This is a genomic window from Streptomyces sp. NPDC052225 (assembly GCF_040679615.1).
GTDB lineage: Bacteria > Actinomycetota > Actinomycetes > Streptomycetales > Streptomycetaceae > Streptomyces.
Genome location: NZ_JBFAVD010000004.1, coordinates 334,606 through 385,936 on the forward strand (window position 1 = coordinate 334,606; position 51,331 = coordinate 385,936).

Here is a 51,331-nt window from a genome sequence, read left to right on the forward strand (position 1 = left end):
GGGTCCGACGGGTCGCCCGCCTCGCCGTGCGCCGCGGCCAGGACCGCGTCCACCGTGGTCAGGCCGCCGAGCTCGGCCCGCAGGGCGCGGCCGAGCGTCGTCACCGCGCCCGACGCGCGCGAGCGGTCACGGCAGTGGAACGCCAGCTCGCACGCGGCCAGGCACTCCGGCGCGTACGTCGCGGGAACCGCCGCGACCGCCGCCGCCAGCTCGGCGGCCGGCAGCTCCGGGTCGAAGACGGTGCCGGGCGGCAGCTGCGCCGCGATGTCCTCGATCCGGGTGAGGCGCCGCAACTGGCGCCGCGTCACCGACAGTTGCTTGCGCACGTCCACCGCCGACGCCGCCGGCAGGTTGCTGAAGTCCTTGGGGCAGACCAGCACGATCCGCTCCCGCACTCGCGGCGCGGCCTGCGGCATGCGCGCCGCGACGTCCTCCAGGGCCAGCACGTACACCGCCGCCTGGCGGGCCGCCGCGCCGACCTTCGCCGGGTCCGCCGCCCCGTCGATCATCGGGAAGGACTTGATCTCGACGACCGTCCAGCCGCCGTCCGGATGCACGACCACCGCGTCCGGCTCCAGGAACGCCGGGGTGCCCGCCACGTCGAGCGCCAGCATCGGATGGTCGAGGAACGTCCACGTCCCGGGCGACTCGACGGCCTCGCGCAGCGCCAGCGCCGTCCGCGCCGTACGCCCCTCGGGCCCGATCGCCGACAGGTCCGGCGTGCGTACGAGGTCGGGGACGGGCTCCGGATCGGCGGCTCCGCCCACGCGCGCGTGCACCAGACGCAGCAGCTCCGCGCCCCCGTCGGCCTTGACCCGCGCCTCGAAGACATTGCCGCGGGCGAGCGCGAACTGCGACTGGCCGAAGCCCGAGGGCGCACCCAGCGCGTCCGCGAGCCGCGCCTTGTCGACGCCCGCCCCGTCCAGGAGCGCACGCCGGCTGCACCCGGGGTTCGCCGCGAGCGCGGCCAGCGCCCTGGCGTCGAGCGGGCGGGGCTGGGTGTCGGGGCCGCGCAGCTCAGCGAGCTGGTGCCGCAGCGCCGTCCCCCGCCTCTGCGGAGGGGGCGGGGGCTGCTGCTGCGGCCTTGCGCTGTCGGGGAATTCGCTCACCCGGGGAAGTCTGGCACTCTCCACTGACAATCGAGGAACGTGTGGCGGAAGGTGCCGCGCCCGAGGCCGCCGCGAACACCGTCGCCGCCCGGTCCCTGATCCGTGCGGCGATCCCCATCACGGGCTTCGTGAGCAGCAGTCCGACGCCCATCACGGCGGCACCGGCGAGCGCGTCGAAGAAGTAGTGGTTGGCCGTGCCCATCACGACGATCGTCGTGATCAGCGGGTAGGCGACGCCCGCGGCCTTCGCGTACGGGGTGCGGCCGTGGCGCCACAGCATGATCCCGCACCACAGCGCCCACCCGACGTGCAGGCTGGGCATCGCCGCGTACTGGTTCGTCATCCCGCCCATGCCCTTGGGCGCGCTCGCAGCCCCGCCCCACCAGCCGTACGAGCTGTACTGCGCCATGGTGTCGACGAAGCCGTGGCCCGCCGAGAGCAGTCGGGGCGGGCAGGTCGGCAGCAGCGTGAAACCGATGAGGCCGATCATCGTGGACGTCATCAGCCAGGTGCGGGCCGCGCGGTAGATCTCGGCGCGGCGGCGGAAGAGCCAGATGAGGATGACCGGCGTGATCAGGTAGTGCAGGGAGGCGTACCAGAAGTCGGCGGGGACGCCGATCCACGCCTCGCGCGTGAAGAGACGGTTCAGCGGGTGCTCGAAGTTGAGGTGGACCGCCTTCTCGGCCCGGAGTATCGCGAGGCCGTGGTCGACGGCCGTGGACACGTCGCCCCGGGCGAGCAGCCGGCCGGCGGTGTACGCGCCGTACACGAGGACGATCAGCGGCAACTCGGTCCACCAGCGGAGCCGGATCCCAGGTATCGCCCCGGTACGTGGTGCGTCGTCGGTGGTCTGCGACATGCGGGCCGCTCCCCCTGTTCCTCGTCGTGCGGCCTCCGGCCCCAGCGCCCACCCTACGGTGTGGACGGGGGCCCGCGCGGGTGACCCCTGACCCTCGTAGACGCGGAGATCGGACGCCGGGTTGCCCGACGGGCGGCCCCTGATCGCGGTGGGCGATGATGGTCGGGCGAAACATGCCGTTCGCCTGCTGTACCCCGTACGTCATCTCGTACGCCCCCGACGCTCTCCGACTGGGAAAGGCCCCGCTCATGGCACCGCGCATCCTGTTGGCCCGGCACGGACAGACGGAATGGTCGCTGTCCGGCCGCCACACCGGCAGGACGGACATCCCGCTCCTGGAAGAGGGCCGGCGCGGCGCGAAGCTTCTCGGCGAGCGGCTGCACCGGGCCCCGTACGACGGGCTCGACGGCGTCGAGGTGCGCACGTCACCGCTGGTGCGGGCGAGCGAGACGTGCGAGCTGGCCGGGTTCGGCGAGCGGGCCACCGCGTGGGACGCGCTGATGGAGTGGGACTACGGCGCGTACGAGGGCCTCACCCCGGCGCAGATCCAGGAGCTGCGGCCCGGCTGGTTCATCTGGCGGGACGGCGTCCCGGAGGGCGAGACGCTGGCCGAGGTGACGGCGCGGGCCGACGAGGTCGTGGCGTGGGCGCGGGGCGCTGACCGCGATGTGCTGGTGTTCGCGCACGGGCACATCCTCCGGTCGATCGGGGCGCGCTGGCTGGGGCTTCCGCTGGACTTCGCGTCGCGGATCCGGTTGAACCCGACGTCGTTGTCGGTGCTCGGGTGGGCTTATGGGGAGCCGGCGGTGGAGTCCTGGAACGAGACGGGGCACCTGGCGGTGGGCTGAGCGGATACGCCTTCGCCGTCGGGGGTGCGCTCGTATCGCGGCTGCGGCTTTCGTCGGGGCTGGTCGCGCAGTTCCCCGCGTCCTTGAAACATGCGCTGCGCGCAGCTTCCCCAGGGGCGCGGGGAACTGCGCGAGCGACCCCCACCGGGCCGCAGGCGAACGACGGTCACACGGACGCCGGTCGGCGAGACGCCGCGTGGGCGTCGAGGAACGCCGAGACGCCCGACGCCCGCCGGTGCGGCAGCAGAACGCGGGCCGTCGTCGCGAGCATCGCCTCGATCCGCGACGACCGCACCTCGCGGAGGAACGCCAGCGTCCGCAGCCCCGCGGCAGCGGCCTCGTCGGGCTGGCCCGCGCGGGCCAGGTCGTCCGCGTACTGGGCGGTGTACAGCGCGATGTTCCGGGTGAAGTGCGGGTCCTGGAGCGCCGCCGCCCGCCGCGCGTGCCGGGCCGCACGGGCCCAGTCGCCGAGCGCCGACCAGCACTGCGCCTCCAGGCCCTCCAGCTCGGCCTCGCCGTAGAACGACATCCACTCCGGGTCGGCCTCCGAAGCGCCCCGCGCGAACAGCGCCTGCGCCCGCGCCAGGGACCGCTCGCACGCCGGACGGTCGCCGAGCCCGGCCCAGCCGCCCGCCTCCCGCAGCGCGAGCAGCGAGAGCAGCCGCGGCGAGCCGAGGTGGGCCGCGATCCGGGTGGCGGCCTGCGCCGCGCGCACCGCCTCGCGCGGGCGCCCCGCGTCCCGCGCGAGGAACGCCGTGTTGCAGAAGGCGTGCGCCTCCAGCGCCTCGTCCCCGGCCATCCGCGCCGTGGCGAGCGCCTCCGCGTAGTGCGAGCGCGCGTCGTCGAACCGGCCCGAGTCGTGCGCCAACCAGCCGACGGAGATGGCCAGTTCACCCGCTCCGGCCTGGAGCCGCTCGGCGACGTCGCGCTGGGCCGTGCCCGAGTCGAGCAGTTCGAAGGCGGTCCGCAGGGGTTCGGCGGCCCGCCGGTACAGCCCGTCGGCGCCGTGCCGGTCGTCGAGCACCCGGATCCGCCGGATCGCCTCCTCCACGGCGCCGATCCCCGCCCGCGCGGGGTGCCGGTCGAGCCCGGGGGCCAGGGTGGGGACGCTGAAGGGCGTCAGAGTCGCGACGGCCACGGTGGCCGTCGAGCCGGTCATGCCGGTCATGAATGCGCGACGCCGCACGTCGCTCTCCTCGTGGTGGTGCGGGTGATCGTGGTGCGGGGGCCCGCCGGTGACCGGGGCGGGGCGCGCGCTGCGCCCACGGACCGCCGACCGGGGTGCGAACCCGAGGTCCGCGAGGGTCCGGCCCGGGAACATGTGCAGGAACACCCGCTCGTACGCGTAGTTGGGGCAGCGGATCTCGCCGGCCTCTACGCGCCCGATGTAGCGCGCGTCGCAGCTGACCCGCTCACCGATCTGCCGCGCCGCACGCCGGACCGCGGCCGCGAACTCGCCCGGGGAGCGCTGCCCACGCAGCGCACGGAAGGCGAGGTTCGGCCGCGGGGACTGCGCCGCCGAGGGGTACGGAGACGTCGTCATGGTCGGGTCCTCCCGAGCGAACCGTGCCGGACGCCAGGGGAGTTGATCGCCTCGCGGCCCGAACTCCCTTGTTCCGGCGAGGCTCGAAGGTACCGGCTGTCACGGCTCCGACACGCAGGGTTTGGCTACAAACCGGATATCTCACCCGCGATCCGCCATGAACTGCCATCCTTTGCGGCGGCGTGCCGCCGTAGCCGTTGACGCCGTGCCGCGTTGAACCATGCAGCGATTCCCCACGAGCTGAATCACCACGAGCTAGGAGGGGCCGACGTGTTGGACGCGGCACAGACCATGACGTCGACAGCGCAGCACCACCCGACCGAGGAGCGCAGTGTGCAGCCGCCCGGCGCCTGTGACCTGGTGACGGTTCCGTCCCGGCAGGGTCTGGAGGCGGTCGACATCCTGCGCCGCGGGTGCGCCCGTACGGTCGGCCCGGTCCTGCACGCCGGAGACGGCGACACCCTCGGCTTCCTCGTCCCGCCCGGCACCGCCGACGCCTGGGACGTCCCGGGCAGCGACTGCACGCACACCGACGGGCGCGGCGCCCGGCTCGCCCCGCCGGTCGAGGGCACCGGCTGGCTGCTGCCCCCCGACCCGAACGGCACGGAGGCCGCCGACCTGGTCACCGACCCGGCCGTGCTCCGGGCCGCCCTCGACGAGGCGGCCCGGCTGATCGAGGCCGCGGACAACTGCCGCTGAGCCGGGCGCCGTTGCCGATCAGTGGTCGTTGCTGACGACGTGCGTGACGTCGCCGACCGGGCCGGAGCCGGACTTGGTCAGGTACATCCGGAACCTGATGTCCACCTCGGGCAGGTTGTGGAAGGCGATGCCGTCGCTCGCGTTGGCCGTCTGCACGTCGCCGGCGCCCGACGCCTTCAGCGTGTACAGGAGCTGCCCGGTGCCGTCCATGAAGACGCCGAGCAGGACGCTGTAGCCGTCGGCGTCGTAGTCGGCCAGGAAGACGTAGTCGCCGTGCTCGGCGAAGCACAGGCGTCCGCCCTGGTCGACCGAGCCTATGGAGTCCGACTCGTCGGTGTACCAGACGTGGTCGCAGTCGACGGCCTGCGCGGGGGTGGTCACGACGAGGGATCCTGCGGTGGCGACGAGGGCCACCGCCGCGGCGGTGAGTAGTCTCTTCATGCGGCATGATCATGCCAGACGGGGTGACGGCCGTCACAGAGTCCAGGTCAGGGCGATAATGGGCGAATGGCGAGGTCACGAGGGAAGCAAGGGCGCGAGGCGCGGGAGTCCGTCGTGGAGAGCGTCGACGGGGGGCTCGCCGAGCTCATACCCGACCGGGACCGTCCGGCCGGCTGGACGCTGCTCGTGGACGGCGCCCCGCAGTCGCACGTCGACCTCGACGACCCGGCCCACCTCTCCTTCGAGTACCAGCGCCGCATCGGCCACGTCCTGGACCTCGCCGCGGACCCGGGCCGCCCGGTCCAGGCCGTGCACCTCGGCGGCGGCGCCTTCACCCTCGCCCGCTACGTCGCCGCGACCCGGCCGCGCTCCACGCAACAGGTCGTCGAGCGGGACGGAGCGCTCGTCCAACTGGTGCGCACCGCTCTGCCGTTGGACTCCGGCGCCCGCATCCGGGTCCGTACGGCGGACGCCCGCGAGGCGCTCGCCAAGATGCCGGACGACTGGGCGGACGTCCTGGTCGCGGACGTGTTCAGCGGGGCCCGCACCCCGGCGCACCTGACGAGCACCGAGTTCCTCACCGAGGTGCGGCGCGTGCTGCGGCCCGCGGGCACTTACGCAGCCAACCTCGCCGACGGGCCGCCGCTGGCCCATCTGCGCGCCCAGATCGCCACCGCCGCCGCCGTCTTCCCCGAGCTGGCGCTGATCGCCGACCCCACGGTGCTGCGCGGCAAGCGGTTCGGGAACGCGGTGCTCGTGGCGTCGGCGCTGCCGCTGCCCGTCGCCGAGCTGACCCGGCGCGCGGCGGGCGACCCGCACCCCGGGCGGGTCGAGCACGGCCGTGGCCTGATGGACTTCACCGGCGGCGCGCTGCCGGTGGCGGACGCCACGGCGAAGGCGTCACCCGCGCCCCCGCCCTCGGTGTTCCGCTAGCCGCGCTCAGCCGCGCTCAGTACTGCGCGATCTCCACCGTCGGCTTGTGGTCGTGCCACGTGCAGAACACCGACACCTTCTGCGAGCCGGACGTGAACTCGACCCGGATCCAGGTGGGTTGCTTCCACACCTGTACGGACCAGCCGGCGCTCGGCGTCGCCGAGACCAGCGTCGCCGACGTCTCGCCGAGATCGAACACGGCCCGCCCGCCGGTCGTCGGGTAGCTCTTCACCGTGCCGGAGGAGGCGGGGGAGGCGGTGGACGGCGACGACGTGCCGGGCCGCGGTGTCGCCGACGGCTTCGCGCTCGGGGACGTGGACCGCGACGCCGAGCGGGACGGCTTCGCGGAGGAGGACGGCGACGCCGAAGGCTCCGGGCGGTGCGTGGAGGACGAGAGCGGCGACGCGGCGTCCGAGCCGTCGTCCGTGGCCACGACCGGAAGCGCCTGCGGCGGGTCGTACGCCGTGCCCGACATCACGGTGTGCACGCCCCACCACGACAGCGTCACCGAGGCCCCGGTCGCAAGGAGCCAGGCCGTCGCGTGCACGAGGCCGCGGCGCAACGGGTGCGGGGCCCGCGGCACGTCCGGGGTCTGCTGCGGCGGTGGTGGCGTCGGTTGCATCGCGGGCCATACTGCACCACACCCGCCCCCGCTGTCCCGTACGGGCCACAGTCACCCGGGAGAGGCCCGCAAACGTCCGGATGGCGTACGGTGCCGCCCATGGCAAGTGTGCTCGTGGTCGAGGACGACCAGTTCGTACGCTCAGCCCTCATCCGGCACCTGACCGACGCGGCGCACACCGTGCGCAGCGTCGGCACGGCCCTGGAGGCGCTGCGCGAGGTCGCCCATCTCCGGTTCGACGTCGTGATTCTCGACCTCGGTCTGCCCGATCTGGACGGGGCCGAGGCGCTGAAGATGCTGCGCGGGATCACCGACGTACCCGTGATCATCGCCACGGCGCGGGACGACGAGGCGGAGATCGTGCGGCTGCTCAACGACGGCGCCGACGACTACCTGACCAAGCCCTTCTCGCCCGAGCACCTGTCGGCCCGGATGGCCGCCGTGCTGCGCCGCTCGCGCGGGAGCGCGGCCGTCGAGCCGCCGTCCCGGGTGATCCGCGTCGGCGGCCTGTCCGTCGACCCGCTGCGCCGACAGGCCGAGCTGGACGGCGTCCGGCTCGATCTGACCCGCCGCGAGTTCGACCTGCTCGCCTTCCTCGCCGGGCGGCCCGGTGTCGTCGTGCCGCGCAAGGAGCTGCTCGCCGAGGTGTGGCAGCAGAGCTACGGGGACGACCAGACCATCGACGTCCATCTGTCGTGGCTGCGACGGAAGTTGGGCGAGACCGCCGCGCGGCCGCGCTACCTGCACACCCTGCGCGGCGTCGGCGTGAAGCTCGAACCGCCGCGGCTGGAGTCCGCCCCGTGAGGTGGGCGCTCGTCCGGGTCTGTCTGGCCGTGACGACCATGGTGGTCGTGGCGTTCGCGATCCCGCTCGGGCTCGTCATCAAGGAGATGGCGCGCGACCGGGCCTTCTCGAACGCGGAGCGGACCGCGGTCGCCCTCGGCCCGACCCTGTCCATCACCACCGACCGCGACCAGCTCGCCCGCGCCCTCGCGACCGCGCAGACCGGCGACGACGACCGGATCTCCGTGTACGTCCCGGCCGACGGCGGCAACCCGGCGATCCGGCTCGGCGAGCAGCGGGTCGACGCGGGCGAACTGCACATCACGCGGGCGACCGTCGTGGACGTGCCGGGCGGCTCCGTGTGGCTCCAGCCGATCGCCGTGAGCACCGTGAAGATCGCCGTCGTCGAGGTGTACGTCCCCGAGGCCGAGGTCACCAACGGCGTGACGACGGCGTGGGTCGTCCTCGCGGGCGTCGGGATCGCGCTGATCATCGGCTCCGTGGCGGTCGCGGACCGGCTCGGGGTGCGGATGGTGCAGCCCGCGCAGCGGCTCGTGGGCGCAGCGCACGAGCTGGGGGAGGGCAGGCTCGGCGCGCGGGTGCCCGAGGACGGTCCGACCGAACTGCGCCTGGCCGCCGTCGCGTTCAACTCCATGGCCGACCAGGTCGTGCAACTGCTCGCCAACGAGCGGGAGTTGGCGGCCGATCTGTCGCACCGGCTGCGCACCCCGCTGACCGTGCTCCGGCTCAACGCCGCCTCGCTCGGCGACGGGCCCGCCGCCGAGCAGACCCGCGCCGCCGTCGAGCAGCTGGAGCGCGAGGTCGACACCATCATCCGTACGGCCAGGGACGCCAAGCCGCAGACCGCCGCGGCGGGACCGGGCGCCGGCTGCGACGCCGCCGAGGTCATCCGTGAGCGGATGGACTTCTGGTCGGCGCTCGCCGAGGACGAGGGCCGCAAGGTGCGGGTCGCCGGGATCGACCGGCCCGTGCGCATCCCCGTCGCCCGGGGCGATCTTGTGGCCGCCCTCGACGCGCTGCTCGGCAACGTGTTCCGGCACACCCCCGAGGGCACGGCCTTCGCGGTCGACGTGCACAGCGGCGAGGACGCGGTGATCGTGCTCGTCTCGGACGCCGGTCCCGGCATCGTCGACCCGGAGGCCGCGATGGCGCGCGGCCGGGGCTCGGGCGGCGACGGCAAGGTCGGCTCGACCGGGCTCGGCCTGGACATCGTGCGCCGCCTCGCCGAGTCGACCGGCGGCGACGTACGGATCGGCTCGTCCGTGCTCGGCGGGACCGAGGTGCGGATCTGGGTGCAGCTCGACGAGCGTGCCGGGCGCGACGGCCGGGGGCCCGTCGAGCGGCGCCGGGGGCGCGGACATCGGGGCCGGGAACGTAAAGGATTGGTCTCTACCTTTAATCGCTCCCGATCCCTTCCTTAAGCCAACCCTAAGATCCTCAACCCCCTTCCCGGTTGCCCGAATTGACGGATTCCGGATCGCTAGCGTGCTGCCGCGCCCTGCAATCAGGGCACACCCCCACCCCCGTATAGCTAAGGCAGGCACGCGATGAGCAGCACGCACCGGCGCAGGGTCAGCGGCAGGAACAAGGCGATAGGCGGTGTCGTCGCCGCGGCCGTCGTGGGCGGCGGCGCCTTCCTGTTCGCCTCCAGCGCGTCGGCGGCCTCGGTCGGCGCCGCGTACACCAAGACCAGCACCTGGTCCGGCGGCTACACCGGGCAGTACGTCGTCACGAACGACACGGACAAGGCGCAGGCCGACTGGACCCTGGAGTTCGACCTGCCGTCGGGCACCAAGCTCAGCTCGCTGTGGAACGCCGAGTCGACGACCGACGGGCAGCACGTCACCGTGAAGCCCGCCTCCTGGGACAAGGAGGGCATCGCCGCCGGCAAGTCCGTGACCGTGGGCTTCGTGGTCTCCGGCGACGCCGACCCGACCGGCTGTCTCATCAACGACACCAAGTGCTCGGTCGACGGCGCGGCGACCCCGGAGCCGTCCGGCCGCCCCACGGAGTCGGCGACCCCGTCGCCGACCGCTTCGGCCTCCGCCACCGCGAAGCCCACCGAGACGGCGACGGCGAGCCCGTCCGGGACCGCCACGTCCGGTACGGGCACGGGCTCGGGCTCGACGGCGTCCGCCGGCTTCGCCCCGTACGTCGACACGTCGCTGTACCCGAAGTTCGACCTGGTCGCCTCGTCCAAGGCCACCGGCGTCAAGGAGTACAACCTCGCCTTCATCACCTCCGGCGGCTCCTGCACCCCGAAGTGGGGCGGCGTCACCGACCTCGGCAGCGACGAAGTCGCCGCGCAGATCGGCGCGTTGAGGTCCGCGGGCGGCGACGTCCGGGTCTCCTTCGGCGGCGCCTCCGGCACCGAGCTGGCGCAGGCCTGCTCCTCCGCGTCCGACCTGGCGGCGGCGTACCAGAAGGTCATCGACGCCTTCAAGCTCACCAAGGTCGACTTCGACGTCGAGGGCGGCGCGCTGCCGGACACGGCCGCGAACACCAAGCGGGCCCAGGCCATCGCCACGCTCCAGAAGAACAACGCGGACCTGAACGTCTCCTTCACGCTCCCCGTGATGCCCGAGGGCCTGACCTCGGACGGCGTGAACTTCCTGAAGAACGCCAAGGAGAACGGCGTCTCCACCGACCTCGTCAACATCATGGCGATGGACTACGGCGGCTCGTACAGCGGCGACATGGGCACCTACGCCGAGCAGGCCGCCACCGCCACGCAGGCGCAGATCAAGTCGGCCCTCGGCCTGTCGGACGCGGCCGCGTGGAAGGCCGTCGCGGTCACCCCGATGATCGGCGTCAACGACGTCACGTCCGAGATCTTCAAGGTCGACGACGCCACGCAGCTCGTCTCCTTCGCCAAGGCGAAGGGCCTGGGCGGTCTGTCGATGTGGTCCGCGACCCGCGACAAGCAGTGCGACGGCGGCGCGAAGAACTACGCGGACCCGACCTGCTCCTCGATCGAGCAGGGCGCGAACGCCTTCCAGAAGGCGTTCGCGGCCTTCAACTAGCCACTGTTCCGCAGGAATACGGGGGACACAGCCCCGGCCGGCGCTCCATGGAGCCCCCCCACCCGGCCGGGGCTGTCACCCGTCTGCTTCTAGGCCTTCGACGACCGCCACTCCTCCGCGTAGTCGTTGAAGATCGCCCGCAGATGGTGGCCGATCTTCAGGTAGTCCAGGTCGTCGAGGTTGGCGAGCGAGACACGCACCGACCACTCGGGGCCCTCGAAGCCGCCGCCGTTGAGGAGCACCACACCCGTCTGCTGGGCGAGGCGGAACAGCGGGTCGATGGGCTCGTACGTCTTCTGGAGGTACGCCGCGAACTCCTCGCCGTGCTCCAGCTGCGCCTGCGCCAGCAGGTCGAGCTCGATGTAGTAGCCGGCCCGGTGCGCGTCCTCGGCGATCTTCATCTGTGAGCCCTCCAGGAGGAGTTGGAGGCGCTGCTGCACGATGGCGCGGATCCGGCGCTTGTACTCCTGGCCCTCCTCCAGCATGTCGAAGAGCGAGAAGACGGCCAGCATGACCTGCTGGGGGAGCGAGAGGCCCGCGGTGTGGTTGAGGGCCACCTGCCGGGAGTCCGCGACCAGCCGGTCGATGAACTTGATCTTCTCGGGCTCCAGGGTGAGCGAGCCGTACCGCTTGTCGAGACGGTCCTTCTCGTCCTGCGGGAGCCGCGCGATCTGCTCGTCGAGGATGTTGTCGTCGTGCAGGCCGATGACGCCGAGGCGCCAGCCGGTGCAGCCGTAGTGCTTCGAGTACGAGTACACGAGCAGCGTGTTGCGGGGGAGGTCCGCGGCGACCGAGCGGAAGCCCTCCACGAACGTGCCGTACACGTCGTCCGTGACGATGAGCAGGTTCGGGTTCTTCGTCGCCACGATGTTCTTCAGCTGGTCGGCGACCCGCTGGGACAGGGCGAGCGACGGCGGGTTGGAGGGGTTGACCAGGCAGACCAGCTTGATCTCGGGGTCCTCGAGCTTGGCGACCTCCTCCTCCGGGTAGCGCCACTCGCGCACGCCCGTCTCGGCGAACATGCTCGCCTCGACGTACGTCACGTCGAACTCGTACGTGTCGAGCTCCGGGATCTCGATGTACGGGGTGAAGACCGGCACCATGAGGGCGATCCTGTCGCCCTTCTTCAGCAGCCCGTTCTTCATGAGCGAGTCGAAGATGTAGCACATGGCGGCGGTGCCGCCCTCGGTCGCGAAGTACGAGAAGTCGCCGGCCGGCGGCTTCTTGTCGAACATCTCGTCCGCGACGTAGCCGCGCACGATCTCCTGCACATGCGTCAGGATGCGGTCCGGGACCGGGTAGTTGTCGCCGATCGAGCTGTCGGTCAGCTCGTGCACGAAGGCGTCCTTGTCGAACCCGAAGCGCTGGATGCCCAACTGCACGCACTGGGCGAGAAGTTCGATGCCGGGCATGTCGGGGTGGCGGCGCACGAAGGCGTCGAAGCGTTCGTACGAGCCCTTCAGCTCGGGCATGCCGCCGAGGTTGTCGGCCGTCCAGACACGGCGCGACTCCTCCAGGGAGAAGTGGCCGAGCGCGTAGAACGCCTCACGGGGTCCGGTGGCCACCCAGTTCGGGTTGCCGCGGCCCGCGTTGAGCATCTGGACGCTGGAGGTGCCCTTCTGCCCGGGCTTGTCGGCCTGCGCCTCCTTGGCCAGGTCGATGAAGATGTTCTTCAGCTCGAAGGGGGAGAGCTGGGCGTACTGCTGGATCTGCTCGCGGGTCAGGGACGTCTTGGGCATGGCTCTTCCTTAGGGCGGGGGAGGTCAGTGCTGGAGGAGGACGATCACGGCGCCCCAGATGGTCAGCAGGACGTTGCCGACGGCGTACGGGATCGTGTAGCCGAGCGTCGGGACCTGCGACCGGGAGGCTTCGTTGATCGCGCCGATGGCCGCGGTGGTGGTCTGGCCGCCGGCCAGGACGCCCATCAGGATGGGGAAGCGGATCTTCTGCACGTAATGGCCGAAGAGGAAGCCGATGATCAGCGGGATCACGGTGGCGACCGCGCCGAACACCAGCAGGCCCCAGCCGGCCTGCGACAGACCCGAGGTGAAGCTCGGGCCCGCGTTGATGCCGACGATCGCGACGAACATGCACAGGCCGAGGGTGTCCATGAACCACTGGGCGCCGGGCGGGACGTTGCCGTACGTCGGGTACTTGCCGCGGATCCAGCCGAAGACCAGGCCCATGATGAGCGCGCCGCCCGAGGTGGACAGCGAGATCGGGACGCCGGAGACGGTCAGGGCGGGGATGCCGAGGCAGCCGCCGAGGAAGATGCCGAGACCGACCCAGATCATGTCGGTCGCGAACGAGGTGGGGACCGGCTTGCCGATCTCCTTGCCCGCCGGGTCCACCAGGCGCTTGGGCCCGGTCAGGACGAGCGTGTCACCGCGCTCGATCTTCGTGGAGAGCCGGTACGGGAACTCGGCGCCGGAGCGGTAGATCTTGTCGATGTAGACGCCGACCATGAACGGCTCGCGCCGCAACTCCGAGACGCTCTTGCCCAGTTGGGCCTTCTCGGAGGCGACGACGTGCAGTGACTCGGTCTGGTAGCCGAGCAGTTCGACGTCGTCGGTCTCCATGCCGATGTGCGTACGGGCGTCGTAGTCGACGAGCGAACCGCGCAGCGCGCTCAGCGCGACGACGTCGCCCTCGCGCAGCACCGTCTGCTGGGTGTGGTCGAGGATCTGCCCGTCGCGGCGCACGCGCGTGAGGTAGATGCGGTGGCCGAGCTGCTGCTGTTGCTGCTCGAAGTCCTCGATCGTGCGGCCGACGATGTCGGGACGCTGGATCGTGTAGGCCCGCAGCACGACCTCGTAGTAGCCCTCGTGGAGGTCGGGGTCGGAGTCGGGGGCGTCCAACTCCTTGGCCATGATGGCCGATTCGGCGGCGAGGTCCTTCTTGTAGAGCTTCGGCAGGATGTTCGCGAGGAGCATCGCGCACAGGATCGTGCCCAGCGGGTACGTCACCGCGTAGCCGATGGCGACGAGGTTCTCCTCGCTCTTGGCCGCGTCCGCGGAGAGCCCCGGCAGGGTGCCGATGGCGTCCTGCGCGACACCGATCACGGCGGACTGGGTGAGGGCCCCGCCGAGGAGTCCGGCCGACAGACCGGGCCCGTAACCGAGCATCGAGGCGAAGACCCAGCAGATCAGCAGGCCGGAGACGCACACGACGATGGCGTTCAGGACCTGCGGCAGGCCGTCCTTCTTCAGGCCGCGGAAGAACTGCGGGCCGACCTTGTAGCCCAGGGCGAACAGAAACATGATGAAGAACAGGCTCTTCACCGTGCCGTCGATCTGGACCTTGGACCAGGAGCCGAGCAGCAGGCCCGCGACGAGACAGCCGGTGACGGCGCCGAGCGCGATGGCCTTGTAGCGGATCTTCCCCAACAGGAACCCGAAGGCGACCGTGATGAAGACCAGGAGCTCCGGATAGGGCTGGAAGATGTTCCGGTTGAGGAAGTCGATCATGCCGTGGACCGCCCTCTCAGTGTCCGAGTACGCCGACGAGCACGGGGCCCGTCAGGGGGAGCAGGAAGTTGGAGAGGGCGTAGGTGATCGTGTAGCCGAGCATCGGCACCGATGACTGCGCCACCTGGGTGACCGCGGTGATCGCGGGGGTCGAGCACTGCTGTCCCGCGATGGCTCCGATCAGGAGCGGCTTCTCGATCTTCAGGAGCTTGCGTCCGACGATCAGTGAGATCGTCGCGGGGATCAGCACCATCGCGATCCCGGCGAACGGCAGCAGTGCCCCGTACTCCTTGAGCAGCGGCCATGCCTGCGGCCCCGACACCAGACCCGTGCAGGCGATGAAGACCGCGAGGCCCATGTCCTTGATGGTCGAGGCGGCCTGCGGCGGGAACGCGCCGAAGGTCTGCGAGCGCGAGCGGAACCAGCCGAAGAGCAGGCCCGAGATCAGACAGCCGCCGCCCGTGCCGAGCGACAGCGGCACGTCGCCGAAGGTCACGACGATCTGGCCGAGCAGCGAACCGGCCGCGATGCCCAGCCCGAGGTAGATGAAGTCGGTGGCGTCGTTCTTGACGACCGAGCCGATCTTCGCGACGAGCTTGTTCAGGCCGGACCGTGCGCCCACCAGGGTGAGGACGTCGCCGCGGTGCAGGACCGTGTCGCCGGTGGCGGGCAGGTCGTTGTCGCCGCGCGTGATGTCGGTGACGTAGACGCCGTCCCGGTAGAACTCGGGGTTCGCCTTCTGCAGCGCGTCCACCGTCATGCCGTCGACCGACTTGTCGGTGAGCGAGACCTCCCGGCTGGCCAGCGGCGAGTCGAGGCCGGGCACGCCCGGCGTCTCGGGGCCGATGAGCCGTCCCACCTCGATGACGTTGGCCCGGCGGCCGACGAGCAGCACCAGGTCCGACAGCGTGAGTTCGAGCTCCGGTGTGACGTCGAGGACCTTGCTGCCGCGCTTGACGGACTCGACCGTGATGCGGTCATGGACACCCGCCTGGAGGTCCCCGACGGTCCGGCCGTCGGCGGTGGTCACCAGATACGTACGGCCCACCATGCCGGGCAGGGCGGGCCGCTCGTCCGACTCCAGGCTGCCCCGGCTGCGCGTGCGCTCCCACAGCTCACGGGCGGCGTCGCGCAGGTTGATGCGCATCATCATCGGCATGATCTGGCTCGTGTAGAGCACGATCGTGATCAGGCCGAAGAGATAGCAGACCGTGTACGCGGTGGCCACGTTGCCCTGGTACTCGGAGATCTGTGCGGCGGTCAGGTTCGTCAGCTTGCCGATGGACTCGGTCGCCGTACCCACCACCGCCGACTCGGTGGCCGCGCCGGCCAGGATGCCGGAGGCCGTGCCGACGTCGAGGTCGAACCACTTGGCGAGCCCGAAGGCGATGCCGAGGACGCAGACCAGCTCGATCCCGCAGAGCACGAAGAAGCGCAGGGACTTCTTGTTGAGGTTGCGGAAGAACTGGGGCCCGGCCATGTAGCCGAGCGCGAAGATGAACAGCGCGAAGAACACCGTCTTCACGTCGCCGGAGACCTCGGCCTTGGTCCAGGCGCCGAGGAGCAGCGAGACGATCAGGGTGCCGCAGATGCCGCCCAGCGTGAGTGGCCCCACACGCAGCTTCCCGACGAGATAGCCGAGTGCGAGGCTCGCGAACAGGACGAGCTCGGGATGGTCCTTGAGTACGCCCATGGGCCCTCAGAACCGCTCAAGTGTGGCGATAGTGGACATAGCGGAAAAATAAGGGCCGGTACGCCGCATCGCCACGCGACGTACCGGCCCTCCCCCCGTGGGCTATTCGGCGGCGGGCAGCCCCCCGCTGCGCGCGACCTGGGAGTACCAGGCGGCGCTCGACTTGGGGATGCGGGCCTGCGTCTCGTAGTCGACGTAGACCGCTCCGAACCGCTTGCCGTACCCGTACGCCCACTCGAAGTTGTCGAGCAGCGACCACAGGAAGTACCCGCGCACATCGGCGCCCCGGTCGATGGCCTCGCGGATCGCGGCGAGGTGCAGATGCAGATAGCGCACCCGCTCCGGGTCGTGCACCTGCCCGTCGACGACGACGTCCTCGTACGCGGCGCCGTTCTCCGTCACATACAGCGGCACGCCCGGCGCCTGCGCCGTGTAGTCCAGCAGCAGGTCGGTCAGACCGGTCGCGTCCACCGGCCAGTTCATGGCGGTGACCTCGTCGTTCGCGTGGTGGAAGGCGATGTCCTCGGAAGCCGGCCACGGCGAGTGCTCGCTCGCGCCGTGCCCGTCGAGGCGTGGCCCGTCCTCCTCCGGGCGGGCGGCCGAGACGACGGCGGGCGTGTAGTAGTTCAGGCCGATGAAGTCGAGCGGCTGGTGCGCGACGGCGGTGTCCCCGTCGCGCACGAACGACCAGTCCGTGAGCCGCGCCGTGTCGTCGATCAGGTCCTGCGGGTAGGCGCCCTTGAGCAGCGGCCCGGTGAAGACGCGGTTGGCGAGCGCGTCGATACGGCGCTTCGCGTCCAGGTCGGCCGGGGCGTCGGTGAGCGCCCGCACCACGCTCGGGTTGAGGCTGATCCCGATGTCCGCGCGGGCCGGCAGCACGTCGCGCAGCGCCTGCACGGCGAGGCCGTGCCCGAGGTTGAGGTGGTGCGCGGCGCGCAGGGCGGCGGCCGGGTCGGTGCGGCCCGGGGCGTGCACGCCGGAGCTGTAGCCCAGAAAAGCGCTGCACCAGGGCTCGTTGAGCGTCACCCACTGCTCGACCCGGTCGCCGAGCGCCTCGCCGACGAGCCCCGCGTACTCCGCGAACCGGTACGCGGTGTCCCGCTCGGGCCAGCCGCCCGCGCTCTCCAGCTCCTGCGGCAGGTCCCAGTGGTACAGGGTCACCACGGGCTTGATCCCGTGCCCGAGCAGCTCGTCGACGAGCCCGCGGTAGAAGTCGAGCCCGCGCTGCACGGCGGGCCCGCGCCCGGTCGGCTGCACGCGCGGCCAGGCCACGGAGAAGCGGTACGCGGTCAGGCCCAGGTCCGCCATGAGCCGTACGTCGTCGCGCCAGCGGTGGTAGTGGTCGACGGCGACGTCTCCGGTGTCGCCGTTGTGCACCTTGCCCGGGGTGTGGCTGAACGTGTCCCAGATCGACGGCGTCCGCCCGTCCTCCGCGACGGCACCTTCGATCTGGTACGCGGCGGTGGCCGACCCCCACAGGAACCCTGCGGGGAAGCGGGTGAGTGGGGCGGGGGCGGTGGTGGTGGCGGTGCCCGTGTTGTTGGTGGTGGTCATAGGAGCGCTCCCATGGTTGTGCGGAGAGGACGATGTGGGTTGAGCGGGGTGGGGTGGGCCGGGGTGGGCGCGGGCGCGTCTGCCGGGTGGGGGCGCGTCGGCGGGTACGGGTTGCGTCGTGGCTGGTCGCGCAGTTCCCCGCGCCCCTGAAATGCAGACGCTTCGCGTCGCATTTCCCCGAGAGATGCGGAGCATCTCCAGGGGCGCGGGGCTGTGTCATGAGCGGCTCCGCCGCGGGGCGCGACCAGCCCCCACCGGACGGTCAGCCGCCCAAGAACCCCAGGCCTACGACGCGTTGGCGCACACCCGCCCGGCGGAGCCCGCAGCACCCCCCTCCGGCGCTGCGGAACCGCCGGACCGACGGCGACGGGCCCGAGGGGCTACCCCTTGACGGCGCCCTGCATGATGCCGCCCACGATCTGCTTGCCGAACAGCAGGAACGCGATGAGCAGCGGCAGCGTCCCGAGCAGCGCACCGGCCATGATCACCGAGTCGTCCGGGATGTACCCCGTGCCCAGCTGGTTCAGGGCGACCTGCACCGTCGGGTTCTCGGCGTTGAGCGCGATGATCGGCCACAGGAAGTCGTTCCAGGCCATGACGAACGTCAGCAGACCGAGCACGGCCATCGCCGGCCGCGCCGCCGGGAAGACGACGTGCCACACGACCCGCAGACTGCTCGCCCCGTCCACGCGCGCGGCCTCGATGAGCTCGGTCGGCAGCGCACCTACCAGGTACTGCCGCATGAAGAACGTACCGAAGGCGCTGACCAGGGTCGGCAGGATGACCGTCTGGAGCTGGTTGGCCCAGCCCAGGTTCGACATCCACAGGTACAGCGGCACGACCGCGAGCTGCGGCGGCACCATCATCGTGCCGATGGTGAGCAGGAGCAGCAGGTTGGAGAACTTGAACTTCAGCTTGGCGAAGGCGAATCCGGCCAGCGTGGAGAAGAGGACGGTGCCGACGGTGATGGCCGACGCGACGAGGATCGTGTTGACCATCGCGGTCCCCATCCCCGCCTCGTTCCACGCCCGTTCGAGGTTCTTGAACAGGTTGCCGCCGATCCAGAACGGCGGCGGGGTCTGCGCGAGCCGCGCGTTGGTGCGCGAGGCCGCGACCACCGTCCACAGCAGCGGCGCCAGCGACACCAGGGCGAACAAGGACAGGAAGACGTACGTGAGGGGACCGGCGTGCAGGTGCTTGCCCGCGCCCATCACACGGCGCCGGCCGCCCGGCGCGACCGGCGCGGCCACCTGGGTCACCGTCACATCAGTGGTGGTCATTGGGACTTCCTCAGCCGTCGGGAGATCAGCATGTTGATCGCGGCGATGACCAGCAGGATCAGGAACATCGACCAGGCGATGGCGGAGGCCTTGCCCAGGTTGCCGATCATCCAGCCCTGGTCGTACATGTAGAGACCGAGCGTCTGGTACTGGTGCTCGGACCCGCCCTTGGAGCCGCTGACGCCGCCGAACAGCAGTGGTTCGCCGAACAGTTGGGTCGCTCCGATGGTCGAGACGACCACCGTGAACAGGATCGTCGGACGCAGCATCGGAATGGTCACGTGCCGGAACTGCTGCCAGCGGTTGGCGCCGTCGAGCGCCGCCGACTCGTAGAGGTCCGCCGGGATGGCCTGCATCGCGGCGAGGTAGATCAGCGCGTTGTATCCGGTCCACCGCCAGATCACGATCGAGGAGATCGCGAACTGTGAACCCCAGTCGGATTCCTTCCAGTTGACCGGGTCGAGCCCGATCAGGTCGAAGGCCCAGTTGATCATGCCGTTCTCGGGCGCGTACATCAGGGCGAAGACCAGCGTCGCCGCCGCCACCGAGGTCGCGTACGGGGTCAGCATCACGACGCGCCACAGAGTCGAGCCGCGCAGCCGGTAGTTGAGCATGTGCGCGAGCCAGATCGCCACCGCCAGCTGCGGCACCGTCGAGATCAGGCCGATGCTGAACGTGTTCTTGAGGGCGTTCCAGAAGAAGTCCGACGAGAACAGGTTCGTGTAGTTGTCGAGCCCGGCCCAGGTCTGGGTGTCGAGCGACGACAGCTGCACGTTGTGCAGCGAGTACCAGGCGGTGTAGAGCAGCGGCACCAGCGAGAAGGCGCCGAAGACGATGAAGAACGGGGAGATGAACGCGTACGGCGACGCCTTCATGTCCCAGCGGTACAGCCGGCGGCGCCACGAGTCAGGAGCCTTGGCCGGACCGCGACCGTGAGTACCGCGGGCCGCGCCCTCCTTGTCGGAGGGCGCGGCTTCGGCACTCGACGCGGTCTGCGCGAGAGCCTCTTTGGACACGGTCACTGGCCGAGCACGTCCTCGATCTCCTTGGACGCGGCGTCCCAGCCCTGCTTGGGCGACTTGCCCTTCTGCTCGACCTGGAGGATGCCGATGTCAGTGATCGCGGTGTTGATCGGCTGGTCCTTGATGCCGAAGTACTGCGACGGGATGGTCTTCGCCGACTCGGAGAAGATCTGCGTCAGCGGAGCGCCCGAGAAGTACGCGGCCGTCTCGGCCTTCGGCTTCAGCGAACCGTACGCGGACGGCGTCGACGGGAAGCTCGCCTGCTTCGCGAAGACCTTCGCCTGCTGCTCGGGAGCGGTCAGCCACTTCGCGAAGGCGATGGCCTCCTTCTGGTGCTTGCTCGCCGTCGGCACACCGAGGAACGAACCGCCCCAGTTGGCCGCGGTCGGCGCCGCCGCCACGTCCCACTTGCCGGCGCCGGCGGTGCCGGACTTCGTCTGGATGTAGCCGATCATCCACGCGGGGCAGGCGACGCTGGCGAACGAGCCGTTCGCGTAACCCTGGTCCCACGACTTGTCGAACTGCTTCAGCTTCGCCGACATGTCACTGGTCGCCACCTCCATGGCGACGTCCCAGGACTTCTTCACACCCTCGGACTTGTCCCAGTCGACCGTGGTCTCGTCCTTGTAGTAGCGCTCGGCCTCGCCGCCCAGGGCCGCGTTGTAGACCGAGGACGCCGAGTCCACGAACTTGGTGCCCTTGGGCGCCTTCTTCATGTACTGCTTGCCCAGGTCGACGTACTTGCTCCAGTCGCCCTTCCACTGCGCGGCGAGCTTGGCGCGGTCGGTCTCCAGACCGGCCTTCTTGAACAGGTCCTTGCGGTAGCAGATCGCCATCGGGCCGATGTCCGTGCCGAGCCCGATGGTCTTGCCGTCCTTGGTGGTGGCCTGCTTCAGCTTCCAGTCCAGCCACTGGGACTTGTCGACCTCCTTGCCCAGGTCGACGAACTTGGAGGCCTGCGTCTGGACCGCGTCGGTGATGTTGCCGATCTCGATCGCCTGCACGTCGTCGGTGCCGGACCCGGCCTGGAGACGGGTGACCGTCTTGGGCCAGTAGACGTCGGTACGGGTGGTGACGTTCTCCTTGATGGTGATGTCCGGGTGGAGCTTCATGTACTCGTCGTACAGACCGGACTGCTTGTACCCGAAGGTGCCGAAGGTGCCGATGGTGAGGGTGGTCTTGCCACCGCCGCCGGCGCCTCCGCTCGTGCCTCCCTCGTCGCCGTCCGAGTCATCGCTCGCGCAGCCGGCGAGCAGCCCCGTGGCCAGGGCGGCGACGACCGCGAAGGTCATCGCGCGTCGGGACGTTCGGGCAGTCGTGCGCATTGCGTCCTCCAAAGTGCTCAATTGCTCTGAAGTGCCAAACCCCGGCCAACTGCCTTACTGGGCCCGTTCGTTCTTCGTGCGGCTCGGGCGGGGAACGTGCGGCTTCTGTATGCGTCCACTAGGGTGGGAGCGCTCCCATCCGTGATGTGTTGAAGAGTCGTCGCTCGGCTCATGGGTGTCAAGAGACCGGGCAGCGACAAGTTGCTGCGGTTATCGGGCTGTTAGATTCCGCGTGAGACTTGGGGAGGTAGGAGTCATGGCGGCTCGCGGCACTCACGGCAGGCGTCCGACCCTTGAGGAGGTCGCGGCCCGGGCGGGCGTCGGCCGGGGCACGGTCTCCCGGGTGATCAACGGATCGCCGCGGGTCAGCGACCGTACGCGCGCGGCGGTCGAGGAGGCCGTGGCCGAGCTCGGCTACGTGCCCAACACCGCGGCCCGGGCCCTCGCCGCCAACCGCACGGACTCCATAGCGGTGGTCGTCCCCGAGGCCGAGTCCCGGTTCTTCTCCGAGCCGTACTTCTCCGGCATGGTCGGCGGCGTCGGCATGGCCCTCGCCGAGACCAACCTGCAACTTCTGCTCACCTTCGCCCGCGGCGAGCGCGAACAGGACCGCCTCGCCGCCTACCTCGCCGCCCACCGCGTCGACGGCGTCCTGCTGGTCTCCGTGCACGCCGACGACCCGCTCGCCGACCGTCTCCTCCAGATGGACATCCCGACCGTCATCAGCGGCCCGCGCTCGGCCGACGAGCCGCTGCCCTCGGTCGACACCGACAACTACGCGGGCGCCCGCTCCGCCGTCGAGCATCTGATCTCCCGCGGCCGCCGCTCCGTCGCCATCATCACGGGCCCGCTCGACGTGTACGGCGCCCAGCGGCGACTCGCCGGATACGAGGACGAACTGGGCGCGGGCGGATTCGCGTACGACGAGAAATTGGTCGCCTACGGGGACTTCACCGAGGAGGGCGGCCGGCGGTGCATGAGTGATCTTCTTGAACGCAGCCCCGGCCTCGACGCCGTCTTCGTCTGCTCCGACCTGATGGCCTCGGGCGCCCGCCAGGCGCTGCGCAAGGCGGGCCGGCGGATCCCGGACGACGTTGCCCTGGTCGGCTTCGACGACTCGATGATCGCCCGCCACATGGAGCCGGGCCTGACCAGCGTGCGCCAGCCCACCCGGGACATGGGCCGCGCCATGACGGGGCTGCTCCTGGACGAGATCGCGCTGGCCGCCGAGGGCAAGCGCTCCTCGGTCCGCCGCGGCGCCGAGCGGCATCTGGTGCTCCCCACGGAGCTGGTGATCCGCGCGTCCTCGTGAGTGACGGGTTCATGTCCCGCGGACGGAAACGCCGAAGGCCCCGGTTCTCCCGAACCGGGGCCTTCGATCATTCAGGGTGAGTGACGGGACTTGAACCCGCGGCCACCTGGACCACAACCAGGTGCTCTACCAACTGAGCTACACCCACCATGTCCGGTCTTTTGTCGTTCTTCCGACCGGCCGAGAAAAAGTGTACAGGGTCCGAAGGGGTGCTCGCGCCCACCTTTTCCGTGGGCTCCCCGGACCCCGTACACACGGGCTTGAGCAGGGACTTTGCAGGGACCGTGCGGGGACTACTCCGAGGCTTCCGCGGGCAGGACGTACTTCTTCGCGATCGCCTTCGCGGTGTCCGAGTCCGGGCCCGGCTGCGGGACGAAGACCGCCTCGCGGTAGTAGCGCAGCTCCGCGATGGACTCGCGGATGTCGGCGAGGGCCCGGTGGTTGCCGTTCTTCTCCGGACTGTTGAAGTACGCCCTCGGGTACCAGCGCCGGGCCAGTTCCTTGACCGAGGACACATCGACGATCCGGTAGTGGAGGTACTCCTCCAGCGTCGGCATGTCACGCAGCAGGAATCCGCGGTCGGTGCCGACCGAGTTCCCGCACAGCGGGGCTTTGCCCGCGTCCTTGACGTGTTCACGTACGTAAGCCAGGACCTGCTCCTCGGCGTCCGCGAGCGTCGTGCCGCCCGCCAGCTCGTCGAGGAGACCCGAGGCGGTGTGCATGGTGCGCACCACCTCGGGCATCTGCTCCAGGGCCTCGTCCGGCGGGCGGATCACGATGTCCACACCGTCGCCGAGTACGTTCAGCTCCGAGTCGGTGACCAGTGCGGCCACCTCGATGAGCGCGTCGTTCGCCAGCGAGAGTCCGGTCATCTCGCAGTCGATCCACACCATGCGATCGTTCATGCGGCCAACCCTACGGGTCGGACCTCTCCGCTGGCAGACGACGGCGTCAGCTCCGTGCTTCGGTTGAACGCTCCTGCGACGCTCCTACGGTGCCGTGCGCGGCCCCGGCAGGCTCGCCCGGCCGGGTGCGAACGCCTCCGAGTGCTGCCCGGCACCCTCCGCGTGCCCGGTCGGTCCGGTCGGCCCGGTCGGCATCGAGGCCGCGGGGGCGCCCAGCGCCGAGGCGGCGGCGGTGCGCCGGGACTGGGCCGGTACCGGCCCGGGGGCCGGGGTCTCGGGGCCCTGCACCTGTGCGATCTCGACGGGCTTGTCGGACTTCCCGTTGGCCCCCGGGTTGTCGCCCGGCTGCGGCCTGCGCGCCCGGTACGCCGCCCGGTACGCGGCCGGGGACGAGCCGAGCTGGCGCCGGAAGTGTCCGCGCAGCGCGACGGGGGAGCGGAACCCGCAGCGCCCGGCCACCTCGTCGACCGAGTAGTCGGAGGTCTCCAGGAGCCGCTGGGCCTGCAGCACCCGCTGCGTGATCAGCCACTGGAGCGGGGCGGACCCCGTCAGCGACCGGAAGCGGCGGTCGAAGGTGCGGCGGCTCATATAGGCGCGGGCGGCCAGCGTCTCCACGTCGAACTGCTCGTGGAGGTGCTCCAGGGCCCAGGCGACGACCTCGGCCAGCGGGTCCGCGCCGATCTCCTCCGGTAAAGACCGGTCGAGGTAGCGCTCCTGGCCGCCGCTGCGGCGCGGCGGGACCACCAGGCGGCGGGCGAGCGCTCCGGCCGCCTCGTTGCCGTGGTCCGTGCGCACGATGTGCAGGCACAGGTCGATACCGGCCGCGGTGCCGGCGCTGGTGAGCACGTCGCCGTCGTCGACGAAGAGCTCGCGCGGGTCCACATGGACCGACGGGTAGCGCTTGGCGAGCGTCGGCGCGTACATCCAGTGCGTGGTCGCCGGGCGGCCGTCGAGGAGACCGGCGGCGGCGAGCACGAACGCGCCGGTGCACAGGCCCACGATGCGGGCGCCCTCCTCGTGCGCGCGGCGCAGCGCGTCGAGGGCCTCTTCCGGCGGTGGTGAGGTGATCGACCGCCAGGCGGGAACGACGACCGTGCCTGCCCGCGCGATCGCCTCCAGGCCGTGCGGCGCGGTGAGTTCAAGCCCTCCGGTGGTCCGCAGCGGTCCCTCTTCGCCGGCGCACACCAGCAGCCGGTAACGAGGAACTCCCGCGTCCTGGCGGTCGATTCCGAACACGGAGAGCGGAATGGAACTTTCGAAGATGGGTCCGCCGCTGAACAGCAGCACCGCGACGATCTCTCGTCGCCGCCTGCCTGCCAGCTTGCGAGCCGCCGCCTCCGGCGCAGTGGTGGAGTCGTGGCTCATCCTGCTAAGCCCCCCTCGGTGATCGCGGCTCCCTCAATACTTTGACGGGCTGTTCGCTCCTGCACGTTTCCCCTCGGTCCTGCACGAAGTCCCCCGCCGCCTACTGATCAGACAGTCATGATCGAATCTACTGTGTCCCGTGGTGCCGTCGTGACCAGTTAAAGACCTGGCACATTGTCGACATGGCAACTTGGCGTGAAGCATTCGATCACGAAGCGTTGCACTCACGGGCGTTGCTGGGAAGTACGCCTTGACTCAGTGGCCGGTCCCCGTAGGGTGCGCCGGCCTTTTGTGGTCCTTTCGGCCCTGGTGGAACGGGGGTTGGGGGCGGTGAACCACAAGGGAGGCGGCCCTGGCCGAAGTTGGCTGAAAATCTACGGGGTAGTGCGCGGAAACCGGTCAGTCGACCGGCGCACCACGACCGGCCCGGTGTCCGCCCCTGTGCGCCCCCGAACCGGTCCTGCCGTGCCGGCCACGATGGGGGCAGCACTGTTCACTGTGCAACCGTGCGGCGCCGCGTTCGGACTGGCGGAGCAGGACCCGGCAGACCGCGGTCACGGCGGCGAGCCCCAGGGCCGAGCCGGCGGCGCCCGCGGCCGAGCTGCCGTACCCGACGAGCACGAGCGGCACCAGGACGCAGCTGAACGCCGCCCAGCGCACCACATCGCTCGCCCCTTCGGAACCCACGGGTGGCGCGTGTTCGGCGTGAGCGGTCGCCCGCGTGTGCGACTCGGGCGCGCGGGCGGGCGCCGGAATGCTCCGGCGTGCGGTGGTCGGATGGTGCGCTGTGGTCGGTCCGGGCACGGAATGCTCCCTGGTTCTCCCTGGGTCGTGGCGGTCGGGAGTTCAACGCGCGGCATGCGCCCCGGTCACCCGATCCGCCCCGGACGGGCCCACAAGGGTGCGCAAACCGCCTGTACGGGGCAGCAACCATTGCCATACGGGCACGGCCTCGTGCATGCTCCCCTGAACGCTGCGGAGCGCACGTACGTACAGGCCTGAGCGTGGGCCGGAGTCTGGGCAGAGGAGGAGTGTCGCCGTACCCTTGGGGGTATGGGGTTGGGAAGATGATTCCCGGACACAGCTCCGCCGATCATTAGTCGTCCCCTCATACGAGGCCCACGAGGTACACGCCGAGACACTCATGGCCGGTCACGAATTCACCGAACCCGAAGGCCGCAAGCGGCAGGTCGCCGACCCCACGGTGACCCCCCAGGCGGCGGAAGAACCACGTCACGCCTGCGACCCCGCGTTCAAGCACGGCGTCGTCGTCGGTTTCGACGGCTCCATGTCGAGCGAGCGCGCGCTGGCCTACGCGATCGGCATGGCCCATCGCTCGGGCTCGGGCCTGATCATCGTGCACGTGGCCAACAGGCTGCCGACGACGGTGTGGGCGGGGTGCGAGCCGCCGGTCTTCGTCGACGTCCCCGACCACAGGACCGAGGTGCTCGGGCTCGAACTGGCCTGCGCGGAGTACCTGTCCGAGGTGCCCTGGATCCTCGTCGAGCGCGGCGGTGACATCTGCCACGAGCTGGAGGAGGTCGGCCGCGAGTACTCCGCCGACGCCATCGTGGTCGGGTCGACGCACGGGCTCGTGGGGCGGATCTTCGGCTCGGTGGCGGGCCGGCTCGCGCGGCGGGCGCAGCGGCCCGTCGTTGTCATTCCGTAACGGGTCCTCGCCCCAGGTGAGACGCGCCTGACGGTTCTTCAACTTGCGGGCGGGGTACGGCCGTTCCCGCTCCGGTGAATTCACGCCCGATGGATAAATCTACTCGTGCGTAGAGGTGGTTTGTGCCCTTGTGAAGGGTACATACCGGTCGCCGGGCCCGCACGACAACGGCACGACAGCGGCACGGCACCAGCACAGCACCCGCACTTTGCACGAAGGGAGCCCGCTGTGGACAACGACGTCTCCGCGGGAAGCGCCTCTACCGTCTCGACTCTCGGCCAACTCGCCCTGGGACTCACGCTGTTGGCCTTCGGCCTCGGGCACACCCAGGTGATCGACGGCGTGACGGCCGCCAACGCCGTCTCCATCGCGACCTACGTGGGCGGCATCGCCCTCTTCGTCGCCGGTCTGCTCGCCCTGCGCTCCAGCGAGGGTGACGGCTTCACCGGTACGGCCTTCGCCGGGCTCGGTGCCTTCTGGTTCACCTGGGGCGTCGCCTCGGACGACCCCGTCTCCGCGAACGCGGCGGGGCTCTTCCTGCTCCTCTTCGCACTGCTCGCGCTCAGCCTGACACTCGGCTCCGCCGGGTCGGACGTCTTCACGCGCGGCACGTACGCGGCGCTGTTCGTGGCGCTGGTGCTGCTCGCGGTCGCCGCGTTCGGTGACACCGACTCCCTCGCCAAGGCCGGCGGCTGGTTCGCCGCGGTGGGCGGTCTCCTCGCCTGGTACGGGGCCACGGCCTCGATGGCGGGGCTGCCGACGGCACTGCCCGGACGCGCTGCCGGCCGGGGGGTGACGGCCACCGGCTGACAGCCAAGCGGGCCGGGGTAATGGGCGACCCCGGCCCTTCGGGAACGGGTCCCTCTGTGCTCGGTGGCACACGGAGGGACCCGTTCGTCGTGGCTGGGCGCGCCCCGCGGCGGAGCCGCCGGCCGATACAGCCCCGCGCCCCTACTCGACCGTGACCGACTTCGCCAGGTTGCGCGGCTTGTCGATGTCGCGGCCGAGGGCCAACGCCGTGTGGTAGGCGAGGAGTTGGAGCGGGATGCCCATGAGGATCGGGTCCAGCTCGTCCTCGTTCTTCGGGACGACGATCGTGCGGTCGGCCTTCTCCTGCTCCTGGTGGGCGACGGCCAGGATGCGGCCGGAGCGGGCCTTGATCTCCTCCATCGCGGCGCGGTTCTTCTCCAGCAGGTCGTCGTCGGGGACGATCGCGACCGTGGGGAGCGCGGGCTCGATGAGGGCCAGCGGGCCGTGCTTCAGCTCGGAGGCCGGGTAGGCCTCGGCGTGGATGTACGAGACCTCCTTCAGCTTCAGGGACGCCTCGCGGGCCACCGGGTAGCCCCGGACGCGGCCGATGAACATCATCGAGCGGGCGTCCGCGTACTCCTCGGCGATCTTCTTGATCTCCGCTTCCTGGTCCAGGATCGCGGTGATCTGGGCGGGGAGCTTGCGCAGGCCCTCGATGATGCGCTTGCCGTCCGCGACGGACAGGTCGCGGATGCGGCCCAGGTGCAGGGCGAGCAGCGCGAAGGCGACCGTCGTGTTCGTGAAGCACTTGGTGGAGACGACGCAGACCTCGGGGCCCGCGTGGACGTAGACACCCGCGTCGGACTCGCGGGCGATCGCCGAGCCGACGACGTTCACGACGCCGAAGACGCGGGCGCCCTTGCGCTTGAGCTCCTGGACGGCGGCCAGCACGTCGTACGTCTCACCGGACTGGGAGACCGCGATGTACAGCGTGTCGGGGTCGACCACCGGGTTGCGGTAGCGGAACTCGGAGGCCGGCTCGGCGTCCGCGGGGATGCGGGCCAGCTCCTCGATCATCTGGGCGCCGATCAGGCCGGCGTGGTACGAGGTGCCGCAGCCGAGGATCTTCACGCGGCGCACGGAGCGGGCCTCGCGGGCGTCCAGGTTCAGGCCACCGAGGTGCACGGTGGAGAAGCGGTCGTCGATGCGGCCGCGCAGCACGCGGTCCACGGCGTCGGCCTGCTCGAAGATCTCCTTGTGCATGTACGTGTCGTGGCCGCCCATGTCGTACGAGGCGGCCTCCCACTCCACGGTCGTCGGGGACGCCGTCGTGCGGGTGCCCTCCGTGGTGTACGTACGGAAGTCGTCGGCCTTCAGGGTCGCCATCTCGCCGTCGTCGAGGGTGACGATCTGGCGGGTGTGGGAGACGAGGGCCGCGATGTCGGAGGCGACGAACATCTCCTTGTCGCCGATGCCGAGGACGACCGGCGAGCCGTTGCGGGCCACGACGATGCGGTCCGGGAAGTCGGCGTGCAGGACGGCGATGCCGTACGTGCCCTCGATGAGGCGCAGCACCTCGCGGACCTTGTCCTCGAGGTCGGTCTGCTGCGAGCGGGCGATGAGGTGGGTGAGGACCTCGGTGTCCGTCTCGGAGAGGAACTCGACGCCCTCGGCGGTGAGCTTGGCGCGCAGGTCGGAGGCGTTGTCGATGATGCCGTTGTGGACGACGGCGACCTTGTTGTCGCCCGACATGTGCGGGTGCGCGTTCTCGTCGGAGGGGGCGCCGTGGGTGGCCCAGCGGGTGTGGGCGATGCCGGTCGTGCCCTTGAAGCGGGCCGGGACCTTGGCCTCCAGGTCGCGGACGCGGCCCTTCGCCTTGACCATCTTCAGACCGGTCGACTTGGGGCTGGTGATGACCACGCCCGCCGAGTCGTAACCGCGGTACTCCAGGCGCTGGAGCCCCTCCAGGAGGAGCGGCGCGACGTCACGCCTGCCGATGTAGCCGACAATTCCGCACATAAGTGTTGAGAGTCCCCTCTGTTCAACCGTGGACGGATCAGCCGTAGACGATGCGGCGCAGTTGCCGGAGCGAGAGCTCCGGCGGCGCCACCGCCCGGTACCGCAGTTCCGTCGTGATCTGTTCGAAGATCTTCGCGTTCACCAGGCCCTGACCCTGGAGCTCGCGATGGCGGCGGCGGACGTAGTCCTCCGCCGACTCGTCGAAGTAGGCGAGCACGTCCTGGATCACCCGCAGCGCCTCGCCCCGGTTCAGGGCAGTGCTGCGTGTCAGGTGATCGACAAGTTCCTCGTGCACCCGGTAGATCCTGGGGGACGGCGGAGCCTTTCGCAAGAATCCTGCCCGATATCGGGCAAGGGTCACAGGGTCGTGACAGAGTCCGGGGCCGTCGGGGCGGAGGTGGACCGGGCTTGGAACGGGCCATGCCGCTTGTTCGAGCCCTGTTCACCCGGTGTATCCGGGCCGGATGGATGCCCCAAGCACCTTTCCGGCCATGGACATCCCACGCATGGGCGTACCCGACGCCCTGGCCGGCCGAAGCCTGGCCGAGCAGCACGAGTACCTGCGCAGCACGTTCTCCCGCCGCACCCTGGTGCGCGGCGGCGCCGTCACCCTCGGCGCGGTCGCGGGCGGCGTCTTCGTGCCCGGCGCCGCGCAGGCCGCCGCGCCCGCCGCCTCGCCGACGGTGAGCAACGCGGCCGCCGAGCACGTCGACGGCGCGCTGGTCGCACCCTTCGGCCGGCACCTCTCGTACGGCGACGACGCGCGCACCGGGATGACCGTGTCCTGGCAGGTGCCGGTCGCCGTGAAGAACCCGTTCATCCGGATCGGCGCGCACGCCGGCGACCTGTCGCGGAAGATCCCGGCGGAGATCCGCGCCCTGTACACCCCGGCCGGCGTCGGAACGAGCGCCGACCACACCCAGTACTACGTGCACGCCAAGCTGACCCACCTCAAGCCCGGCAGGACGTACTACTACGGCGTCGGCCACCAGGGCTTCGACCCGGCGTCGCCGAGGTTCGCGGGCACCATCGGCACCTTCACCACCGCGCCGTCCCGCGCGCAGCGCTTCACCTTCACCGCCTTCGGCGACCAGGGCGTCAGCTACCACGCGCTCGCCAACGACAGCCTGATCCTCGCCCAGGGCCCCGCCTTCCACCTGCACGCCGGTGACATCGCGTACGCGGACCCGTCCGGGCAGGGGAAGACCACGGACACCTTCGACTCGCGCATCTGGGACCAGTTCCTCGCGCAGACCGAGTCAGTCGCCAAGTCCGTTCCGTGGATGGTCAGTTACGGCAACCACGACATGGAGGCCTGGTACTCGCCGAACGGCTACGGCAGCCAGGAGGCCCGCTTCGCGCCGCCCGCCAACGGGCCCGACCCGAAGAACCTGCCGGGCGTCTACTCCTTCGTGCACGGCAACACCGCGGTCATCTCGCTCGACGCCAACGACGTCTCGTACGAGATCCCGGCCAACCTGGGGATCTCCGGCGGCACCCAGACCACCTGGTTCGAGGGGCAGTTGAAGAAGTTCCGGGCCGCCGGGTCCGGGATCGACTTCGTCGTCGTCTTCTTCCACCACTGCGCGTACTGCACCGCGACCGCGCACGCCTCCGAGGGCGGGGTGCGGGGGGAGTGGGTGCCGCTGTTCGAGAAGTACACCGTCGACCTCGTCATCAACGGGCACAACCACGTCTACGAGCGCTCCGACGTCCTCAAGGGCGACAAGGTCGCCAAGGAGCTGCCGATCGGCGGCACCGCCTACCCGGAGACCGACGGCGTCGTCTACGTCACCGCGGGCGCGGCGGGCAAGAGCCTGTACGCGTTCCCCGTCGCGGACACGTACGAGGGGCACGAGAAGGAGATCGACCCGTTCCCGTCGTACGTCGTCCAGGCCGACGGCAGCCACCGGGCGGTGACCGTCGACTGGTCGCGGGTGCGGTACACCGACTACTCGTTCCTGCGGGTGGACGTCGAGCCGGCGCCGGTGGGGCGCACGGCGACGCTGACGGTGCGCGGGCTCGCGGAGACCGGGGAGGAGATCGACCGGTTCGTGGTGGCGCGGAAGGTCAGGCGCTGAGCCACCGGCGAGTATGACGCAACGTCACATCCGTTTCAGGACAGACTGTTTGGCGGCCGTGAACTCCTCGTCCGTCAAAACCCCCGAGCGGTGCAGCTCGCCCAGTTCGCGCAGGCGGCGCAGGAGCGCGTCGTGGTCGTCCTCGGCGGCCGGCGCCGCCGGGGCGGCCTGCGGGGGAGCTGCGGGCGGGGTGAGCTCCTTCGGGGCCGACTGGGCCGACTGGGCCGCGGGGTGCGGCAGGCGGGCCTGGACCGCCGCCGCGACCAGCGCCATCAGCGGGTCCTTCTTGAAGCCCCACAGCTCGACCGAGTTCGGGTCGTACTTCGGCGGGGCCTTGGTGGGGGAGGAGCGCACGACGAAGCGCAGGCAGCCGTTCTCCAGGCCCAGGGCCGGCTGCCACTCCACCGCCGTGATGTCGGCGAGGGCGATCAGGCGGGTGCCCGACGAGGCCTTGGCGTCCTCCGTCTTCCAGTTCCACTCCAGGCGGACCTGCTCCCCGTCGAAGCTCGCCGTGCCGTCCCCGGCGGAGACCGACAGCGGGACGGGCGGGCCCGGCAGGGCGTAGGAGGTGCAGGGCGTCGCCGGTATCCGCTCCAGCAGGTGGGCGTTGCGGACCTCGTCGACGAAGTACTCCGCGACGCCGTAGCGGTCCGACTCGACGGTGAGCTGGTACGGGTCCGTGCCCTCGGCCAGCTTGCCGCCGGTCGCCTGGAGCAGCGGGTCCGCGCCCTCGCGCAGCCGCAGCCGCAGCCGGCCCGACTTCTTGCCCTGCTCGAACGAGATGCCCGCCAACGCGCCCAGCGGCACGACCAGTTCACCCAGTTCCCTGCGCAGCAGGCTGACGCCCTTGTCGCGGCCCGGGACCAGCCGCAGGGTCTCGCCGTCGAACGTCCACGTGCCGTCGCGCTGGATGATTTCCGCCATGCGGCAATTCTGGCATCAGGCCCCGCGGGAAGTGGTCTACACCTTGACCGGTCGAGAGGTGAGCGGTACGCATGGTGACCGATCGGTTGCTCAACCGCACAAGGAACCCGCCAACGACCGCCGTCGAAGGGACCGTTCTGTGAGGAAGCGCCAGAGACCGACCCGGCTGCTCGGCAGCCTGCTGCTCGTCGCCGCCGCCGGCGCGGGCGCTCTCGGGGCCGCGCCCGCCCCGGCCGCCGCCACCGCCACACCGCTCGGGCAGATCGTGCCCGCGCCCGCCGAGGTGACCGCGGGCGGATCCTCGTACGAGATCACGGCGAAGACCCGGATCCGGGTCGACGACGGATCGCGCGAGGCGCGGCGCATCGGCGGATATCTCGCCGGGGTGCTGCGGCCGTCCACCGGCTATCGGCTGCCCGTCACGGACGACGACGCCGGCGACGGGATCCGCCTCGAACTCAGCAAGAAGGACACGGCACTCGGGGGTGAGGGCTACCGGCTGACCAGCACCGGGCGGTCCGTCACCATCGTCGCGCACGCGCCCGCCGGCCTCTTCCACGGTGTGCAGACGCTGCGCCAGCAGCTTCCGGCCGCCGTCGAGAGCGACAGCAGGCAGCCGGGGCCGTGGCTCGTCGCGGGCGGCACCGTCGAGGACAGCCCGCGCTACGGCTACCGCAGCGCCATGCTCGACGTGTCCCGGCACTTCTTCACCGTCGACCAAGTCAAGCGCTACATCGACCAGTTGGCGCTCTACAAGATCAACAAACTGCATCTGCACCTGAGCGACGACCAGGGCTGGCGGATCGCGATCGACTCCTGGCCGCGCCTGGCCACGTACGGCGGCTCCACACAGGTCGGCGGCGGTGCGGGCGGCTACTACACGAAGGACCAGTACAAGGACCTCGTCCGGTACGCCGCCTCGCGCTATCTGGAGGTCGTGCCCGAGATCGACATGCCGAGCCACACGAACGCGGCGCTCGCCTCGTACGCGGAGCTGAACTGCGACGGCGTCGCGCCCCCGCTCTACACCGGCACCGACGTCGGCTTCAGCTCGCTGTGCGTGAACAAGCCCGTCACGTACGACTTCGTGGACGACGTGGTGCGCGAGATCGCCGCGATCACGCCGGGCAAGTATCTGCACATCGGCGGTGACGAGGCGCACTCCACCAGCCACGAGGACTACGTGACCTTCATGAACAAGGTGCAGCCGATCGTCGCCAAGTACGGCAAGACCGTGGTGGGTTGGCATCAGCTGACCGAGGCGACGCCGGCGAAGGGTGCCCTCGCGCAGTACTGGGGGCTCGACGGGACCAGCGCCGCGGAGAAGGCGCGGGTCGCCGCGGCCGCGCGGAACGGGACCGGGATCGTCCTGTCACCGGCCGACCGTACGTACCTGGACATGAAGTACACCAAGGACACGCCGCTCGGGCTTGCCTGGGCCGGGTACGTCGAGGTCCAGCGGTCCTACGACTGGGACCCCGGCAACTACCTGCCGGGTGCCCCGGGTTCGGCGATCCGTGGGGTCGAGGCGCCGCTGTGGTCGGAGACCCTGTCGACCTCGCCGCAGATCGAGTACATGGCGTTCCCGCGGCTTCCCGGGGTCGCCGAGCTGGGGTGGTCGCCCGCGGCCACGCACGACTGGGGCACCTATAAGGTGCGGCTCGCTGCTCAGGCGCCGCGCTGGGACGCGCTCGGGATGCAGTACTACCGGTCGCCGCAAGTCCCTTGGGGCAGCCGCTAGGTGAAGAAGGCCCGCCCGGGAGGACCGTCTCCCGGGCGAGCCCTCTCCGGCTCAGGGTGAACGCCAGGCGATCGGGTTCTCCAGATCGCCGACCAGCTGGAGCGCGCCCGACGGGTCCGACAGGTCGACCATCTGCTGGTTGTTGCGCAGCTGGAGCCGGTTCAGGGCCGACAGCGCGAAGCTCGGCGCGAACATGTCGAACTGGGCGAACTTGTCGGCCAGTTGGGGCGCCGAGTTCTGGTAGTCGCGCACGCACTGGGCGACCGCGTCCCAGAACGTGGCCTCGTCCAGGACACCGTCCTCGACCAGGTTCGCCGCGAGGAAGCGGAAGAAGCAGTCGAAGACGTCCGTGAAGATCGACAGGAGCTTCATGTCGTCCGGGACGTCCGCGCGGATCCGGTCGACCTTCGGCGGCAGGACCGCGTCCGTGTCCATCACCGCGATCTCCTCGGCGATGTCCTTGAAGATCGCCCGGGTGACGACACCGCGTTCGTCCAGGACCAGGATGACGTTCTCGCCGTGCGGCATGAACACCAGGTCGTAGGCGTAGAAGCTGTGCAGGAGCGGCGTCAGGTAGGCCTTGAGGTACGGCTTCAGCCACGCGGCCGGGGTCAGCCCCGAGCGTTCGATCAGCGCGCCCGCGAAGGACCGGCCCTCGCGGTCGACGTGCAGCAGCGACGCCATCGTCGCCAGGCGCTCGCCCGGCGCGAGGGACGGCACCGGCGACTCGCGCCACAGCGCCGCGAGCATCTTGCGGTACGGCGAGTAGCGGTCGGTGGCGGCCTCGTACTCCAGGTGGCGATAGCCGACGGCCGCGCACTCGCGGATGATCGTGAGGCCGGTCCCCTTCAGCACCTCGTCGTTCTCGATGAGCCCGGCGAGCCAGTCGTTGATGGCCGGGGTCGCCTCCATGTACGCCGCCGAGAGGCCGCGCATGAAGCCCATGTTGACGACCGACAGCGCCGTCTTCACGTAGTGCTTCGACGGGGACGTCGTGTTGAAGAACGTACGGATCGACTGCTGCGCCAGGTACTCGTCGTCGCCCTCGCCCAGGCAGACGAGGTGTTGCTGGGCGACCTCGGCGGCGAACGTGACGGAGAGCTTGTTCCACCACTGCCACGGGTGGACCGGGATGAACAGGTAGTCGGCCGGGTCGAGGCCCTGGTCGCGCAGCGTCGCGCGGAAGCGGGCGATCGTCGCGTCGCCCAGTTCCTCGCGGAGGAACGACTCGTAGTCCAGGCCGACGCCGCAGGTGAACGCCGCCCGCTCGCGGGTCGCCGCCAGCCAGACCAGGCGTACGGGGCTCGCGGTCTCCGGCGCGTACGACAGGTACTCGTGGATGCCGAAGCCGAGCCGGCCGTTGTTCGCGACGAAGCAGGGGTGGCCCTCGGTCATGCCGGTCTCGATGTCCTGGAAGGACCCGGAGGCGGCCAGTTCGCGCGCGGGGACGTCGGGCTTCGTCAGCTTGAAGCAGGTGCCGGACAGCGTGGAGGAGATCTCCTCCAGGTAGACGGGCAGGATCGCGTCGGACAGGCCGAGCGACTCCTTCATCTCGATGAAGAACTGCTGCGCGTTCAGGGGGAGTTCGGCGCCGTCGCGGTGCCGGGTGAGGGTGCCCGGGTCCACCTGCCAGTGGTCCAGGCGCAGCCGGCGCGCCGTGAAGCGGTAGCGGGTCAGACCGTCGTCGCTGCGGACGACGTAGCGGTCCGTTCCTTCGGTCGGCTCGGGGGTGAGGAGACGCTCGTGGCTGAACTCGGCGAGCGCCTTGCGGATCAGGAGCCGGTTGGCCTCGGCCCAGCGCTCGGGGGACAGGTGGGAGACGGTGTCGGCGAGAGGGGATGCGATGGTCATGCTCAGGCGTCCCTTCCCGTGGCCGTCTCGGATCCTGTGGCCGCCTCGAACTGCTTGCGCGTGCAGAAGCTCAGCAGTGCCGTCTTCTCGGGCTTGGCGATCTCCCGGTCGGGCACGAAGCCGACGGCCGCGTTCAGGGCGTGCACCGCCGTGTTGCGCACGTCGGGCTCGACGACGACCCGCTCCACCGCCGGGTCGGCGAAGAGGTGTGCCATGACGGCGGTGATCACGGCGCGGGTGAAGCCGTGCTCGGGGGTGTCGGTCGGGGCGACGAGGAAGTGCATGCCGATGTCGCCCGGCTCGGGGTCGTACAGGCCGACGAGTTCGACGTGGGCCGGGTCGTAGCGCTCCATCAGGAAGACGGGCACGCCGTCGCGCTCGCCGATGAAGGCGTCGTGGTGCTCGGCCGCGGCGATCGCCATGTACTCCCGCTCCACGTCCTGGAGCGCGGCGTCGCCCATGAGCCAGAACGACGCCTTGGGGTGCGTGACCCAGCCGTGCACGAGCTCGGCGTCCTTGAGCGGGTCGAGGGTGCGTATGTCGAAGGCGGTGCTGGTGCTCATACGGCGAACTCCTGAAACGCGATGGTCTTCTCGACGGGGTAGTACTCGGTGCCGAGCAGCTCGCCGATGATGTAACTGTTGCGGTAGGCGCCCATGCCCAGGTCGGGGCTGGTGATCGAGTGGGTGTGCACGCCCGCGTTCTGCAGGAAGATGCCCCGCCCGGTCGTGTCGATCGCGTAGTTGCGGGCGACGTCGAAGCGGCCCCGGGCGTCGAGCCGGATGCGGTCCTTGACGGGCTCCAGGAAGGCGGGCGTCGCGTACTTGTAGCCCGTGGCCAGGATCAGGCCCTCGGTCTGGATCTCGTACGCCTTGTCCTGCTCCTCCTGGTGGAGGCCGAGGGTGTACGTGCCGTTCTCGTAACTGGCACCGCGCAGGGCCGAGTTGGTGAGCAGGCGGGTGGGGACGGGCCCGGCGAGACCCTTCTGGTAGAGCAGGTCGAAGATCGCGTCGATCAGCTCGCCGTCGATCCCCTTGAACAGGCCCTTCTGCTTCTCCTCCAGGGAGTAGCGGGTGGCCTCGGGCAGCGCGTGGAAGTAGTCGATGTAGTCCGGGGACGTCATCTCCAGGGTCAGCTTGGTGTATTCGAGGGGGAAGAAGCGCGGTGAGCGCGTGACCCAGTTCAGCCGGTAGCCGTGGACGTCGATCTCGCTGAGCAGGTCGTAGTAGATCTCGGCGGCGGACTGCCCGCTGCCGACCAGCGTGATCGACTCCTTCTGCTGGAGTTCCTGCTTGTGCTGCACGTAACGGGAGTTGTGGATCGCGTCGCCGCCGAGGCCCTGGACGGCCTCGGGGATGTGCGGCGGGGTGCCGGTGCCGAGGACGAGATGGCGGGCCCGGTACGTCTCGCCGCTCTCGGTGGTGACGACGTACAGCTCGTCCTCGTACGTCACCTGCGTGACCGTCGTGCTGAACCGGATCGAGGAGAGTTTCGCGGCGGCCCAGCGGCAGTAGTCGTTGTACTCGACGCGCAGCGGATAGAAGTTCTCGCGGATGTAGAACGCGTACAACCGCCCCGATTCCTTCAGGTAGTTGAGGAAGGAGTAGGGGGAGGTGGGGTCGGCGAGGGTGACGAGGTCCGACATGAACGGGGTCTGGAGGTGTGCTCCCTCCAGGAACATGCCGGAGTGCCATTCGAAGTCGGGCTTCGACTCCAGGAAGACGCCGTTCAGTTCGGCAATCGGTTCGGTGAGGCAGGCGAGGCCGAGGTTGAAGGGGCCGAGCCCGATACCGATGAAATCAACTGGCGCGGTCAAGGGTGTCTCCCAGGTACTGCTCGGCGTGGCCGGCGATGAGGTCGAGGACGGCCGAGATGTCGGCGAGGGTCGTCTCGGGGTTGAGCAGGGTGAACTTCAGGTACTGGCGGTCGCCCACCTTGGTGCCCGCGACGACCGCGTCACCGGAGGCGAACAGGGCCTTGCGGGCATGGAGGTTGGCGCGGTCGATCTCGGCCGGGTCGGTGATCTCGGCCGGGATGTAGCGGTAGACGAGGGTGGACAGGCGCGGCTCGACGACCACGTCGAAGCGCGGGTCGGCGGCGAGCAGCTCCCAGCCCTGGCGGGCCAGTTCGCAGACCTCGTCGAAGAGGCCGCCGATGCCGTCGGCGCCCATCACGCGCAGCGTCATCCACAGCTTGAGGGCGTCGAAGCGGCGCGTGGTCTGGAGGGACTTGTCGACCTGGTTGGGGATGCGCTCGGCGACCGTACGGCGGGGGTTGAGGTACTCCGCGTGGTACGTGGCGTGCCGCAGCGTCGCCCCGTCCCTGACCAGGACGGCGCTCGAACTCACCGGCTGGAAGAAGGACTTGTGGTAGTCGACGGTGACGGAGTCGGCACGCTCGATGCCGTCGATCCGGTCGCGGTGCCTGGGCGAGACGAGCAGTCCGCAGCCGTACGCCGCGTCGACGTGCATCCACGTCCCGTACTGGCCGCACAGCTCGGCGATCTCCGGCAGCGGGTCGATGGAGCCGAAGTCGGTGGTGCCCGCGGTGGCGACGACGGCCATGGGGACGAGGCCGTCGCGTCGGCAGCGCTCCAACTCCGTGGCCAGGGCCAGGGTCTGCATGCGCTTGTCCTTGTCGACCGGGACGGAGACGACGGCCCGCGCGTCGAGGCCGAGCAGCGTCGCGGACTTCTTCACGCTGAAGTGGCTGGCCTCGGAGGCGAAGATGCGCAGTTTCGCGAGGTCCTCGGTCTTGGCCTCCTGACGGGCGAGGAGCAGTGCCTGGAGGTTGGACTGCGAGCCGCCGGAGGTGAACACGCCGTCGGCGGCCGGGCCGAGGCCGATCCGGCCCGCGGTCCAGTCGATGAGCTTGCGCTCGATGAGGGTGCCGCCCGCCGACTGGTCCCAGGTGTCGAGCGAGGAGTTGACCGCGGAGAGGATCGCCTCGCCGAGGACGGCCGGGATGACGACCGGGCAGTTGAGGTGGGCGAGGTAGCGGGGGTGGTGGAAGTAGACGGCGTCCCGGAGGTAGACGTCCTCCAGCTCGTCGAGCACGGCGATCGTGTCGTGCAGCGGCTTGTCGAGGTCGACGGCGTCGATGGTGGGGGCGAGGGCGTCCGGGGTGACGCCCGTGAACGGCCGTGTCGTGGTGGCGAGTTTGGCCGCCACCCGCTCGACGCCCTCGGTCACGGAACTGCGGTAGAGCTCCGCGGTCGTGTCATTGAGCAGGTGGGATCGGAGGTGCGGCCCGCAGGGCCTCGGCTGAGGGTGGTGGTGGGAGACGGGCGGGCGCATGAACGGTTCCTCCGGGTGGGGATGCGGGTGTTCCCGGGTGGGGCAGGAAAGGGTCCGAGGCCGCGAAAAGGGGCGGGGTCGCAACCTCTTGACTTAGGTTAGCCTAACCTAAGTTGAGCTTGCGACCCCGCCCCTGTTCTGTGACCGGATTGCGCGGATGTGGCGTAAAAGTGCCGGAGTGGTAAGGGAGTTGGCGCGGGAGTTACGCGTCGGCCGGCTGCTCGCGCAGCGCGTCCTCGCTCAGCCCGCGCTTCCAGTACCCGACGAACGTCACCGCCCGCTTGTCGTACCCGCGCTCGCGCACGAGATGGCGGCGCAGCTCCCTCATCGTCCCGGACTCGCCCGCGAGCCAGGCGTACGGGCTTGCTGTGTCGGGGAGTCGGGCCGCGCGGACGGCGTCGAGCGCGCTCGGCGCGTTCTCGTCGCGGACCAGCCAGTGCACGGTGAGCCGGGCGGCGGTGAGGATCGGCTGGATGTCCGCGCGGTGCGGGACCTCCAGCCACACGTGCGCGGACACGTGCGCGGGCAGCCAGGCGAGAACGCCGAGGGCGGCGGGCAGCGCCGTCTCGTCGCCCCACATCAGGATGTGGTCGAAGTCGTCCTGCGGGCGGCAGCGCACGGCGGTGTTGTCGCTGACCGCCGGGCCGAGCACGACGACCTTGTCGCCGGGCCGCGCGGCCTCCGCCCAGCGGCAGGCGGGACCGGCCGCGGCCGGATCGTCGTTGTGCAGCACGAAGTCGATGTCGACCTCCTGCGCGGGATGCCTGCGCTGGCCGCTGAGGGTGTACGAGCGCATGATGGCGCGCTCGTCGTCCGGGATCGCCCGGTACGCCGCGTGCCAGGCACGGCCGTCGTCGCCGGGCTCGGGGACCGGGAGCACGGGGGCGTCCTGGCCGGGGTGCGGCAGGAAGAGGGAGAGGGACTGGTCCCGGCCGCCGCTGTGGAAGTCGGCGAGTTCGGGGCCGGTGAAGGTGACCCGGAGCAGCGACGGGCCGAGCCGCCGCTTGCGGTCCACTTGCAGATCGAAGAATCGGAAAGGGGCTACAGCGGGGGCTTCGGCCGTCACGGTCATGGGGTTACGACACCTTCTTCGCGGTCTCGATCGCCTTGGCGAGGTTCTCCAGGAGCGGGGCGCACTTGTCGTAGGACAGGATCGGCTCGGGGGAGCGGGGGATGACCTGGCCGGCCTTGACGGCGGGCAGCTTGTCCCAGGTCGGCTTCTCGCCCTTGAGGGCGTCCGGCTGGAGGGCCTGCGCACGGTCGTCCATCATGATGATGTCGGCCTTGTGCTTGTCGACGTTCTCCCAGCTCAGGTTCTCGAACCAGCCGCCGGACGCCTTCTTCGCGGCCGCCGTCGGCTCCACGAAGTTCACGCCGAGCGCCTTGAAGTACTCCAGGTCGATGGAGAGGTCCGTGCCGGACACGTAGAAGATGTCGGCGCTCGCGGAACCGGCCATGACCTTGATGTCCGGGTTGGCCTTGGCGGCCTTGCGCAGCCGGGCGGCGGCGGTCTCGAAGCGCTTCTTCGCCGCGACGACCTTGTCGGCCTTCATGTCGGCGCCGAGCGACTCGGCCAGCGCGTACATGCGCTCCAGCGGCTGGGTCAACTGGCGGTCGTACACGGAGATCCCGACGCTCGGGGCGAGCTTCGCGATCTTCTTCGCGGACTCCTCGGGGACGTACCAGAGGGTGCCGGCGTTGTCGAACATCGTGGTGATCAGTACGTCGGGGGCGAGGCCCGCGTACTTCTCGATGTTGAACTGGCCCCACTCGTTGCCGATGACCGTGACCTTGGAGACGTCCATGTCGCCGGCCTGCACGTCGGGCTTGCCGCCCTTGACCGTGGTCGGGCCGAAGACGCCCTTGACCTGCACGCCGTAGTCGTGGAGGGCGGCGCCGACGCCGGTGAAGGCGACGATGTTCGCCGGGACCTTGTCCAGCTTCACGGTCGTGCCGCGGTCGTCCTTGAACGACCAGGGGCCGGACTTGTCGGCCTTCGCCGTGGAGCCCGAGCCGCTGTCTTTCGAACCGTCGTCGCTGCCGCACGCGGCGAGTGCGACACCGAGGCCGAGGGCGCCGCCGGCGGCGAGGATGCCGCGGCGGGAGGGGCGGGACAGTCGGGCGTTGGGCATCAAGGGCTGCTTTCGGACATGCCAGGCGCCTGCGGCGGCCGGACCGGGACGTTGGAACTGAGGGTAGGTTAACCTAAGTTCCTGGCCTGTCCAGAGGGTGGGGGCAGTCCTGGTGCGGGGCACGGGGCGCTGCCCCGGACCCCGCTCCTCAAACGCCGGAGGGGCTGGATCCGCCGCCGGAGCGGCTGGATCCGGCTACGACGTCAGGCCCAGCTCCCTCGCGATCAGCATGCGCTGCACCTCGCTCGTGCCCTCCCCGATCTCCAGGATCTTGGAATCCCGCCACATACGGGCCACGGGGTACTCGTTCATGAACCCGTAGCCGCCGTGGATCTGCGTGGCATCCCGCGCGTTGTCCACCGCGATCGTCGACGAGTACAGCTTCGCGAGCGCCGCCTCCTTCTTGAACGGCTCACCGGAGACCAGCCGCGACGCCGCGTCCCGCCACGCCAGGCGCGCGGTGTGCGCCTTCATCTCCATGTCGGCGATCTTGAACTGGATCGCCTGGTAGCCGCCGATGCTCTGCCCGAACGTCCGCCGCTCCTTGGCGTACTTCACCGACTCGTCGACGCAGCCCTGCGCGAGCCCCGTCGCGAGCGCCGAGATCGCGACCCGGCCCTCGTCGAGGATCCGCAGGAACTGGGCGAAACCGCGGCCCTCCGTGCCCAGCAGGTTCGCCCCGGGGACCCGTACGTCGTCGAAGTGGAGCTCACGCGTGTCCGACGCGTTCCACCCGACCTTCGAGTACGGGGCCGCGACCGTGAACCCGGGCGTGCCCGACGGCACGATGATCGACGAGATCAGCGGCTTGCCGTCCGCGGTCCGCCCCGTCACGGCCGTGACCGTGACCAGGCCCGTGATGTCCGTACCGGAGTTGGTGATGAAGCACTTCGTGCCGTTGATGATCCAGTCGCCGCTCGCCTCGTCGCGGACCGCCGTGGTGCGGGTGCCGCCCGCGTCCGAACCCGCCTCCGGTTCCGTGAGGCCGAACGCGCCCAGCACCTCGCCGCTGCACAGCTTCGGCAGCCACTGGCGCTTCTGTTCCTCGGTGCCGAACAGATGGATCGGCATGGCGCCCAGCGAGACGCCCGCCTCCAGGGTGATCGCCACGGACGAGTCGACCCGGGCCAGCTCCTCAAGCACGATGCCGAGCGCCAGGTAGTCGCCGCCCATGCCGCCGTACTCCTCGGGGAACGGCAGCCCGAACAGGCCCATGCGGCCCATCTCGCGCACGATCTCGTACGGGAACTCGTGCCGCTCGTAGAAGTCACCGATCTTCGGCGCGACGACCTCGTGCGCGAACTCCTCGACGGTGCGCCGCAGTTCCTCGTGCTCGGGGGAGAGGTGGTGATCCATCGTTGTCACTGCTCCTGGTCGGGCTGTGCCTCGGGTGCGAGGGCGCGGACGGTGCGGGACGGGCTGGGTCGGCCCAAGATGCCGGCCATCCACACGCTGGTGGCGGTGAGACGGCCCAGGTCGACCCCGGTCTCGATGCCGAGCCCTTCGAGCATCCAGACGAGGTCTTCGGTGGCGAGATTGCCGGTGGCGCTCTTCGCGTACGGGCATCCGCCGAGGCCTCCGGCGGACGCGTCGACGGTGGTGACGCCGTGCTGGAGCGCGGCGAGGGTGTTGGCGAGGGCCTGGCCGTACGTGTCGTGGAAGTGCACGCCGATCACGTCCGTCGGCACGCCCGCCTCGTTCAGCTCCGACAGCAGGGTCTGTACGTGGCCGGGGGTGGCGACCCCGATCGTGTCGCCGAGGCTCAGCTCGTCGCAGCCCATGTCCAGCAGGGACGTGGCGACCGAGACGACCTGGTGCACGGGGACGGCGCCCTCCCACGGGTCGCCGAAGCACATGGAGAGGTAGCCGCGCACGTGCGCCCCGTGCTCCTTGGCGCGGGACACGACGGGTTCGAACATGGCGAGGGACTCCGCCACCGTCCGGTTCAGATTGGCCTTGGCGAAGGACTCGGTGGCGCTGGCGAACACGGCGATGCGGTGCGCGCCGAGGGTCAGGGCTCGGTCCAGGCCGCGTTCGTTCGGGACGAGGACCGGGAGGCGGACGCCCGCCCCGATGTCCTGGACCAGGGGGAACAGGGTCTCCGCGTCCGCCAGTTGGGGGACCCACTTGGGGTGCACGAAGCTTGTGGCCTCGATGGTGGTGAGGCCGGCCGCGGCGAGGCGGTGGACGAACTCGGCCTTGGCCTCCGTGGGGACGAGGGTCTTCTCGTTCTGGAGGCCGTCGCGGGGGCCCACCTCGTGGATGCGGATCTTTGGGGGGAGGCCTTGGGCCGGGACGGTCATGGGGAGGGCCGGGGTCACTTTTGCGCCTCCTCGCCGTGGGGGACTGGGTTGTCGGGCGACTGCTGCGCCGTCGTGGCCGGCCGCGCGGTTCCCCGCGCTCCTGGCGGGGCGCTCCCTTCGGCGGGGTCGACAACTGCCAGGACCTGGTCCATCGCCACCGTCGTGCCGGGAGTCACGTCCAGCTCCGTCACCACCCCCGCGTGCGGGGCCGCGATCACGTGCTCCATCTTCATCGCCTCCACCACCAACAGGCTCTGGCCCTCGGTGACTTCGTCGCCGACCGACACCTTCACCACCGTCACGGTGCCGGGCATCGGCGCCGTCAGGGAGCCCGCGCCGCCGGCGCCCGCGCCCGTCAGGCTCGCCGCCACCGGGTCGTGGTCCTGGACGTGCCAGGCGTCGCCGTCGCGGGCCAGCCAGTCGGCGGCGGACGCGGTGAGGCGGGCCGGGGCGGCGGGCTCGCCGTCGACGAGGATCTCGGCGCCGCGGACCCGGACCTCGACGGGGTCGTGGCCGGGGACCTTCATGTGGTGCACGGTCCATGCCGGTTCGCCGCCGAGCCGCCAGCCGGTCGGCTGCGCGAACGGGTCCGTCCAGCCGCCCTGCCCGGGCGCCAGGGACTCCTGGCGCAGTCGGCCCGCCGCCGCGTACACCTCGGCCGGGACGCCGGGGTCGGCCAGGTCGTCCGCCACGCGCTCCACGAGCCCGGTGTCCAACTCGCCCGCCACGACGTCCGGATGGGCGAGGAGGCGGCGCAGGAACCCGGCGTTCGTCGGCACCCCCAGCGTCACCGTCCGGGCCAGCGCGCCCCGCAGCCTGCGCAGCGCCGTGGCCCGGTCGGGGCCGTACGCGATGACCTTCGCCAGCATCGGGTCGTAGAGGGAGGAGACCTCGGTGCCCTCGCTCAGGCCCGAGTCGACCCGCACGCCCTCGCCGTCGGGCTCGCCCAGCGCGAGGATCGTGCCGCCGGACGGGAGGAACCCGCGCGCGGGGTCCTCGGCGCAGAGCCGGGCCTCCACCGCGTGTCCGGTGAGCGTGATGTCGTCCTGGGAGAAGGGGAGTTGCTCGCCGGCCGCGACCCGGACCTGCCACTCCACCAGGTCGATGCCGGTGATGAGTTCGGTGACCGGGTGCTCGACCTGGAGGCGTGTGTTCATCTCCATGAAGCAGTACGCGGACGGGTCCTCGCCCGGCACGATGAACTCCACCGTGCCCGCGCCCCGGTACCCGCACGAGCGGGCCGCCTCCACGGCCGCCGCGCCCATCGCCGCGCGCGTGGCCTCGTCGAGCAGGACGCTCGGGGCCTCCTCGATGATCTTCTGGTGGCGGCGCTGGAGGGAGCACTCGCGCTCGCCGAGGTGCACGACGTTGCCGTGCGCGTCCGCGAGGACCTGGATCTCGATGTGCCGGGGCCGGTCGATCCACCGCTCCACGAGGAGCGTGTCGTCCCCGAAGGAGGCACGGGCCTCGCGCCGCGCGGCCGCGATCTCCTCCTCCAGCGTCGTCAGGTCGCGCACCAGACGCATGCCCTTGCCGCCACCGCCCGCGGACGGCTTGAGGAGGACCGGGGCGCCCAACTCGCGCGCCGCCTCCGCCAGTTCGGGGTCACGGCCGCCCGGCACCACCGGCACGCCGGCCGCCCCGACCGTCTCCTTGGCGCGGATCTTGTCGCCCATGAGCGCGATGGCGTCGGCGGACGGGCCGATGAAGGTCAGGCCGGCCTCCTCGCAGGCCCGCGCGAAGCCCGCGTTCTCCGCGAGGAAGCCGTAGCCCGGGTGCACCGCCTGGGCGCCCGTCGCTGCCGCGGCCTCCAGGATGCGCTCCACGGACAGATAGCTCTCGGCGGCCGGCGGGGGCCCGATCCGTACGGCCTCGTCGGCCTCGCGCACATGCCGCGCGTCCGCGTCGGCGTCGCTGTAGACGGCCACCGAGCGGATGCCGAGCGCCCGCAGCGTGCGGATGACGCGGACGGCGATCTCACCGCGGTTGGCCACAAGGACCGTGTCGAACACAGCAGTTACTCCAGTCATGGCCGTCACATCCGGAAGACGCCGAAGCCGCCGGACTTCTCCGGGAGCGGCGCGTGGGCGCAGGCGGTCAGGGCCAGGCCGACGACCTGGCGGGTCTCCATCGGGTCGATCACGCCGTCGTCCCAGAGCCGGGCAGTGGCGTAGTAGGCGCTGCCCTGGGTCTCGTACTGGGCGCGGATCGGCGCCTTGAAGGCGTCCTCGTCCTCGGCGGTCCACTGCTCGCCGCGCGCCTCCAGCTGGTCGCGCTTGACGGTCGCGAGGACGGACGCGGCCTGCTCGCCGCCCATGACCGAGATCTTGGCTCCGGGCCACATCCACAGGAAGCGGGGGCTGTAGGCACGGCCGCACATCGAGTAGTTGCCCGCGCCGTACGAGCCGCCGATCACGACGGTCAGCTTGGGCACGCGCGTGCAGGCCACCGCCGTGACCATCTTGGCGCCGTGCTTGGCGATCCCGCCCGCCTCGTAGTCCCGGCCCACCATGAAGCCCGAGATGTTCTGGAGGAACAGGAGCGGGATGCCGCGCTGGTCGCACAGCTCGATGAAGTGGGCGCCCTTCTGGGCGGATTCGGAGAACAGGATGCCGTTGTTCGCGACGATGCCCACCGGGTGGCCGTGGATCCGTGCGAAGCCCGTGACGAGCGTCTGCCCGAACTCGGCCTTGAACTCCGAGAACCGGGAGCCGTCGACGACGCGGGCGATGACCTCACGGACGTCGTACGGAGTACGCGAGTCGACCGGCACCGCGCCGTACAGGCCCGCCGGGTCCACCTTCGGCTCGATCGCCGCCTTCACCGCCCACGGCAGCGGACCGCGCTCCGGGAGCGTGGAGACGATGGTGCGGACGATGCGCAGCGCGTGCGCGTCGTCCTCCGCCAGGTGGTCCGTGACGCCGGAGACGCGCGAGTGGACCTCGCCGCCGCCCAGCTCCTCCGCCGTCACCACCTCGCCGGTGGCCGCCTTCACCAGGGGCGGGCCGCCCAGGAAGATCGTGCCCTGATTGCGGACGATCACGGCCTCGTCGCTCATCGCCGGGACGTACGCTCCGCCCGCCGTGCACGAGCCGAGCACCGCCGCGATCTGCGGGATGCCCGCGCCGGACATCCGCGCCTGGTTGTAGAAGATCCGCCCGAAGTGCTCGCGGTCCGGGAACACGTCGTCCTGCATCGGCAGGAACGCGCCGCCGGAGTCCACCAGGTAGACGCACGGCAGCCGGTTCTCCAGCGCGACCTCCTGGGCGCGCAGGTGCTTCTTCACGGTCATGGGGTAGTACGTGCCGCCCTTGACCGTCGCGTCATTGGCCACGATCACGCACGTACGGCCGCTGACCCGGCCGATCCCGGCGATGACCCCGGCCGCCGGCGCCTGCCCGTCGTACAGGCCGTCCGCCGCCAGCGGCGCCAGCTCCAGGAACGGGGAGCCCGGGTCGAGGAGTTGGTCCACCCGGTCCCGGGGCAGCAGCTTGCCGCGCGCGGTGTGCCGCGCCCTGGCCCTCTCGCCGCCGCCGAGCCGCGCCGCCGCGAGCTTGGCGCGCAGCTCCTCGCCCAGCGCGCGGTGCGCCGCCTCGTTGGCCCGCCAGGCCTCCGACGCGGGGTCCGCCGCGCTCGTCAGCTCCGGTGCGTCCTGCATCCCGCCGCCCCTCACCCGGTCCACGATCAGTTAATGAGCGTTAACAGATTTCCTCCAGGTTAACGCTCGCTAACCTCGCTGTCTAGAATTGCTCCATGTCTTCAGGAGCCACCAGAACCGACGCCCCCACCCGCCGCGAGCAGATCCTCAGAGAGGCCGCCCGGCTCTTCGCCGAGCGCGGTTTCCACGGCGTGGGGGTCGACGAGATAGGGGCCGCGGTCGGCATCAGCGGCCCCGGGCTCTACCGCCACTTCGCCGGCAAGGACGCGATGCTCGCCGAGCTGCTCGTCGGCATCAGCGGCCAGCTCCTGACCGGCGGCAAGCGCCGGGTGGCCGAGGCCGAGCACGGGCCCGAGGCGCTGCTCGACTCGCTCATCGAGGGACACATCGACTTCGCGCTCGACGACCGCGACCTGATCACGCTGCACGACCGCGAGCTGGACCGGCTGCGCGACAGCGACCGCAAGCTGGTGCGGCAGTTGCAGCGCCAGTACGTCGAGCTGTGGGTGCAGGCCGTCCGGAAGGTCTATCCGGACCTCGCCGAGCCGCACGCGCGCGTGGCGGTGCACGCGGTCTTCGGGCTGCTCAACTCGACGCCGCACCTGAGCCGCCCCGCCTCGCTGCCCGGCCGGACGGCGACGGCGCAGATGCTGCACAAGTTGGCGCGCGGAGCGTTCGCCGCTGCCGCAGAGTGATCTGTATCTCTGGACGCTCCGGTGACTGGCCGGTAACGTTCCTCTGAGCAAGCGCTTAGTAGTGGGCGTATTGCGTCAGTCGTAGAGCAGCAGTCGTCGTAGGTAGAGGGAGAGTCTCCGTGCGCCGTACCGTTTTTGATGAGGACCACGAGGCGTTCCGGGAGACCCTGCGCGCCTTCATCGAGGCCGAGGTCGTCCCCCACTACGACGAGTGGTTCCAGCAGGGCATCGTGCCGCGCGAGCTGTACGCCAAGATGGCCGAGCTGGGCCTCTTCGGCATCAACGTGCCGGAGGAGTTCGGCGGCGCCGGCCTGGACACCCACAAGTTCGAGGCCATCCAGTACGAGGAGACCGCCCGCGCGGGCGTCTCCTTCGGCGGCTCGGGCGTCCACGTCCTGCTCGCGCTCCCGTACATCAAGATGCTCGCCACCGACGAGCAGAAGAAGCGCTACCTGCCGAACTTCGTCTCCGGTGAGGAGATGTGGGCCCTCGCGATGACCGAGCCGGGCACCGGCTCCGACCTCGCGGGCATGAAGACCACCGCGAAGCTCTCCGAGGACGGCACGCACTACGTCCTCAACGGCTCCAAGACGTTCATCACCGGCGGTGTCCACGCCGACCGCGTCATCGTCTGCGCCCGCACCGCCGCGCCGACCGCCGAGGACCGCCGCTTCGGCATCTCGCTCTTCGCCGTCGACACCAAGTCCGAGGGCTACTCCATCGGCCGCAAGCTCGACAAGCTGGGCCTGCGCACCTCCGACACCGCCGAGCTGGCGTTCGTCGACGTCAAGGTGCCCGTCGAGGACCTCCTCGGCGAGGAGAACAAGGGCTTCTACTACCTCGGCAGCAACCTGCCGTCCGAGCGCTGGGGCATCGCCTACGGCGCGTACGCGCAGGCCAAGGCCGCCGTCCAGTTCGCCAAGCAGTACGTCCAGGACCGTACGGTCTTCGGCAAGCCGGTCGCGTCCTTCCAGAACACCAAGTTCGAGCTTGCCGCCTGCCAGGCCGAGGTGGACGCCGCCGAGGCCGTCGCCGACCGCGCTCTCGAGGCCCTCGACGCCGGTGAGCTGACGGCCGCCGAGGCCGCGTCCGCGAAGCTGTTCAACACCGAGGTCGCGCACCGCGTCATCGACCGCTGCCTCCAGCTGCACGGCGGCTACGGCTTCATGAACGAGTACCCGATCGCCCGCCTGTACGCGGACAACCGCGTCAACCGCATCTACGGCGGCACCAGCGAGATCATGAAGTCGATCATCGCCAAGAACATGGGTCTGTAACCCGGCGCACACCCCAGCGCATTCCACGCCGAACAGCTGCCGGATACAACTGTCCTTATGCAACAGGCACTTGAGTCCCTGCTCGATCTGCTCGACCTCGAACAGATCGAGCAGGACATCTTCCGCGGCCAGTCCCGGTCCGCCGTCGTCCCCCGCGTCTTCGGGGGACAGGTGGCGGCCCAGGCTCTGGTCGCCGCCGGGCGCACCGTCCCGGCCGACCGGTTCGCCCACTCCCTCCACGCGTACTTCCTCGTGGCCGGGGACCCGGGCGCGCCCATCGTCTACACCGTCGACCGGATCCGTGACGGGCGCTCCTTCACCACGCGCCGCGTCGTCGCCGTCCAGCACGGCCGGCCGATCTTCCATCTCTCGGCGTCCTTCCAGACGTACGAGGAAGGGCTCGACCACCAGGCCGACATGCCGCAGGCGCCCGACCCCGAGACGCTGCCGACCGCGGCCGAGATGCTGCCGCGGTACGCGGACGCCTTCGTCGACCCCACGGTCGTCGACCGGCTCCTCGAAGCCCGCGAGGCCGTCGACCTGCGGTACGTGGACGCGCCGCCGTTCGCCTCCGTGGGCGAGCCGCAGCCGCCGCGCTCCCAGGTCTGGTTCCGTACGAACGGCAAGCTCGACGGATCCACCGGCGGCGCCGAGCACCTGCTGCACGTCTGCCTCGCCACATACGTCTCCGACATGACGCTGCTCGACTCCGTGCTGCTCGCCCACGGGCGCGGCGGCTGGGCCGTCGGCGACGTCGTCGGCGCCTCGCTCGACCACGCCATGTGGTTCCACCGGCCCTTCCGCGCCGACGAATGGCTCCTCTACGACCAGGAGTCGCCGTCCGCCGCCGGTGGCCGCGGGCTCGGGCAGGCCCGGATCTACACGCGGGACGGGCAGCTCGCGATCACCGTCATCCAGGAGGGCGTGGTCCGCGTACCGCGCTGAGCCCTCGCCCTGCGGCCGGGCGGCGTTCGCGTTTCGCGCCGATCGGACATACCGTCCCGTACATGGATGTACGGGCTGGCGGTGCGGGCGAGACGACGGAGGAGAACGGCGACGGCGAGGCGGGCGGTGAGAGCGTCTTCACGGTCGTCGTCGCCGCGGCGGCCAATCTGGGGATCGCACTGGCCAAGGCGGTCGCCGGTGTCATCAGCGGCTCCAGCGCGATGCTCTCCGAGGCCGCGCACTCGTTCGCCGACACCGTCACCGAACTGCTGCTGCTCACCGCCCTGAAGCGCAGCGAGAAGCCCGCCGACGAGGACCATCCGCTCGGGTACGGGGGCGAGCGGTACGTGTGGGCGATGCTCGCGGCGGTCGCCACGTTCGTCGGCGGCGCCGTCTTCTCCCTCTACGACGGGATCCACACGCTGGTCGCCGGCGAGGAGCTCGGCGACCCGCTGGTCTCCTACATCGTGCTGGCCGTGGCGTTCCTGCTGGAGGGCTTCTCGCTGCGGACCGCCGTCAAGCAGGCGCGGGGCGAGGCCGCGCGGTACCGGGCCTCCATGGGTACGTATCTGAAGCACACGTCCGACACCGCCGTGAAGGCCGTCGTCATGGAGGACAGCGCGGCCCTCGCCGGTCTGGTGTTCGCCGCGGGCGGGCTGCTCGGCGGGCAGCTCACCGGGTCCGGCGTCTGGGACGGCATCGCCTCGCTCCTCATCGGCCTGCTGCTGCTCTGGGTGGCCTGGGTCCTCGGCCGCTCCAACGCGGAGCTGCTGGTCGGGCGGCCGTTGCCGAAGCCGGTGCGGGACGAGATCCGGGTGCTGCTCCTTGAGGGGGAGCACGTCGAGGGTGTCCTTGAGCTGACGACGCTGGTGCAGGGGCCCCGCGAGGCGCTCGTCGCGGCGAAGGTGGACTTCCGGGACGCGTCCACCGCGGCGCAGATCGAGTGGGCCTGTGAGGAGGCGGCCGCGCGGTTGCGTGAGCGGTTCCCTGCGGTGCGGCGGGTGTATCTGGATCCGACGCCGGGGTTCGCGCAGCGGCGGACGGAGGGGCTCAGCCCCTGGTGAGCGGTGTCCGTTGCCGGGTGCGGCTTTCGTCGTGGCTGGTCGCGCAGTTCCCCGCGCCCCTGGGAAGCTGCGCGCAGCGCATGCTTCAGGGGCGCGGGGAACTGCGCGACCAGCCCCCACCG

At 70.6% G+C, this 51,331-nt stretch carries 43 protein-coding genes and 1 tRNA gene (1 of these 44 cut by a window edge); 15 read left to right on the plus strand and 29 right to left on the minus strand.

Annotation, left to right across the window (positions count from 1 at the left end):
• Together AB0L37_RS09280 and AB0L37_RS09285 are read right to left on the minus strand one after the other, a co-directional pair.
• On the minus strand, positions 1-1,109 hold the 5' portion of the coding sequence (locus AB0L37_RS09280; protein WP_365502013.1) for a hypothetical protein. The gene continues 67 nt to the left of window position 1, outside the view; 1,109 of the gene's 1,176 nt are visible here — the first part of the coding sequence; its start codon is at positions 1,107-1,109; its stop codon lies off the left edge, out of view.
• Positions 1,018-1,968 carry a phosphatase PAP2 family protein gene (locus AB0L37_RS09285; RefSeq protein ID WP_365502015.1) on the minus strand — a complete coding sequence of 317 codons (951 nt, stop codon included), beginning with the start codon at positions 1,966-1,968 and terminating at the stop codon, positions 1,018-1,020. The genes AB0L37_RS09280 and AB0L37_RS09285 overlap by 92 nt, the downstream gene beginning before the upstream one ends.
• A gap of 248 nt (positions 1,969-2,216) precedes the next feature.
• On the opposite strand from AB0L37_RS09285, the gene AB0L37_RS09290 reads away from it, so the two are divergent.
• Entirely contained in the window at positions 2,217-2,816 is a 600-nt protein-coding gene (locus AB0L37_RS09290; protein WP_365502017.1) for a histidine phosphatase family protein, read from the plus strand.
• Positions 2,817-2,982: 166 nt separating this feature from the next.
• Here AB0L37_RS09290 and AB0L37_RS09295 read toward each other — a convergent pair whose 3' ends face one another.
• Positions 2,983-4,359 carry a tetratricopeptide repeat protein gene (locus AB0L37_RS09295; RefSeq protein ID WP_365502019.1) on the minus strand — a complete coding sequence of 459 codons (1,377 nt, stop codon included), beginning with the start codon at positions 4,357-4,359 and terminating at the stop codon, positions 2,983-2,985.
• 291 nt (positions 4,360-4,650) lie between these two features.
• Between AB0L37_RS09295 and AB0L37_RS09300 the strand changes: the two genes are divergently transcribed.
• Positions 4,651-5,058: a hypothetical protein gene (locus tag AB0L37_RS09300; RefSeq protein ID WP_365502127.1), complete on the plus strand. Its 408-nt coding sequence runs from the start codon at positions 4,651-4,653 to the stop codon at positions 5,056-5,058.
• Positions 5,059-5,076: 18 nt separating this feature from the next.
• Here the strand turns inward: AB0L37_RS09300 and AB0L37_RS09305 are convergent, their stop codons facing one another.
• Positions 5,077-5,499: a hypothetical protein gene (locus AB0L37_RS09305; RefSeq protein WP_365502021.1), complete on the minus strand. Its 423-nt coding sequence runs from the start codon at positions 5,497-5,499 to the stop codon at positions 5,077-5,079.
• 66 nt (positions 5,500-5,565) lie between these two features.
• Here AB0L37_RS09305 and AB0L37_RS09310 point away from each other — a divergent pair, with 66 nt between their 5' ends.
• Positions 5,566-6,432 (plus strand): fused MFS/spermidine synthase, encoded by an 867-nt coding sequence (locus AB0L37_RS09310; protein ID WP_365502023.1) that lies wholly within the window; start codon positions 5,566-5,568, stop codon positions 6,430-6,432.
• A 16-nt stretch (positions 6,433-6,448) separates the two neighbouring features.
• Here the strand turns inward: AB0L37_RS09310 and AB0L37_RS09315 are convergent, their stop codons facing one another.
• Positions 6,449-7,054, minus strand: a complete 606-nt coding sequence (locus AB0L37_RS09315; RefSeq protein ID WP_365502025.1) for a hypothetical protein — start codon at positions 7,052-7,054, stop codon at positions 6,449-6,451.
• Positions 7,055-7,153: 99 nt separating this feature from the next.
• Here AB0L37_RS09315 and AB0L37_RS09320 point away from each other — a divergent pair, with 99 nt between their 5' ends.
• The 3 genes from AB0L37_RS09320 to AB0L37_RS09330 all read left to right on the plus strand — a co-directional run bounded on the left by AB0L37_RS09320 (position 7,154) and on the right by AB0L37_RS09330 (position 10,881).
• Positions 7,154-7,858: a response regulator transcription factor gene (locus AB0L37_RS09320; RefSeq protein ID WP_365502027.1), complete on the plus strand. Its 705-nt coding sequence runs from the start codon at positions 7,154-7,156 to the stop codon at positions 7,856-7,858.
• The gene (locus AB0L37_RS09325) at positions 7,855-9,279 is read left to right on the plus strand and encodes a HAMP domain-containing sensor histidine kinase (RefSeq protein WP_365502029.1); all 1,425 of its coding nucleotides are present in this window, start codon (positions 7,855-7,857) and stop codon (positions 9,277-9,279) included. Before AB0L37_RS09320 ends, AB0L37_RS09325 begins: the two co-directional genes overlap by 4 nt.
• A 126-nt stretch (positions 9,280-9,405) precedes the next feature.
• Positions 9,406-10,881, plus strand: coding sequence for a cellulose binding domain-containing protein (locus tag AB0L37_RS09330; RefSeq protein WP_365502031.1), 1,476 nt, complete (start codon positions 9,406-9,408; stop codon positions 10,879-10,881).
• 89 nt (positions 10,882-10,970) lie between these two features.
• On the opposite strand, the gene AB0L37_RS09335 is transcribed toward AB0L37_RS09330, so the two are convergent.
• The 7 genes from AB0L37_RS09335 to AB0L37_RS09365 all read right to left on the minus strand — a co-directional run bounded on the left by AB0L37_RS09335 (position 10,971) and on the right by AB0L37_RS09365 (position 21,222).
• Positions 10,971-12,620, minus strand: a complete 1,650-nt coding sequence (locus AB0L37_RS09335; protein WP_365502033.1) for a bifunctional aspartate transaminase/aspartate 4-decarboxylase — start codon at positions 12,618-12,620, stop codon at positions 10,971-10,973.
• Positions 12,621-12,644: 24 nt separating this feature from the next.
• Positions 12,645-14,348 carry an aspartate-alanine antiporter gene (gene aspT, locus AB0L37_RS09340; RefSeq protein ID WP_365502035.1) on the minus strand — a complete coding sequence of 568 codons (1,704 nt, stop codon included), beginning with the start codon at positions 14,346-14,348 and terminating at the stop codon, positions 12,645-12,647.
• A gap of 16 nt (positions 14,349-14,364) precedes the next feature.
• Positions 14,365-16,041 (minus strand): aspartate-alanine antiporter, encoded by a 1,677-nt coding sequence (aspT, locus tag AB0L37_RS09345; protein WP_365502037.1) that lies wholly within the window; start codon positions 16,039-16,041, stop codon positions 14,365-14,367.
• 102 nt (positions 16,042-16,143) lie between these two features.
• Positions 16,144-17,595 (minus strand): GH1 family beta-glucosidase, encoded by a 1,452-nt coding sequence (locus AB0L37_RS09350; RefSeq protein WP_365502039.1) that lies wholly within the window; start codon positions 17,593-17,595, stop codon positions 16,144-16,146.
• A 380-nt stretch (positions 17,596-17,975) separates the two neighbouring features.
• Positions 17,976-18,875 carry a carbohydrate ABC transporter permease gene (locus AB0L37_RS09355; RefSeq protein ID WP_365502041.1) on the minus strand — a complete coding sequence of 300 codons (900 nt, stop codon included), beginning with the start codon at positions 18,873-18,875 and terminating at the stop codon, positions 17,976-17,978.
• Positions 18,872-19,897 (minus strand): sugar ABC transporter permease, encoded by a 1,026-nt coding sequence (locus AB0L37_RS09360; RefSeq protein ID WP_365502043.1) that lies wholly within the window; start codon positions 19,895-19,897, stop codon positions 18,872-18,874. Before AB0L37_RS09360 ends, AB0L37_RS09355 begins: the two co-directional genes overlap by 4 nt.
• On the minus strand, positions 19,894-21,222 hold the full coding sequence (locus AB0L37_RS09365; protein ID WP_365502045.1) for an ABC transporter substrate-binding protein: 1,329 nt from the start codon (positions 21,220-21,222) through the stop codon (positions 19,894-19,896). The genes AB0L37_RS09360 and AB0L37_RS09365 overlap by 4 nt, the downstream gene beginning before the upstream one ends.
• Positions 21,223-21,478: 256 nt before the next feature.
• Here AB0L37_RS09365 and AB0L37_RS09370 point away from each other — a divergent pair, with 256 nt between their 5' ends.
• The gene (locus tag AB0L37_RS09370) at positions 21,479-22,534 is read left to right on the plus strand and encodes a LacI family DNA-binding transcriptional regulator (RefSeq protein ID WP_365502047.1); all 1,056 of its coding nucleotides are present in this window, start codon (positions 21,479-21,481) and stop codon (positions 22,532-22,534) included.
• Positions 22,535-22,609: 75 nt separating this feature from the next.
• Here AB0L37_RS09370 and AB0L37_RS09375 read toward each other — a convergent pair.
• The 4 genes from AB0L37_RS09375 to AB0L37_RS09390 all read right to left on the minus strand — a co-directional run bounded on the left by AB0L37_RS09375 (position 22,610) and on the right by AB0L37_RS09390 (position 25,491).
• A tRNA-His gene (locus AB0L37_RS09375) sits at positions 22,610-22,682 on the minus strand.
• A 145-nt stretch (positions 22,683-22,827) separates the two neighbouring features.
• Entirely contained in the window at positions 22,828-23,439 is a 612-nt protein-coding gene (gene orn, locus AB0L37_RS09380) for an oligoribonuclease (protein ID WP_365502049.1), read from the minus strand.
• A gap of 84 nt (positions 23,440-23,523) precedes the next feature.
• Positions 23,524-24,804, minus strand: a complete 1,281-nt coding sequence (locus tag AB0L37_RS09385) for a helix-turn-helix domain-containing protein (RefSeq protein ID WP_365502051.1) — start codon at positions 24,802-24,804, stop codon at positions 23,524-23,526.
• Between the two features lie 399 nt (positions 24,805-25,203).
• On the minus strand, positions 25,204-25,491 hold the full coding sequence (locus AB0L37_RS09390; protein WP_365502129.1) for a hypothetical protein: 288 nt from the start codon (positions 25,489-25,491) through the stop codon (positions 25,204-25,206).
• Between the two features lie 457 nt (positions 25,492-25,948).
• Here AB0L37_RS09390 and AB0L37_RS09395 point away from each other — a divergent pair, with 457 nt between their 5' ends.
• Positions 25,949-26,473, plus strand: coding sequence for a universal stress protein (locus tag AB0L37_RS09395; RefSeq protein ID WP_365502053.1), 525 nt, complete (start codon positions 25,949-25,951; stop codon positions 26,471-26,473).
• A 228-nt stretch (positions 26,474-26,701) separates the two neighbouring features.
• Entirely contained in the window at positions 26,702-27,283 is a 582-nt protein-coding gene (locus AB0L37_RS09400; protein WP_365502055.1) for a GPR1/FUN34/YaaH family transporter, read from the plus strand.
• 141 nt (positions 27,284-27,424) lie between these two features.
• Here the strand turns inward: AB0L37_RS09400 and glmS are convergent, their stop codons facing one another.
• Both glmS and AB0L37_RS09410 read right to left on the minus strand, forming a co-directional pair.
• Positions 27,425-29,242 (minus strand): glutamine--fructose-6-phosphate transaminase (isomerizing), encoded by a 1,818-nt coding sequence (gene glmS, locus AB0L37_RS09405; protein ID WP_365502057.1) that lies wholly within the window; start codon positions 29,240-29,242, stop codon positions 27,425-27,427.
• Between the two features lie 37 nt (positions 29,243-29,279).
• Positions 29,280-29,537, minus strand: coding sequence for a hypothetical protein (locus AB0L37_RS09410; protein WP_365502059.1), 258 nt, complete (start codon positions 29,535-29,537; stop codon positions 29,280-29,282).
• A gap of 196 nt (positions 29,538-29,733) precedes the next feature.
• On the opposite strand from AB0L37_RS09410, the gene AB0L37_RS09415 reads away from it, so the two are divergent.
• Entirely contained in the window at positions 29,734-31,323 is a 1,590-nt protein-coding gene (locus AB0L37_RS09415) for a metallophosphoesterase family protein (RefSeq protein WP_365502061.1), read from the plus strand.
• Positions 31,324-31,347: 24 nt separating this feature from the next.
• Here AB0L37_RS09415 and AB0L37_RS09420 read toward each other — a convergent pair whose 3' ends face one another.
• Positions 31,348-32,247, minus strand: a complete 900-nt coding sequence (locus tag AB0L37_RS09420) for a DUF4429 domain-containing protein (RefSeq protein WP_365502063.1) — start codon at positions 32,245-32,247, stop codon at positions 31,348-31,350.
• A 139-nt stretch (positions 32,248-32,386) separates the two neighbouring features.
• On the opposite strand from AB0L37_RS09420, the gene AB0L37_RS09425 reads away from it, so the two are divergent.
• A complete protein-coding gene (locus tag AB0L37_RS09425) occupies positions 32,387-33,988 on the plus strand; it encodes a beta-N-acetylhexosaminidase (protein WP_365502065.1) in 1,602 nt (533 codons plus the stop codon).
• Between the two features lie 51 nt (positions 33,989-34,039).
• Here AB0L37_RS09425 and AB0L37_RS09430 read toward each other — a convergent pair whose 3' ends face one another.
• The 10 genes from AB0L37_RS09430 to AB0L37_RS09475 form a co-directional block, all read right to left on the minus strand.
• A complete protein-coding gene (locus AB0L37_RS09430; RefSeq protein WP_365502067.1) occupies positions 34,040-35,839 on the minus strand; it encodes an IucA/IucC family siderophore biosynthesis protein in 1,800 nt (599 codons plus the stop codon).
• A gap of 2 nt (positions 35,840-35,841) precedes the next feature.
• Positions 35,842-36,402, minus strand: a complete 561-nt coding sequence (locus AB0L37_RS09435; protein WP_365502069.1) for a GNAT family N-acetyltransferase — start codon at positions 36,400-36,402, stop codon at positions 35,842-35,844.
• Positions 36,399-37,655, minus strand: coding sequence for a lysine N(6)-hydroxylase/L-ornithine N(5)-oxygenase family protein (locus tag AB0L37_RS09440; RefSeq protein WP_365502071.1), 1,257 nt, complete (start codon positions 37,653-37,655; stop codon positions 36,399-36,401). Before AB0L37_RS09440 ends, AB0L37_RS09435 begins: the two co-directional genes overlap by 4 nt.
• Entirely contained in the window at positions 37,639-39,135 is a 1,497-nt protein-coding gene (gene desA, locus AB0L37_RS09445; protein ID WP_365502073.1) for a lysine decarboxylase DesA, read from the minus strand. The genes AB0L37_RS09440 and desA overlap by 17 nt, the downstream gene beginning before the upstream one ends.
• Before the next feature lie 202 nt (positions 39,136-39,337).
• Positions 39,338-40,207: a siderophore-interacting protein gene (locus AB0L37_RS09450; RefSeq protein WP_365502075.1), complete on the minus strand. Its 870-nt coding sequence runs from the start codon at positions 40,205-40,207 to the stop codon at positions 39,338-39,340.
• Between the two features lie 4 nt (positions 40,208-40,211).
• Positions 40,212-41,267 carry an ABC transporter substrate-binding protein gene (locus AB0L37_RS09455; RefSeq protein WP_365502077.1) on the minus strand — a complete coding sequence of 352 codons (1,056 nt, stop codon included), beginning with the start codon at positions 41,265-41,267 and terminating at the stop codon, positions 40,212-40,214.
• 195 nt (positions 41,268-41,462) lie between these two features.
• Positions 41,463-42,623 carry an acyl-CoA dehydrogenase family protein gene (locus AB0L37_RS09460; RefSeq protein WP_365502079.1) on the minus strand — a complete coding sequence of 387 codons (1,161 nt, stop codon included), beginning with the start codon at positions 42,621-42,623 and terminating at the stop codon, positions 41,463-41,465.
• A 5-nt stretch (positions 42,624-42,628) separates the two neighbouring features.
• A complete protein-coding gene (locus tag AB0L37_RS09465; protein ID WP_365502131.1) occupies positions 42,629-43,570 on the minus strand; it encodes a hydroxymethylglutaryl-CoA lyase in 942 nt (313 codons plus the stop codon).
• Positions 43,571-43,584: 14 nt separating this feature from the next.
• Positions 43,585-45,582, minus strand: a complete 1,998-nt coding sequence (locus AB0L37_RS09470; protein ID WP_365502081.1) for a biotin carboxylase N-terminal domain-containing protein — start codon at positions 45,580-45,582, stop codon at positions 43,585-43,587.
• Positions 45,583-45,605: 23 nt separating this feature from the next.
• A complete protein-coding gene (locus AB0L37_RS09475) occupies positions 45,606-47,228 on the minus strand; it encodes a carboxyl transferase domain-containing protein (RefSeq protein ID WP_365502083.1) in 1,623 nt (540 codons plus the stop codon).
• A 95-nt stretch (positions 47,229-47,323) separates the two neighbouring features.
• Here AB0L37_RS09475 and AB0L37_RS09480 point away from each other — a divergent pair, with 95 nt between their 5' ends.
• The 4 genes from AB0L37_RS09480 (at position 47,324) to AB0L37_RS09495 (ending at position 51,209) form a co-directional block, all read left to right on the plus strand.
• Positions 47,324-47,923: a TetR/AcrR family transcriptional regulator gene (locus AB0L37_RS09480; RefSeq protein ID WP_365502085.1), complete on the plus strand. Its 600-nt coding sequence runs from the start codon at positions 47,324-47,326 to the stop codon at positions 47,921-47,923.
• Between the two features lie 119 nt (positions 47,924-48,042).
• Positions 48,043-49,200, plus strand: a complete 1,158-nt coding sequence (locus AB0L37_RS09485; protein ID WP_365502087.1) for an acyl-CoA dehydrogenase family protein — start codon at positions 48,043-48,045, stop codon at positions 49,198-49,200.
• Positions 49,201-49,257: 57 nt separating this feature from the next.
• The gene (locus AB0L37_RS09490; RefSeq protein ID WP_365502089.1) at positions 49,258-50,145 is read left to right on the plus strand and encodes an acyl-CoA thioesterase II; all 888 of its coding nucleotides are present in this window, start codon (positions 49,258-49,260) and stop codon (positions 50,143-50,145) included.
• A gap of 62 nt (positions 50,146-50,207) precedes the next feature.
• On the plus strand, positions 50,208-51,209 hold the full coding sequence (locus tag AB0L37_RS09495; RefSeq protein WP_365502091.1) for a cation diffusion facilitator family transporter: 1,002 nt from the start codon (positions 50,208-50,210) through the stop codon (positions 51,207-51,209).
• The last annotated feature ends 122 nt before the right edge of the window (positions 51,210-51,331 follow it).

Excerpts from the sequence above, each read along its gene's own strand:
- AB0L37_RS09285 (WP_365502015.1), bottom strand. The coding sequence starts at position 1,968 with ATGTCGCAGACCACCGACGACGCACCACGTACCGGGGCGATACCTGGG.
- AB0L37_RS09290 (WP_365502017.1), top strand. The coding sequence starts at position 2,217 with ATGGCACCGCGCATCCTGTTGGCCCGGCACGGACAGACGGAATGGTCG.
- AB0L37_RS09295 (WP_365502019.1), bottom strand. The coding sequence starts at position 4,359 with ATGACGACGTCTCCGTACCCCTCGGCGGCGCAGTCCCCGCGGCCGAAC.
- AB0L37_RS09300 (WP_365502127.1), top strand. The coding sequence starts at position 4,651 with ATGACGTCGACAGCGCAGCACCACCCGACCGAGGAGCGCAGTGTGCAG.
- AB0L37_RS09305 (WP_365502021.1), bottom strand. The coding sequence starts at position 5,499 with ATGAAGAGACTACTCACCGCCGCGGCGGTGGCCCTCGTCGCCACCGCA.
- AB0L37_RS09310 (WP_365502023.1), top strand. The coding sequence starts at position 5,566 with ATGGCGAGGTCACGAGGGAAGCAAGGGCGCGAGGCGCGGGAGTCCGTC.
- AB0L37_RS09315 (WP_365502025.1), bottom strand. The coding sequence starts at position 7,054 with ATGCAACCGACGCCACCACCGCCGCAGCAGACCCCGGACGTGCCGCGG.
- AB0L37_RS09320 (WP_365502027.1), top strand. The coding sequence starts at position 7,154 with ATGGCAAGTGTGCTCGTGGTCGAGGACGACCAGTTCGTACGCTCAGCC.
- AB0L37_RS09330 (WP_365502031.1), top strand. The coding sequence starts at position 9,406 with ATGAGCAGCACGCACCGGCGCAGGGTCAGCGGCAGGAACAAGGCGATA.
- AB0L37_RS09335 (WP_365502033.1), bottom strand. The coding sequence starts at position 12,620 with ATGCCCAAGACGTCCCTGACCCGCGAGCAGATCCAGCAGTACGCCCAG.
- aspT (WP_365502035.1), bottom strand. The coding sequence starts at position 14,348 with ATGATCGACTTCCTCAACCGGAACATCTTCCAGCCCTATCCGGAGCTC.
- aspT (WP_365502037.1), bottom strand. The coding sequence starts at position 16,041 with ATGGGCGTACTCAAGGACCATCCCGAGCTCGTCCTGTTCGCGAGCCTC.
- AB0L37_RS09350 (WP_365502039.1), bottom strand. The coding sequence starts at position 17,595 with ATGACCACCACCAACAACACGGGCACCGCCACCACCACCGCCCCCGCC.
- AB0L37_RS09355 (WP_365502041.1), bottom strand. The coding sequence starts at position 18,875 with ATGACCACCACTGATGTGACGGTGACCCAGGTGGCCGCGCCGGTCGCG.
- AB0L37_RS09365 (WP_365502045.1), bottom strand. The coding sequence starts at position 21,222 with ATGCGCACGACTGCCCGAACGTCCCGACGCGCGATGACCTTCGCGGTC.
- AB0L37_RS09370 (WP_365502047.1), top strand. The coding sequence starts at position 21,479 with ATGGCGGCTCGCGGCACTCACGGCAGGCGTCCGACCCTTGAGGAGGTC.
- orn (WP_365502049.1), bottom strand. The coding sequence starts at position 23,439 with ATGAACGATCGCATGGTGTGGATCGACTGCGAGATGACCGGACTCTCG.
- AB0L37_RS09385 (WP_365502051.1), bottom strand. The coding sequence starts at position 24,804 with ATGAGCCACGACTCCACCACTGCGCCGGAGGCGGCGGCTCGCAAGCTG.
- AB0L37_RS09395 (WP_365502053.1), top strand. The coding sequence starts at position 25,949 with ATGGCCGGTCACGAATTCACCGAACCCGAAGGCCGCAAGCGGCAGGTC.
- glmS (WP_365502057.1), bottom strand. The coding sequence starts at position 29,242 with ATGTGCGGAATTGTCGGCTACATCGGCAGGCGTGACGTCGCGCCGCTC.
- AB0L37_RS09415 (WP_365502061.1), top strand. The coding sequence starts at position 29,734 with ATGGACATCCCACGCATGGGCGTACCCGACGCCCTGGCCGGCCGAAGC.
- AB0L37_RS09420 (WP_365502063.1), bottom strand. The coding sequence starts at position 32,247 with ATGGCGGAAATCATCCAGCGCGACGGCACGTGGACGTTCGACGGCGAG.
- AB0L37_RS09430 (WP_365502067.1), bottom strand. The coding sequence starts at position 35,839 with ATGACCATCGCATCCCCTCTCGCCGACACCGTCTCCCACCTGTCCCCC.
- AB0L37_RS09435 (WP_365502069.1), bottom strand. The coding sequence starts at position 36,402 with ATGAGCACCAGCACCGCCTTCGACATACGCACCCTCGACCCGCTCAAG.
- desA (WP_365502073.1), bottom strand. The coding sequence starts at position 39,135 with ATGCGCCCGCCCGTCTCCCACCACCACCCTCAGCCGAGGCCCTGCGGG.
- AB0L37_RS09450 (WP_365502075.1), bottom strand. The coding sequence starts at position 40,207 with ATGACCGTGACGGCCGAAGCCCCCGCTGTAGCCCCTTTCCGATTCTTC.
- AB0L37_RS09455 (WP_365502077.1), bottom strand. The coding sequence starts at position 41,267 with ATGCCCAACGCCCGACTGTCCCGCCCCTCCCGCCGCGGCATCCTCGCC.
- AB0L37_RS09460 (WP_365502079.1), bottom strand. The coding sequence starts at position 42,623 with ATGGATCACCACCTCTCCCCCGAGCACGAGGAACTGCGGCGCACCGTC.
- AB0L37_RS09465 (WP_365502131.1), bottom strand. The coding sequence starts at position 43,570 with ATGACCGTCCCGGCCCAAGGCCTCCCCCCAAAGATCCGCATCCACGAG.
- AB0L37_RS09475 (WP_365502083.1), bottom strand. The coding sequence starts at position 47,228 with ATGCAGGACGCACCGGAGCTGACGAGCGCGGCGGACCCCGCGTCGGAG.
- AB0L37_RS09480 (WP_365502085.1), top strand. The coding sequence starts at position 47,324 with ATGTCTTCAGGAGCCACCAGAACCGACGCCCCCACCCGCCGCGAGCAG.
- AB0L37_RS09490 (WP_365502089.1), top strand. The coding sequence starts at position 49,258 with ATGCAACAGGCACTTGAGTCCCTGCTCGATCTGCTCGACCTCGAACAG.
- AB0L37_RS09495 (WP_365502091.1), top strand. The coding sequence starts at position 50,208 with ATGGATGTACGGGCTGGCGGTGCGGGCGAGACGACGGAGGAGAACGGC.